The following is a 57671-nucleotide window of genomic DNA, read 5'->3' on the forward strand; positions in this document are numbered from 1 at the left end:
GCTGATTGGTATTGATAATACCTTTATAGATGCGCTGGAAAATGTCTCTCGGCTGGCGAAAATTGCCCGCCCGGTGCTGATTTGCGGCGAGCGCGGCACCGGCAAAGAATTATTCGCGCATCGCCTGCATTATCTCTCACCCCGCTGGGATGAGCCATTTATTACTATAAATTGTGCAGCACTGAACGATAATCTGCTCGATTCCGAGCTGTTCGGGCACGAGTCCGGCGCGTTTACCGGTGCTCAGCGCCGCCATCAGGGGCGTTTTGAGCGCGCGGACGGCGGCACACTGTTTCTCGATGAACTGGGTACCGCGCCGCTGAATGTGCAGGAAAAATTATTGCGCGTCATTGAATATGGCGAGTATGAGCGGGTCGGCGGGCAGCAGACACTGAAAGCGGATGTGCGGATAGTGTGCGCAACCAATGCCGATTTACCGGCACTCGCGGCAGAGGGACACTTTCGCGCAGATCTGCTCGACCGTCTGGCGTTTGATGTGGTGACTATTCCGCCGCTGCGCTGCCGTCCGCGTGATTTGTCAGAACTGGCAAACCATTTTGCCGTACAAATGTGCCAGGAAATGGGCACGTCGTTTTTTGCCGGGTTTTCACCGCATGCTATAAAGCAGATGCAGGATTATGCCTGGCCGGGAAATATCCGCGAGCTGAAAAATGTGGTGGAACGCTCACTTTATCGTCAGGGCGATACCACTGTGCCGCTGGCAGCACTTATTATTAATCCGTTTGTCACCGCTATTGGCGTGCAAAACGGGCAGGCTGCCACAGATAGTTCTCTGCCGCCGCTGCCGTTTTCCCTGAAACAGTGGCAACATACACAGGAGTCTGATGCGCTGAATGCCGCACTGCATCAAACTCAGTTTAATCAGCGGGAGGCTGCCCGGCTGCTGGATCTGACTTATCATCAGTTCCGCGGATTGCTGAAAAAACACGCATTAACCGGGGCGGATCGCAATGAAAACGCCCTTTTGCCCGATTAAATGCTTCCGTTTTTGGTTAGTCGCACAAATTGCGATATAATACGGCGTTCATTATTAACGGTAATTTATTTATGCGCCATTGGATTATCCGGGCATGCGCGGTGCTGTTGCCCGTAACAGGTTTTGCCGCCGCACCTGCGCAACAGACACCCCGTCCGGCTGAACCGGCAGTGGTGCAGGCCGCACCACTGACACCTGTCCGGGATACCGGCTTTGTCTATTGTGTCAATGGTAATATCAGTACGTTTAACCCGCAGCTGGTCAGCAGCGGGCTGATTGTCGAGCCGCTGGCGGCACAGTTATATGACCGCCTGCTGGATGTTGACCCTTATACTTACCGGCTTATCCCCGAACTCGCCGCCCGCTGGACTGTGCTGGATAACGGCGCGACTTACCGCTTTTATCTGCGCCGTGATGTGGAATTTCAGACCACAGACTGGTTTACCCCGACACGCAAATTAACTGCCGATGATGTGGTGTTCAGTTTTTCCCGCATCGTGGATAAACAAAATCCGTATCATTATGTTAACGGCGGGCGCTATCCCTATTTTGACAGCCTCCGGTTCGCCTCCAATGTGAAGTCCATCCGCAAAATTAATAACCATACGGTGGAAATCAAACTTAACACGCCGGATGCCTCTTTTCTGTGGCATTTAGCCACCCATTACGCCCCTGTGCTTTCAAAAGAGTATGCTGATAATCTGCAAAAAGCGCGGCGCCAGGAGCAAATTGACTGGAAACCGGTCGGCTCCGGGCCATACTATCTGGATGATTATCAGAGCGGACAATTTGTCCGGATGCAGCGCCATGAAAACTACTGGAAAGGTAAGCCGCGTATGCAGGAAGTGGTGGTGGATGTCGGTGCGGGCGGTGCCGGGCGGATGTCAAAACTGATCACCGGCGAGTGTGATGTGCTGGCGTATCCTGCCGCCAGCCAGTTACAGGTACTGCGTGATGATCCGCGCCTGCGTCTGATGCTGCGCCCTGGCATGAATATCGCGTATCTGGCGTTTAATACCAGTAAGCCGCCGTTTAATAACCTGGAGGCGCGCCAGGCAATTGCCTACGCCATCAATAATGAACGGCTGATGAAATCTATTTATTACGGCACGGCAGAAACAGCGGCGTCTATTCTGCCCCGTGTTTCCTGGGCTTATGATAATCAGGCGCGGGTAACGGAGTACAATCCGGAAAAATCAAAAGCCATGCTGGAGCAGCTCGGACTGAGTGGTATTACACTGAATTTGTGGGTGCCGACCGCCTCGCAGTCTTATAACCCCAGCCCGCTGAAGATGGCGGAGCTTATCCAGGCGGATCTGGCGCAGGTCGGTATTACGATGAATATCCGCCCGGTCGAGGGGCGCTTTCAGGAGAATACCCTGATGGATCGCAGCCATGATATTACGCTCGCAGGCTGGTCGACAGACAGTAATGACCCAGACAGTTTTTTCCGCCCGTTACTCAGTTGCGCCGCAATCAGCTCTCAAACTAATCTGAGTCACTGGTGCTCCCCGGAATTTGATGATGTTATCCATCAGGCGCTGCTGGCACAGCAGTTAGGCAGCCGGATTGAATATTATCATCAGGCGCAGCAGATACTGGCACAAGACCTGCCGGTGCTGCCGCTGGCGTATTCACTGCGCTTACAGGCATTCCGCTATGATATCAAAGGGCTGGTGCTCAGTACCTTCGGAAATACCTCGTTTGCGGGTGTCTACCGGGAAGAGGCTGAAAAGCCGGTGACCGAAAACAAACCTGTGACGCAGAAGGAAACACCATGATCATCTTTATTCTGCGCCGCCTGTTGCTGATGCTTATTACCCTTTTCTTTCTGTCACTGCTCAGTTTCAGTCTGAGCTATTTTCCGGCGAATGCGCCCCTGAGCGGTGCCACACTGACTGATGCACTGGTGTTTTATTACAACGGATTAGTATCCTGGGATTTCGGCAGTTCGGTGATTAACGGTGAGCCGGTCAGTCAGCAGTTATGGTCCGCCCTGCCGCCGACCCTTGAATTGTGCGGTCTGGCTTTTCTGTTCGCGCTGGTTATCGGTATTCCTGCCGGTATTATTGCCGGTGTCTGGCGCAATAAAGCGGCTGATGTCATCATCAGCACATTTGCGCTGGTCGGGTTTTCAATCCCGGTATTCGGACTGGCGCTGCTGCTCACGCTGCTGTTCTCTCTGCGGCTGGACTGGCTGCCGGTCTCCGGGCGGATTGATTTATTGTATGATTTAACACCGGTTACCGGTTTCGCTATTGTTGATGCCTGGCTGTCTGATTCGCCTTACCGTCAGGAGATGATTGTCAATGTCTTATCCCACATGGTGCTGCCGGTGCTCACGCTTTCTATTGCGCCGATGACCGAAGTTATCCGCCTGATGCGCACCAGTACCGAGGATGTTATCAATGAAAACTATATTAAAGCCGCTGCTATCCGGGGATTATCCCGCCTGACCATTATCCGCCGCCATCTGTTACACAATGCGCTGCCTCCGGTAATCCCGAAACTCGGGCTGCAATTCTCCACTATGCTGACACTGGCGATGGTGACCGAAGTGGTGTTTAACTGGCCGGGTATCGGGCGTTGGCTGATAACGGCTATCCGCCAGCAGGATTTTTCCGCGATTTCAGCCGGGGTGATGCTGGTGGGGTCAATGGTGATTATTGTCAATATGTTATCCGATATCCTGGGCGCCATATCCAACCCGCTGAAACATAAGGAATGGTATGCATTCAGATAAACTCTACCGCGAAGATCAGATGCCGTCGCCGGGACGGGTTATCTGGCAAAAATTTACGGCGGATATTCCGGCCATGATCGGGTTTTACGGCGTGCTGTTTCTGCTGGCGCTGACCATCAGCGGACCCTATATCGCGCCGTATGCGCTTGACCAGCAGTTTATCGGCTATCAGTTGCTGCCGCCATCCTGGTCACACTATGGTAATGTCGCCTTTTTCCTGGGAACAGACGACCTCGGGCGCGATATTTTAAGCCGTATACTAATCGGGACACAATCCACTTTTGGCGGTGCACTGCTTGTGACAGTGACGGTCGCGGTATCCGGCATTGTTATCGGCTGTCTGGCGGGTATGACACACGGTCTGCGCTCCGCTATATTTAATCACATGTTTGATACTCTGCTGGCACTCCCGTCACTGCTGCTGGCTATTATTGTGGTGGCGTTTTTTGGTGCCAGTCTGGGCAACGCCATGATTGCCGTAGCGCTGGCGCTGCTGCCGCGTATTGTGCGCATGATTTATATCGCGGTGCATGATGAACTGGATAAAGAGTATGTGATTGCCGCACGCCTGGATGGCGCATCCAGCCTGAATATTTTTATCCGGACTGTCCTGCCGAATATCAGTGCAGTCACAGTAACAGAACTGACGCGCGCCCTTTCTATTGCTATCCTGGATATTGCCGCACTCGGTTTCCTGGAGCTGGGCGCACAACTGCCGTCGCCGGAATGGGGAGCCATGCTCGGGGATTCGCTGGAGCTTATCTATGTTGCGCCCTGGTCGGTGATCCTGCCGGGAACAGCAATCCTCATCAGTGTGTTGCTGGTCAATCTGCTCGGCACCGGGTTACAGCGCGCAATTAATGCGGGGGTGGAATAATGCCGTTACTGGATATCCGCAATTTAACCATCGAATTTATGACTGCCGCCGGTCCGGTAAAAGCGGTGGATCGCGTGACATTATCCCTTACCGAGGGTGAGTTTCGCGGGCTGGCGGGTGAATCAGGATCGGGTAAAAGCCTGATTGCCAAAGCGATTTCCGGTGTCACCAAGGATAATTTGCGCGTCACGGCAGACCGTTTCCGTTTTAATGATATTGACCTGCTGAAATTATCGCCCCGCCAGCGCCGCAAGGTGATCGGGCACAATGTGTCGATGATTTTTCAGGAGCCGCAATCCTGTCTTGATCCGTCAGAAAATATCGGCAAACAGCTGATTCAGGCAATTCCGGGCTGGACTTATAAAGGCCGCTGGTGGCAGCGGTTTAACTGGCGTAAGCGCCGTGCTATTGAGTTGCTGCACCGCGTCGGTATCAAAGATCATAAAGATGTGATGGGTAATTATCCCTATGAACTGACCGAAGGTGAATGTCAGAAGGTGATGATTGCCATCGCGCTGGCAAATCAGCCGCGCCTGCTGATCGCCGATGAGCCGACCAACGCCATGGAGCCGGATACCCAGGCGCAGATTTTCCGCCTGCTCACCCGTCTGAATCAGAATAATAATATGACTATTTTGCTTATCAGTCATGATTTGCAGATGATGAGCCAACTGGTAGACCGCATCCATGTGCTCTATTGCGGGCAAACCGTGGAGAGTGCCGAGCCGAAAGATTTGCTGCTCAAGCCTCACCATCCGTACACCCAGGCGCTGATGCGGGCGATACCTGATTTTGAAAAAGCCCTCGCGCACAAGTGCCGGCTGAATACATTACCGGGAGCTATTCCTTCACTGGAACACCTGCCGGTCGGCTGCCGTCTGGGACCGCGCTGCCCGTATGCACAAAAGATATGTATTGATGCGCCGCGTCTGCGCACCATAAAAAACCGCAGCTTTGCCTGCCACTTCCCGCTGAATATGGAGGATGTGTAATGCCGGGTCCTCTGCTGGAAGTCAAAAATCTGAGTAAAACCTTTCATTACCGCGACGGACTTTTCCGCCGTCATTACCGGCAGGCGGTCAAACCCGTCAGTTTCACCCTGCAACCCGGTCAGACACTTGCCATCACCGGTGCCAATGGTTCGGGAAAATCAACACTTGCGCGGATGTTGTCCGGCATGATCGAACCGAGCGGCGGGGAGATCCTGATAGACAAACACAAACTGACTTACGGCGATTACAGCTACCGCAGTCAGCGTATCCGTATGATTTTTCAGGATTCTAACACGTCACTGAACCCGCGTCAGCGCACAGGGAAGATACTGGAACTGCCGCTGATCCTCAATACAGATCTCGATGCATCTCAGCGCCGTCTGCGCATTCACGCCACACTGCGCCAGGTGGGTCTGTTGCCTGATCATGCTGATTATTATCCGCATATGCTGGCATCCGGACAAAAGCAGCGCGTGGCACTCGCCCGCGCACTTATCCTGCAACCGGAGGTGATTGTTGCCGATGAAGCACTGGCGTCTCTGGATATGTCACTGCGCTCGCAGATAATCAATCTGATCCTGGAACTTCAGGAAACACAAAAAATTGCCTATATTTATGTAACACAACATCTGGGCATGGCGAAACACATCAGCGACCAGATCATGGTGATGCATAACGGGGAAGTGGTTGAGCGCGGCAATACCGCAGAAGTACTTGCCTCGCCGCTGCATGATGTGACCCGTAAACTGATTACCAGCCATTTCGGTGAGGCGCTGTCCGCCGAAGCCTGGCGTCAGGATGTGGAGTAATCACCACTGCTCTGATGAGTCAGGCAAAATACACCACAATTTCCGGTTACGTGATAGAATCACCCGGATTTTTAACAACCTCATCACCTGCCCGGTTTCCGGAGACAGTGGGTGACATGAAAAAAACAAGGAAACTGCTATGGGTTTTATGACCGGTAAACGCATCCTGATCACAGGTGTTGCGAGCAAATTATCAATTGCTTACGGTATTGCCAAAGCGATGCACGACCAGGGCGCAGAGCTTGCGTTCACCTACCAGAATGACAAGCTGAAAAACCGTGTTGAAGAGTTCGCTCAATCCCTGGATTCCTCCATCATCCTGCCTTGTGATGTTGCTGAAGATGAAAGCATTGACAGCCTGTTCACTGAGTTAGCTAAAGTCTGGCCGAAATTTGATGGTTTTGTTCACTCTATTGGTTTCGCGCCTGCTGACCAGTTAGACGGCGACTATGTGAATGCGGTCACCCGTGAAGGTTTCCGTATTGCACACGACATCAGCGCCTACAGCTTTGTGGCAATGGCAAAAGCCTGCCGCAGCATGCTGAATCCGCATTCTGCTCTGCTGACCCTCTCTTACCTGGGTGCTGAGCGCGCCATTCCTAACTACAACACCATGGGTCTGGCAAAAGCGTCTCTGGAAGCGAACGTCCGTTATATGGCGAATGCGATGGGTCGCGAAACTATCCGTGTTAACGCCGTGTCTGCCGGTCCTATCCGTACACTGGCTGCATCCGGTATCAAAGATTTCCGCAAAATGCTGTCCCATTGCGAAGCCGTGACACCACTGCGCCGCACTGTAACCACTGAAGATGTGGGTAATGCCGCGGCATTCCTGTGCTCTGATCTGGCAGGCGGGATCACCGGTGAAATTCTGCACGTTGACGGCGGTTTCAGTATCGCTGCAATGAATGAGCTGGAACTGAAATAAGATAACCGGCCTCTGCAATGCAGAGGCTGTGTTTTCTGAGCGTTCCGTGCCACAGCGGTCACAGGCAAAACGAAAAGACGCTGTAAATACATCCGTGTACGCTCAGGCGCGTCATCCATGACGCGCATGCTTTTCGTTCATTTGCCTGCTTCCCGCTGACGCCTGCTGGTATCAGTATCATCTGCCTTAAAAATTACTGTGTTTCAGCCTTCAAAGTTCGATTCTGCCAATAACTTCTCTGTCAGCCTCTGAGCATAAAGCGCTTCTTCGCCGCACACTGACGGCATTGTCTGATTAGCCACTGAATCAATAAAATGGCGCACCGCACCATCAAAACCGCGCTGAACCAGTACCGGCTCCCATGCCACCGGGTACTGATCCTGAATGCCTGCCGCTGTTTCACTGCGAAAGTGGTTCATGTCTGTCACCTGATAGCAGCCATCACGCCCGGTCACACTCACCTGCTCCCGCTGACTTGCGGCGCACCTGTGCATTGATGCCGTCAGCCAGGCCCCTTCTGCGGTCTGCAAATGATGTTCCGCATACAGCAACTGATTTTGTTCATTAACCTGCATGCTCCCGCTTTTCAGGCGCGCCTGTCCGTCGCGCCCAAGCCAGAGCAGTGTATCGGCAATATGCAGATAATCATCTGTCACCGTAAAATTGACATCATGCGGACCGACACTGTTGCTCCGGTGTTTATCCATGCGGACAGAGGCTGTTTTTCCGGCAATACAGTCTCTGAGTTGCAGATAAAAAGGCGAAAATCGCCGGTTGAACCCCACCATCAGCGCCCGTTGTTTTTTCGCTGCCAGACTGACCAGGGCTTCTGACTGCTCATAGGTTGCGGCAAGTGGTTTATCAACATACACATGACAACCTGCATTGAGTAACTCACTGACGACAGCAAAGTGACTCGCGGTGCTGCTGTGAACAAATACCGCATCACATTGTTCTGCCAGGGCATGCAGTGTCGGAAACAAGGCAAACCGGTAAGCATCACACACCCGGCGGGCTTTTTCCTGATTTGGCGAAAAACCGCCGGACAGTACCCAGCCATCCGTTTTGGTTAACACCGGCAAATATGCTTTTTGTGCTATCCCACCCAATCCGGCTATCCCGATACGGAGTTTCTTCATGTGCATTTTACCTTTTATCGTTTTGTAACAATGAATTATAAAATATTGCCGGATATTGAATCTGTAGTGATTATATGGAAAGATAGTTCTGACCGGTAAGAAATTTGCCTGCGATACTCATTCAACCCGTGAATACCGGTCTATACTTCTTACATACCGCCATATCCGTTCTTTCATTTTGACTGAGGAGCACTCAATGCAACTATTTTATACCCCGGGAAGTTGTGCGTTATCTCCGCATATTATTTTGCGTGAAACAGGGCTGGATTTTTCACTGGTCCGTGTCGATCTGAAAGCTAAAAAAAACAGAAAATGGTGATGATTATCTGAAAATCAATCCGAAAGGACAGGTGCCCGCACTGTGTATCGGTGATAACCAACTGTTAACGGAAGGCGTGGCGATTGTACAGTATCTTGCCGATCAGAAACCGGATCGCAAACTTATTGCCCCGGCGGGGACGCTGGAACGCTACCATCAGATTGAGTGGCTTAATTATATCGCCAGTGAAGTACACAAAAGTTTCAGCCCGCTCTTTTCAAAAGAGACGCCGGAGGATTACCGTCCGATTGCCATCCGCAATCTGATGAGCAAATTTGCATATGTTGACAGTGTGCTGGCAAAAAGCCCGTATATCACCGGCAACAGTTTTACGGTGGCAGATGCCTATCTGTTTACTGTCTCCGGCTGGGTGCCGCATTTGAATCTGTCACTGGAGCCTTATCCGCATTTACAGGCCTATCTGGCAAAAATTGCCCATCGCCCGCATGTGCAGGATGCTATGGAAGCGGAAGGTCTTATTTAAAGTAAAAACATAAAAACGCCGGTATTTACCGGCGTTTGAGATTACAGATAACAGGCTGTAATCAGTCTATCTGTTCCGCGCAGAATTTATGTGTCGGGACAACCATTTCATCCTGTGCTGCCACCAACTGTAATTCATACTCATTCATGGTTTTGGTTTTCAGCATCACTTCATACACAGCAGCCGCAACGTGCTCCAGTGCTTTCGGTAATTCTTCACCTTTGAGCAGGTTAACCAGCATCAGACCACTGGTTAAATCCCCCACACCCACCGGTTGACGTTCGCCAAAATCCACCAGCGGACGGCTGATATGCCAGGCGTGCTCTGCGGTGACCAAAATCATCTCAAAGCGATCAGCACGGTAACCGGCACGGGAAAGATGCTTAACCAGCACCAGGCGCGGACCTTTTTTGCACAGGCTGCGGGCAGCGGCAACCGCTTCATCCACATTGTGAATAGTTTGTCCGCTGAGTGTTTCCAGCTCCAGCAGGTTTGGTGCGACCATATCACTGACCGCCAGAGCTTCCTGACACAGGAAATCCGCCACGCCGGGTGCAACAATACAGCCTTTCTCCGGATGACCCATTACCGGATCACAAAAATACCACGCCTGCGGATTACGGGCTTTGACCTTCTTCACCACATCCACAATGCGCTGTCCCTGCTCTGCCGAGCCGAGATAACCGCTGAGCACCGCATCACAGCGGGTCAGTTGATCAATCTTATCGATGCCGTCCACGATGTCAGTGATGTGCTCTGCGCTCATCACGCAGCCGGTCCAGCCTTGTGCATACTGTGTGTGATTCGAAAACTGAACAGTGTTCAGTGGCCAGACGTTGACTCCCATGCGGCGCATCGGAAATTCGGCAGCGCTGTTACCGGCGTGACCATAGACAACATGTGACTGGATAGAGAGAATATTTTTCATTGATACAACCTGATTTTTATTATTACCGTATATATCATATTCTGTGAAACGAAAAAGATCTTGCTGGCAGATCAAAAAGGGCAACTTTCGTTGCCCTTATTCAGCGTAAACTTTTATTTCCAGCAGATCAGGCAGTAATGTTTTTTCCCGCGACGCAGTAATGTGTAGCGGCCAAATAATTTATCACTGTCCGTAAAGCGGTATTCTGCATCAGACTGTTTTTCACCGTTAAGTGAAACGGCGTTGGAGCCGATCATAGTACGCGCCTGACCGCGTGACGGTACCAGTTCAGCCAGTACCAGCGCCTGCTGTAAATCAGCATCGCTTTCCGGCTCAATGTGCGGCATACCATCCTGTGCTAACTGTGCAAAATCATCTTCCGTCAGGTTGCTGATATCGCCGTTAAACAGGCTGTCAGTAATACGCTGTGCGGCAATCAGACCCGCTTCGCCGTGAACCAGTTTTGTAACCAGCTCTGCCAGAACATACTGGGCGCGCGGTGCTTTACCGCTGGCTTTGTCTTCAGCTTCGAGTGCATCAATCTCATCAAGGCTCATAAAGGTGAAGAATTTCAGGAAGCGGTAGACATCGGCATCGGCTGTATTAATCCAGAACTGATAGAATTTGTACGGACTGGTTTTCTTCGGATCCAGCCATACTGCGCCGCCTTCGGTTTTCCCGAATTTTGTGCCGTCAGATTTGGTGATAAGCGGGACAGTCATGCCCCAGGTTTGCTGCTGGTTCATGCGGCGGGTTAAATCGATACCTGAGGTAATATTACCCCACTGGTCAGAACCACCGATTTGCAGCTCCACACCATAATCTTTATTCAGACGGACAAAGTCATAACCCTGTAACAGGTTATAAGAGAATTCAGTAAATGAAATACCGACATCATCCCGGTTCAGGCGCTGTTTTACGGCTTCTTTGTTGATCATCTGATTAACAGAGAAGTGTTTGCCGATATCGCGCAGGAAGGTCAGCACATCCATAGAGCCGAACCAGTCGTAGTTATTTGCAGCGACCGCACTGTTGTCACCGCAGTCGAAATCGAGGAACGGTGACGCCTGCTGACGGATTTTTTCCACCCAGTCATGAACCGTGTCCTGTGTATTGAGTTTGCGCTCCGTCGCTTTAAAGCTCGGGTCGCCAATCAGCCCCGTTGCACCACCAACCAGCGCAACCGGACGATGCCCGGCTAACTGGAAACGCTTTAAGCACAGCAACGGAACCAGATGGCCCAAATGCAAGCTGTCGGCGGTCGGATCGAAACCACAATAGAGGGAAACCGGGCCTTGCGCCAGTCTCTCTGCTAACGCTTTTTCGTCCGTTACCTGGGCAATAAGGCCCCGCTCTTGCAGTTGTTTAATCAGGTTCGTACCAGACATCAATGACTCCATCAGTTCTGTTTTGTCTATGCAAAAATTGCGGATGATAAAATGAGGTTACAGCATAAAGCGGCACTCCGTGAAGTGCCAGCAATAAAGTCGTTTTAGTGCAGAAATTCGTTTTCTGTCAGCTTATGGTGCGAGGCGGTCTATTTCCCAGCCATCCGCTGTGCGGGTATAAAGGAAGCGGTCGTGCAGACGGTGTTCACCACCCTGCCAGAATTCCACCGAGTTAAACTTCACGCGATATCCGCCCCAGAAGCTTGGCAGCGGAACTTCACCCTGCTTAAATTTTTGTTTCAGTTCAAGAAACTTACCTTCCAGAATCCCTCTTGCCGAGATACGGGAAGATTGCTGTGACGCCCATGCGGCAATCTGGCTGTCTTTCGGGCGGCTGTTAAAGTACTTCACCACATCAAGTGTGGATAAACGCTCAACCTCGCCCAGAAAACAGACCTGTCTGTCGAGCGTATGCCACGGAAAATGGAGGCTGATCTTCGGATTTTTTGCCAGATGCTGCGCCTTACGGCTGCCTGTATTGGTATAAAAAATCAGTCCGTTTTTATCAAAATGCTTGAGTAACACAATGCGCTGATACGGCTGACCGGTTTCATCCACCGTCGCCACACTCATGGCGGTCGGGTCTGATAATTTAGCTTCACACGCCTGTTTCAGCCAGCGCTCAAACATTTCCAGCGGCTCATCACTGAGATCATGGCGGCGTAATCCGCCCTTGGTATATTCACGCCGCAGTGAAGCAACATCCGGAGATTCATCTGACATGCTTTTTTCCTCTTGATTTTTCTTTTAATCACTATTACTTGCTGTGTATTTGTGCCTATACCCAACGTCATTCAGGATGCAGGCAGGCGGCAAAGGAAGATAGACGGGGAGCATACATTAGTATGTGACCCGGCTATCCTCGTTCCGCCAACGAACCTGCAGTTTGAATGAATAAGGGTATATTTATTCATGGCGGATAACCGGATAAACCGCGCCCAATACGGTTTCTCTGTCTGCGCCGGTGACAGACGGCAGATTGCCGGACTCACCTGCCAGAGTGCGTGCCGCCAGCCAGGCAAATGCCAGTGCTTCCAGGTCATCCCCGCTCAGACCAAAGGTGTCAGTCGGGCTGACTTCTGTACCCGGCAACAACGCAGACAAACGGGACATTATCTGCGGATTCTGCGCTCCGCCACCGCACACCAGAAGCCGCTCACATCCGCCGCAAAGAGCCACCTGGTCACTGATACTGACTGTCGTCAGTTCCAGCAATGTGGCCTGTACATCCTCCGGTAATACATCAGGGAATGCCGTCAGGTGCGTGGTCAGCCACTGCATATTAAAATATTCACGTCCGGTACTTTTCGGTGCTGAACGGCTGAAATACGGGTCGCGAAGCATCTGAGCCAGCAGTTTTTTTGTGTACCTGTCCGCTTTTTGCCCAGGCGCCGTCTTTATCATAAGGCTGTGCCCTGTGCCGCCATGTCCAGCTGTCCATCAGCATATTACCCGGCCCGGTATCATATCCTCTGACCGGCGCGCCGGGGATAAGGGTGGTGATATTCGCTATCCCGCCGATATTCAGAATAATGCGTTTCTCACCCGGTACGCCGAGAACAGCCTGATGAAATGCCGGCACCAGTGGCGCGCCCTGCCCGCCATACGCCATATCACGGCGGCGGAAATCCCCGGCTGTCGTGATATTGGTCAGTGCGGCGACCCGGTTGTTGTCCCCGATCTGCATAGTGAAAGGCGTGTCGCTGTCCGGTTCATGCCAGACCGTCTGCCCGTGGCAGCCGATGCCGGTAATATCCTGCGGTGTCAGCCGTGCTTTCACCAACAGCCCGTTTACCGCCTGCGCAAATAATGTGCCCAGGTCATAATCCAGCCTGCCGATTTCCGACAACGTCGTCTGTTGCCCCTGACATACTGCCAGTATGCGGGTTTTCAGTGCATGGGGAAACGGATGCGAATAACTCACCTGTTGCGCCACCACTGCATCATTAATCGCAGCCAGAACGACATCAACGCCATCCATGCTGGTTCCTGACATCACTCCGATATAACGTCCCGGGCGCATAGCCAATTCCTTTTAATCAATAACCGTTTGATAAAAATAGTATATACCCAACGCCATTCAAAATGCAGGCAGGCGGCAAGGGAAGATAGGCGGGGAGCATAGGTAGACTATGTGACCTGGCTGGCATCGTTCCGCCAACGAACCTGCTGTTTGAATGGATAAGGGTATATTCATATTCAGATGTAACTACTATAATTAGGCTCATCAACAGATCCATCCCTTTTTGTCGCGTAGCATCACTTAATCCTGAATCTGATGCGTGCCTCACAATTGTGAAATAAGAGGATTTACCTTGCCTGATAACCATTTCACTTTAAGCTGTTCCTAATCTCCGCGGAAATAAAACATTTTTAATGCAAAATTATTCTGCGATAATGGGTAAGATACAACACGACACCACAGATAATGAACATATCCGAGTCTGTGAACATAATAATCAGGAGTTAAGTATGTATAAGCGTTTTCTCGCCGGTGCATTCGCCGTTGTCGCATTATCCGGCTGTGTGAATATGGATACACTGAGTGGTGACACTTATAGTGCAGAACAGGCGAAAAGTGTTCAAACAGTCACTTATGCTACTATTATGAGTGCCCGCCCTGTCACAATCCAGGCCGGAGGTAAGGAAAATGTTCTCGGCGCTGTGGGTGGTGCAGTTCTGGGTGGTATCTTAGGCAGCACTATCGGTGGCGGGACAGGCCAGACTCTGGCAACCGCAGCAGGTGCTATCGCCGGTGGTGTTGCAGGCCAGAACGTACAGGGTGCAATGAACAACACATCCGGTGTTGAACTGGAACTCAAACAAGACAATGGCGAGATCATTGTTGTTGTACAGAAACAAGGTAAAACACCTTTCTCTGTAGGTCAGCGCGTCCGTATCGCAAAATCAGGCTCAACGTATACCGTATCTCCGCGTTCCTGACAGCCGCTTTATCCGGCAAAAGGCGAAACAACTCTGTTTCGCCTTTTTTGTTTGTCCGGGTTAGTTGCGGCTGTGTAACTGAACAATATTGTTTTCTAGTTTGCGGACAATATCAGCCAGCGCGTATAACTCATCCTGTGTTATTCCCCCCAGAATCTCCTGACGTGTCTTTTCAATTACAGCATCCACCTCACGGATAAAAGGTTCAGATTCTTCCGTGAGCTTTATCCGTTTTGCTCTGCGGTCGTTAATACAGATATGGCGCGTAATTAACTTTTTCTCTTCCAACTGATCCAGCGTACGAACCAGTGAAGGTTGTTCAATACCAATCGCTTTTGCTAACTGGATCTGGGATTGGTCGGGGGGTAACAAACTGATGTTGTAGAGTGTTATCCAGTGTGTCTGCGTTAATTTTAACGGCTTGAGCCGGTGGTCGATAAGTGACCGCCATATCCGTACTAATCTCGCTAAATCTGATCCCAAAGTTAACTCCACAAATTTCTCCTTATGTGAATACTGTACAGACGCATGTGAACGCCATAATGTCTTTCAATCACCCAATAAAAAGAAACGCTGCGCTATTGTGCTCATTAATATCAGACGCAATATTGCGGCGTAATAAAAAACAGTTCACATTTATCTCACACCCTGCCATTTAGATAGCAGTGAAATAGTTAGCTTTTTATACAAATTTAATTGATTAAGCGAGTGAAGTTGTTTCGCAGTAAGAATAGCGATCATCACGAATGGGATCTATATTTTTTTACATAACCATGTTCTTATTTTTAACAAAAAAAGAATTTAATGGCTTAAATTTGATTTAATTACAATGAGATACGGATGGTTTTTCCTGCTTATGAATAGTGATATTTATTACATTATATTTATATAATTACCTTCCTAATAATAAACACAAATACACTAAATTAGATTATTTATATAATATATAAATAAGCCACACTAAATAACACCTGTTAATTAATTCATTGGTAATATATAGGATATGAACTATTAATTTAAAATAAATCTATCTGAGATGAAGGTTCATCCGGCAATATGTCACCTTTTTGTGCCCTGTAACGACGCTGGCGGCATAAACGCAGTACATTCTCTTTTTGGGTATTATTCAGGGATAACCACTGAAACCGCTCATCACGGCTCCGGTAGCAACCTTTGCAGTAACCTTTCTCACTTAGCTCACAGATCCCCACACAGGGTGAAGGAATATCGAAAAGGTGGAGTTGTTCTGCCATCTGATAATGTCCTTTCGTCTGATGCCCCTGCGGGCGGCTTCCGGTTATTCTGTAACCATCAGCATCCTGATAATTTGAATTGTAGTCAATTCTCACGTTATAGTGTGAGTTATTACTGCTATACCCAACGTCATTCCGGATGCAGGCAGGCGGTGTGAAGCCAACGAACCTGTAGTTTGAATGAATAAGGGTATAACTAATGAAAGTCAATCAGGGAGATTACTTTATGCGTGTACTCCATACCATGCTCCGCGTAGGTGATATGCAACGTTCCGTCGATTTTTACACAAAAGTACTTGGTATGCGCTTACTGCGCACCAGCGAAAATCCGGAATATAAATACTCACTCGCCTTCGTGGGTTACACTGATGAGAGCGAAGGCTCGGTCATTGAGTTAACCTACAATTGGGGTGTTGATTCTTATGATCAGGGCAGCGCTTTCGGGCATATTGCACTGGGTGTCGATGATGTTGCCGCAACCTGTGAGTCTATCCGTCAGGCCGGCGGAAAAATCAGCCGTGAAGCAGGTCCTGTAAAAGGCGGTTCCACCATTATTGCCTTTGTTGAAGACCCGGATGGTTATAAGATTGAATTAATTGAAAATAAAAGTGCCGGTGCTGCCCTGGGCAACTAACCGGTATGTGAGGAAGGATCAGAACGATCCTCCTTTTTAGTGTCTGAGGCAATCTGTCCTTTCGCCCACAGGCTCGCCGCGCTAGAATGATGCGTTTTGTTCGTTACAACCAAAGAGTCCCATGTCTGATAATCAAAATCACAATACCCTGAACGCACGTTTCCGCGGATACTATCCTGTTGTTATTGATGTTGAAACAGGCGGATTTAATGCCAAAACTGATGCTATGCTGGAAATTGCCGCCATCACCGTTAAAATGGATGATAATGGCTGGCTGATGCCCGATCAGCGGCTTGAGTTCAATGTACAGCCTTTCGAGGGCGCGAATCTTGATCCTGCTGCGCTGGCCTTTACCGGGATAAACCCTGCCGACCCGGAACGCAAAGCAGTCCGCGAGTATGATGCCTTACATGAAATTTTTAAAATGGTGCGTAAAGGCATGAAAAATGCTGACTGCAAGCGCGCGATTATCGTGGCACACAATGCGAACTTTGATCACAATTTTGTGACGACAGCCGCAGAGCGCTGCGGTCTGAAACGTAATCCGTTTCATCCGTTTGCCACCTTTGATACCGCTGCATTAAGCGGACTGGCTCTCGGGCAGACCATTCTGGCAAAAGCCTGTATTACCGCCGGTATTCCATTTGACAGCAAAAAAGCCCATGGCGCGGCGTATGATACAGACCGCACATCCCTGCTGTTTTGTGAAATTGTTAATCGCTGGAAGAAACTGGGCGGCTGGCCGCTGCCCGCAGACGCATAAGTGATTTAAAACATCCCCGCCACCTTACGGGTGCCGGGGATGTTTGTTTTGCTTACTTTTTCATCAGCTCAGGTATGATTTCTTTTGTTACCTGCTCAATCACCGCGTTTACCCGCGTCCTGAATTGCATATCAAAACCTGTATCCTCACGATATAACAACACCCGGTCAGCAGAACTGATGGTTGCCAACTGTGAAAATTTTTCCGCCGCATGACTGCCGAACCCAATCTGCGCAGACAACAACGCTGCTGCCTTCAGGTTAATATCCTCCATCCCGGGTATGTCGATCATCGTTAAAGACTGCAACTGTGTCACCAGCCCTCTCAGCGGACCTGAAGATAAGGCCGTAAGTTCATTTGTGGTCAGCGGAACCTGAGTCGCCAACGCCATGCTGAGATTATTCAGATGAACAGGCAGGTATTCTTTAGCACATTCAGTCATAATTTGCGCGGCTGAGGCCGGTGCATTATTAACCACAGATGCTTTTTCAGCCTCTGCCGGTGTAACTGATACCTTATTTATCCAATCCCCGAATTTATGAACGGCATGGTTCACCGCATGCTTTACTGATACAAAAAATTCGGTAGCGCTATTTTTAATATCACTGAATTTTTCAGATAATCCGGGGCACCGTGGCGACGTATCTTCCGTCAACGTGCCGATGGCGGCACCCGGTCCGTGAAATGAAATATATCCGGTTAAAACAACAGGCTGACCAACAGTATTTGGCTGCATCTTTTTTCCTTTTGTGTTATTGACGCAGACACTCTAAGAAATAACACGCATAACAACTTTCATTTCATCACCATCAGAAAAATAAAAGCCCCGCCGGAAACACCGGCAGGGCTTTTTTGTTCATTCTGACTGTATGATTATTCTTCGTTTTCAGCCGGATTTTTGGCGGCTGTTTCTTTAATCAGCGTCTGTAATTCGCCGCTGCGCATCATTTCCATAATGATGTCACAACCACCGACTAATTCCCCGCCAATCCACAGTTGCGGAAATGTCGGCCAGTTTGCGTACTTTGGTAATTCCGCACGAATATCAGGGTTTTGCAGGATATCTACATACGCAAAACGCTCTTCACAAGATGCCAGCGCCTGAACAGCCTGCGCTGAAAAACCACAGCTAGGCAGTTTCGGTGAGCCTTTCATATACAGCAGAATCGGGTTTTCTTTGATCTGGCGTTCAATTTTTTCAATAGTCGTCATTTAAAATATCCTTTACATCTGACCGGTCAGTGCCGGTGTTAACTTTCATGCAGAATACCACTTTCCGTTGCAAAGCGGTAACAATCATTCACATCCTGTCTGCATTTTCAGCCAGAAATTTTGCTGGCAGACACTGAAGAATTCTTTCCGCTGCGGAGATATATTTTTATTATTAAATTCAACCACTTTCCAGACTATCCATTGTTCCGGACACTGGTTGTCACCGTCATGAGTAGCAGTTTCAATTTCTTCGGTACACATCAAAATGACACCATCATGAAACTGCCATGTTCTTGTGCGGGTGATCACTTCTGATAAAGGGTCATGGCAGTTATTATCAGAAATCATAATGCACTGTGCACTGCTGTTTATAGCTGAAGAAAGGTACCGGGCCAGCATAGTTACGTATTTATGATGTTAAGAGATGCCGCAATAATATACCAATACCGCCCTCCTTTCCGCATCTGTCACTGTTTTTTGTGGCAAAACTTGTTAAGATAATTCGCAGAATAATAACAGTAACCCATCCGTGATGAGGTTACTGATTTAACCTTAAAAAAGGAGAATGCAATGTCGTTTGAATTACCTGCACTGCCTTATGCAAAAAAATGCATTAGCGCCATATATTTCTGAAGAAACACTGGAATACCACTATGGTAAGCACCATAACACCTATGTGGTTAATCTGAACAACCTGATTAAAGGCACTGCTTTTGAAGGGAAATCGCTGGAAGAGATAATCAAAACCTCTGACGCCGGGATCTTTAATAATGCCGCTCAGGTCTGGAACCACACGTTTTACTGGCACTGTCTGGCACCAAACGCAGGCGGTGAACCAACCGGGAAAATTGCTGAAGCAATTACTAAAGCATTCGGTTCATTTGCTGAGTTCAAACAGCAGTTTACTGATTCCGCTATCAAAAACTTCGGCGCCGGCTGGACGTGGCTGGTGAAAAAAGCAGACGGCAGCCTGGCTATCGTCAATACCTCAAATGCGGGCACACCAATCAGCGGTAATGACAAGCCACTGTTAACCGTCGATATCTGGGAGCACGCGTATTACATTGATTACCGTAATGCACGTCCTAAATACCTGGAAAATTTCTGGGCATTAGTGAACTGGAAATTTGCGGAAGAAAATCTGGCGTAAGTTACTCAGATAACAGATGTATTATATTAAAAAAGGGCGGATTTTCCGCCCTTTCCTACAGCAGGACAATATATCAGAAAAGCATAAAAGCAAATGCAACGATCATTGCCAGTGCCGCAAACGTCATTGCCAAACTATATTTCAGATCTGTATCCATTCTTATCTCCAAAATAGCTGCTAATCAGGACGTGATGACCGGCAGAACGCCTTGATCATCAAAATAAACAAAACCGATGGTCTGACTAAAAAATAAAAACAACCGACCATATCAATAACCATAACACAGGTTATATCTTTTACTTTTGACCCGGATCAGACAATAAAGACTGTTTTTACAGAAATTTTTCTATTGTTACCGCATAATGGCACTATAATAGCAATCGATTAACCTAATAATAAAATACAGACCAGCAGGTCAGGAGTTGTTTTCATCATGGCAACGATTAAAGATGTGGCTAAGCGCTCGGGCGTCTCCACCACAACCGTCTCCCATGTCATTAATAATACCCGTTTCGTTGCAGAAGAAACGAAAGCGGCTGTCTGGGCTGCCATCAAGGAATTACATTATTCACCCAGCGCTGTGGCGCGCAGTCTGAAGGTGAATAACACAAAATCTATCGGATTACTGGCAACCTCCAGTGAGGCGCCCTATTTTGCCGAAGTGATTGAGGCTGTTGAAAACAGCTGTTACAGCAAAGGATACACCTTAGTACTGTGTAACTCGCATAATAACCCCGATAAACAGAAAGCCTATCTGGCGATGCTGGCACAGAAAAGGGTAGATGGTCTGCTGGTGATGTGTTCTGAGTATCCCGATCAGCTGATTTCCATGCTGGAAGGCTACCGCAACATCCCGATGGTGGTGATGGACTGGGGCAAATCCCGTGGTGATTTTACCGATGCTATTATTGATAATGCCCTGCACGGCGGCTATCTCGCCGGACGCTATCTGATTGAGCGCGGGCACCGCGATATCGCGGTAATCCCGGGTCCGCTGGAGCGCAATACCGGCGGTAACCGTCTGGAAGGCTTTCAGAAAGCGATGAAAGAAGCCGGGATCACAGTGCGTGATGAATGGATTGTCCAGGGTGATTTTGAACCGGACTCCGGTTATCAGGCGATGACTCAAATTCTTAACGGAAAACAGCGTCCGACGGCTGTTTTCTGTGGCGGTGATTCGATGGCGATGGGCGCGATTTGTGCCGCTGACGAGATGGGACTGCGCGTGCCGCAGGATGTTTCGGTGATCGGGTACGATAATATCCGTAATGCCCGCTATTTCAGCCCGGCACTGACAACCGTTCATCAGCCGAAAGAACGACTGGGACAGATGGCGCTGACCATGCTGCTCGATCGTATCGTCAATAAACGCGAAGATGCACAGACAATTGAAGTGCATCCGCGTCTGGTTGAGCGCCGTTCCGTGGCAGATGGTCCGTTTATCGATTACCGCCGCTGATATCAGCGCAACCACTCGGCATTGAGGGTTTCGCTGTCGCCGAGGTAATCGAGCAGCCAACTCAGTGCCGGTGAGGTGTTTTTATCCACCCAGGTGATACAGCAAGGGCTGTCCGGTAACGGTTGTTCAATCTTCAGTGCCGCCAGCCTGCCCGCCGCAATCAGCGGGTCGGCACGGTGCGCCGGCATCATTGCCACACAAAGCCCCGCCTCCACACACGCAATTCCGCTGTCCCAGTCCGGGACTATCAGGCGGCGCTGGTTATCCAGCGCCCAGGTGTCGCGTTTGGGCAGCGAGCGGGACGTATCTTCCAGGCACAAACTCGGGTACAGCACCATTTCTTCATTGGTCAGAAGACTATCTGCCGATGCCAGCGGATGCGTTGTGCTGACCACCGCCCGCCATGGCATAAATCCCATATCACGGAAATTATAGCGCTCACCGATGGGAGATGCCCTGGTTGCGCCAATTGCCACATCCACCCGCCGGTCCACCAGCGCATCCCATACCCCGTTAAAGACTTCAGGATAAATAAACAACTCAATGTCCGGGAAATGATGGTAAAAATCCAACAGAAGTCGCGTTATTCGTGCCGGTTTCACGATACAGTCAACCGCAATGCTGAATTCACCACGCCAGCCGTTGGCTATCATCTGACATTGATGCCGTGTGGATTTCATTTTTTTGATAACAGTCCGGGCTTCCCTGACGAACAATACCCCCGCAGGGGTCAGTTCCACATCTCTGTGGCGTCGTTCAAACAGCGGCACCGCCAGCCACTCTTCAAGCTGGCGGACACTGTAGCTTATCGCAGAAGGTACGCGGTGAAGTTCTTCTGCCGCCGCACTGAAGCTGCCTGTCCGTGCCACTGCATCAACCACATCCAGCGTATATTCTGACCACATAATCCCTCCTTTCAAATTTTTTCACAGCAATGTGCAAATAATAACGTTTTACAAAGAAAATTTCGAATGGTTAAAATAACAACTTACGAATTACACTTTTCAATAACATTTATTTAACATTCAGGTATTCATTTGTGACTGTTCAAAAATCGCCTTCCCGCGGCTTCCTTTTTTATCTCGCCGGACTCAGCATGCTGGGTTATCTCGCGATTGATATGTATCTCCCTGCTTTCGGTATGATGCAGGTATCTTTAAACTCGAGTGCCAGCGCCATCAGTGCCAGCCTGAGTATCTTCCTGGTCGGTTTTGCTATCGGTCAGCTGCTATGGGGACCGCTTTCCGATAAAATCGGGCGCAAGCCGGTCCTGCTGATGGGATTAGGGCTGTTTGCCCTGAGCTGTCTGGCGATGGTCTGGGTATCCACCCCGGCACAACTTTTATTACTGCGCTTTGTGCAGGCTGTCAGCGTCTGTTCTGCTGCTGTTACCTGGCAGGCACTGGTGATTGACCGCTATGACAGTCACCGCGCACAGCGGGTTTTCGCTGCGATTATGCCGCTGGTTGCGCTCTCTCCGGCGCTCGCCCCTCTGCTCGGTGCCTGGCTGCTCAATCATGGCGGCTGGCATGAGATTTTCCTGTTACTCGGCGGTATTACGGTTCTGATCCTTCTCCCGACACTGTTTTTGAAAGAAAAACACGCATTTGCCGCGCCGGACAGTATCAAACCTGAAAAACAGGCGATCTCATTCTTCCGCCTGCTGAAATCACCGGTATACAGCGGTAATGTGCTGATTTATGCAGCGTGCAGTGCCGGGTTCTTTGCCTGGCTGACCGGATCACCGTTTATCCTGCGCGATATGGGGTATAACCCGAATGATATCGGATTAAGTTATATTCCTCAGACCATTGCCTTTATGGTCGGCGGATACGGCTGCCGTGCCCTGCTGTCCCATGTGAAAGGTAAAACATTGCTGCCGTTCCTGCTGGCCGGTTATGCCGTCAGTATGATAAGCCTGTATGCGATGGCCAAATTCGGTAATCCGTCTCTGGTTGAGATCCTTATTCCGTTCTGTTTTATGGCGGCAATGAACGGCGCGTCCTATCCGATCGCGGTATCAAATGCCCTGGCCGTTTATCCGGCACACAGTGGTAAAGCGGCGGCGTTACAAAATGCAATTCAGTTGGGATTATGTTCTGCCATCAGTTTCCTCGTCTCTGCCCTGATGAATGATCCGCTGCTCTCAACAACCGCAGTCATGGCGGCAACAGTGATCCTGGCGGCCCTCGGATATATTATGCAGTACCGCTCATCGCAGACAACTGTGACTATTGCAGAACAAAATCAATAGATTGTATTTTATATTAAGAATATTCCTAATTATAAGCCGTACTCTGTTACGGCTTTTTTTTGTCATTGAAATTTACTCTCAGGCTCCTATACTTTTCAGACAATTAGTCTTAAATCCGGATTTTGAACTTTATTTTTGTCTTAAAGATAACATTAATATGACAACCGTCATCCGGTGACGGATAGCGTGCTTTGTTCTGTTATTCCTGCGCAACATAACTGATATTAATAAAGTCCTCAAAATCCCGCTTTGATAAAAATTGGAGATAATATGAGTTCTGATTGTATCGAAAATCAAAAAAACGCCGGCTGATGCCTGGCAGCGGATCGCCTCCGACCTTTTAAATGAAGCCGGGATTGAAATTAACGGCACCCGCCCTTTCGATATACAGGTGCACAATAACCATTTCTTTAAACGGATATTGCAGCAGGGTTCGATGGGACTGGGTGAGAGTTATATGGACGGTTGGTGGGACTGTGAGCGTTTGGATATCTTTTTCCAACGTGTGCTGCGTGCCGGGCTGGAAGATAAACTTCCTAAAAATATCAATGATGTTGTTAAAATTGCTATGGCGCGTCTGCGTAATCTTCAGACCCGCAAGCGTGCGCGGATTGTGGGTGAAGAGCATTATGACCTGGGTAATGACCTGTTTGAGCACATGCTCGACCCGTATATGCAATATTCCTGCGGCTACTGGAAAGACCTGAGTGATGACCCGGCGAACCTGCCTCTGGCGCAGGAACAAAAACTGCATCTTATCTGTGAAAAATTACAGCTCAAACCGGGTATGCGGCTTCTGGATATCGGCTGCGGATGGGGCGGGCTGGCAGCTTATGCGGCAAAACATTTCGCTGCATCTGTTACCGGGGTGACTATTTCTGCCGAACAGCAAAAATACGCACAGGCACGCTGTGCTGATCTGGATGTCAGTATTATCCTGGAAGATTACCGCGATTTAAATGAACAATTTGACCGCATAGTGTCGGTCGGGATGTTTGAGCATGTCGGACCGAAAAATTACGCCACGTATTTTGATGTGGTAAAACGGAATCTGAAGCCGGATGGTCTATTCTTATTGCACACTATCGGCTCAAACCGGAATAAAGTGAATGTCGATGCGTGGATTGATAAGTATGTTTTCCCGAATGGCTGCCTGCCCTCTGTGCAGAATATCGGTGACAGCAGTGAAAATAAATTAGTCATGGAAGACTGGCATAATTTCGGTGCTGATTATGACCGGACACTGATGGCGTGGTATGCCCGTTTTCTGGATGCCTGGCCTGAGCTGGAGCAGAATTACACCCCCCGCTTCAAACGGATGTTTACCTATTATCTGAACGCTTGTGCCGGGGCTTTTCGTGCCCGTGATATTCAGTTATGGCAGATATTATGGAGCCCGCAGGGCTGTGAAGGTGGTTTGCGCGTTGCCCGCTGAACATTTCAGACACAAAAAAATCCGGACTGATACCAAACCAGTGCCGGATTTTTTTACATATAATCTGTCAGGACTATGCGGGTTCTGTTGTCGCAGGCGGTGTCTGAGACTCTTGTGATTGCTGTGTTTTCTGCAGCAGTACACGCTCAACAGTATCAACAATCGCCTGTGTCTGCGGATCAAGCTCAATATTCACTTTATCCCCCAGACGCTTTTTGCCCAGCGTCGTGCGGGTACAGGTTTCCGGGATCAGATGCACACAAAAGCGATTATTGACCACATCACCGATAGTCAGGCTGATACCGTCAATGCCGACAAATCCTTTATGCAGAATATATTTCATCAGCATTTTATCTTCGATGCGCAGCCAAATCTGATAATTATTTTCTGATACAAAAATTTTAGCAATTTCCGCCGTGGTAACAATATGGCCGGACATAATATGTCCGCCGATTTCATCACCATATTTAGCGGCTCTTTCCAGATTAACATTGTCACCGGTTTTCAGACTGCCGAGGTTTGTCAGTCTTAACGTTTCCTTAACCAGATCAAAACTGATTAAATCACCGTCTATTTTTGTGACTGTCAGACAGCAGCCGTTGTGTGCAACCGAGGCGCCCGTTTCTATGCCGCCCAGTAATTCCGGCGGAAATTTCACAGTGTGAACACGAAAGTTTTCTTTTTCTTCAATGGCGACGACGGGGCCTTTGCCTTGTACAATCCCGGTAAACATGCGGATCTCCAGTCAGTAAATAAATAAATTTATACCTAATGTCATTCAGGATGCAGGCAGGCGGCAAGGGAAGACTGACGGGGAGCATAGGTAAACTATGTGACCCGGCGGGCATCGTTCCGCCAACAAACCTGCAGTTTGAATGAGATGGGTATAATCAGTTTATCCTACAAATCATAATTAAACAGCCCTTCTCCCGTCATCCCGCACATTTAATTGTATTGGTTTGTGTTGGCTTAGTCGTTAGAATACCTGATCGCATACTCCGATAAATTATCAATGTATCCCGGAATCTCTTTCCTTATTTTTCTATCTGTATAAAAGGTGTATTTACGTGCAGAAGTATTTAAAAGAAGCGCGTACTTTGCTCGCTCTTGGTATTCCCGTTATTATCGCGCAGTTTTCTCAGACTGCGATGGGCGTGGTTGATACCATTATGGCCGGCAGAGTCAGTGCGACAGATATGTCCGCCGTTGCCGTCGGTACCTCTATCTGGCTGCCCGCGATATTATTTGGTCATGGCCTGTTAATGGCACTGACCCCGATTGTGGCACAGATGAACGGCTCCGGCCGCCGTCCCCTGATAGCAAATCAGATACAGCAGGGAATGTGGCTGGCAACATTTTTATCCGTTCTGGTCATTGCCGTGCTCTATAACAGCCGGTTTGTTATTGAAAATATGCCGCATATTGACCCTCTGCTGGCTGAAAAAGCCGTCGGATTCACCCATGCCATTATGTGGGGCGCGCCCGGTTACCTTTATTATCAGGTACTGCGCAGTCAGTGTGAGGGATTGTCCAAAACCAAGCCCGGAATGGTGATTGGTTTCCTGGGGCTGCTGGTGAATATCCCGATTAACTATATCTTTATTTACGGGAAATTCGGCATGCCTGCACTCGGTGGTGTGGGGTGTGGTGTGGCAACCGCCTCCGTATTCTGGGCAATGTTCTTTTTTATGCGCTGGTATGTCAAACGCGCCCGCTCTCAGCGGGATGTGCGTCCGAAACAGCGTTTTGCCGCACCGGACTGGACAATTATAAAACGGATCACCCTGCTGGGTCTGCCTATCGCGTTAGCCTTGTTCTTTGAGGTCACGCTGTTTGCGGTTGTCGCCCTGCTGGTCGCACCTTTGGGTGTCACGGCAGTCGCCGGGCATCAGATAGCCCTGAATTTCAGCTCCATGATGTTTATGTTCCCTATTTCACTCGGCATCGCCACCACTATCCGGATAGGCTTTAATCTCGGGAAAGATTCCCCGGAGAAAGCAAAGGTATCTTCCTATACCGGGCTTGGCGTCGGTCTGATGATCGCGGCAATGACGGCACTCTTTACCGTGCTGCTCCGTGAGCCTATCGCCCTGCTGTATAACGATAACCCTGAAGTGGTACTGATGGCATCAGGTCTGATGCTGCTGGCGGGGGTCTATCAGCTGTCTGATTCTGTTCAGGTGATTGGCGCAGGTGTATTGCGTGGTTATAAAGATACCCGCGCCATCTTCTTTATTACCTTTGTTGCTTACTGGGTTCTGGGGCTGCCAATCGGCTATATCTTAGGATTAACGGATTGGATAGTACCGGCGATGGGACCTCAGGGCTTCTGGGTTGGTTTTATCATCGGTTTAACCTCTGCGGCTATCGGAATGGCCTGCCGGATCCTGTGGTTACAAAAACAACCGGACAGTTTTATTCTGCAACGCGCGGGGCGTTAATCCTTTTTTCCGCCCGGCAATACCGGGGAAAGCACATATTTCAGTCCGATAGCGTTAAATACGAGCAGTCGGACACGAAAATGTGTTTTTCCCCTTGCAAGAGTGGGTTCTGATCGTTAATATCCGTCTCCGTTGTCAGCGAAATTATAAATAATGCGTCCATAGCTCAGTTGGTTAGAGCACCACCTTGACATGGTGGGGGTCGGTGGTTCGAGTCCACTTGGACGCACCATTTCTCGCAGTATCCGGTTTTATCCCTCTTCAGTATTTACTTTTCTCATCCTGCTACTTTTTATTTCACCCGTCGGATTACGTGTTTCCATCTGAAACTCAGCCCCTTTCCTTGCGTTAACTCAATGATGTTAATTTATTTCTGATTTTATGATTCAAATCACACTAATAACCCTCTATAATGCCCGCGTGGTTGTTGAATGGATTCAGCTTGTTGATTTATCGGCAATGAAACAGAGAGAACCTGAACGGATCTCTGTATACTGAATCTGTTCTTTTACAAAAACGACTTATTTTAATAACCCGGGAACCCTGACAATCGCCTATCCTTACAGATATGATGTGAGACGTTTGTTACCTCTCATGTCAGATACCAGCGGTTGTTCACTATTTACTCTCATAACTGTAGATGGGCTGTCATGAAAAAGACGAAAATTGTTTGTACTATCGGACCTAAAACCGAATCAGAAGAGAAACTGGAAGCACTGTTAGATGCCGGCATGAATGTTATGCGACTGAACTTCTCCCACGGCGATTATGAAGAACACGGCCAGCGCATCAAAAATCTGCGTGCTGTCTGTGAACGTACCGGTAAGAAAGCAGCCATTTTACTTGATACCAAAGGCCCTGAAATCCGGACCATTAAACTGGAAGGCGGTAATGATTTCGCCCTGGTTGCGGGTCAGACCTTTACCTTTACCACTGATAAATCCGTCATCGGTAACAGTGAGCGTGTTGCTGTCACCTATCCGGGCTTTGCGCGTGATCTGAAACCGGGCAATATCGTACTGGTTGATGATGGTCTTATCGGCATGCGTGTTAAAGAAACCACAGAGACTGACGTCATTTGTGATGTGCTTAACAGCGGTGACCTCGGTGAAAACAAAGGTGTAAACCTGCCGAATGTATCAATTGGTCTGCCTGCACTGGCTGAGAAAGACAAACAGGATCTTATTTTCGGCTGTCAGCAAAATGTTGATTTCGTTGCAGCCTCTTTCATCCGTAAACGTTCAGACGTTGATGAAATCCGCGCCCATCTGCTGGCCAACGGCGGCTCGCACATCCAGATTATTTCTAAAATCGAAAATCAGGAAGGGATGAACAACTTCGATGAAATCCTCGAAGCATCCGACGGCATCATGGTTGCCCGTGGCGACCTCGGTGTTGAAATTCCGGTTGAAGAAGTGATTTTTGCACAAAAACTGATGATCGAAAAATGTAATACCGCGCGTAAAGTCGTTATTACTGCCACACAAATGCTTGACTCCATGATCAAAAACCCACGCCCTACCCGCGCAGAAGCCGGTGACGTTGCAAACGCCATCCTGGACGGTACTGATGCCGTTATGCTGTCCGGTGAAAGTGCGAAAGGGAAATACCCGGTTGAAGCCGTGACGATTATGGCGACCATCTGTGAGCGTACTGATCGCGTGATGCACAGCCGCCTTGGCGAGTTACAGCCTGGTCATAAACTGCGTGTAACAGAAGCCGTCTGCCGTGGCGCGGTTGAAATGTCAGAAAACCTGGATGCGCCACTGATTGTTGTTGCCACCTTCGGCGGAAAATCAGCAAAATCTGTCCGTAAATACTTCCCGAAAGCCCCTATTCTGGCGCTGACCACCAATGCAACCACCGCCCGCCAGCTTCTGCTGGTCAAAGGTGTGACCACAAAACTGGTCAGTGAAATCTCATCAACGGATGATTTCTATCGCATCGGACGTGACGCTGCATTAGAAAGTGGTCTGGCTGTTAACGGCGAAATCGTGGTGATGGTTTCAGGTGCATTAGTTCCGAGCGGCACCACCAATACCTCATCGGTCCAGTTACTGTAGTTTTTCAGGATTATCTGAATAATCAGCGCACCCTCTTTACGGGTGCGTTTTTTTATTCTAGACTGTAAGAGAACGTAACAGGACCTTGCATCTGCACAGGATAATTATCACTTTCTGAATATGAGATGACTGTAAATCGTCCTGTTTGTTTTACTATCGGGATATTTGATTGAAAATCGTGCCGATTATGGTTTTTTTTTGATTTTCTTTGCGGTTTTGGTAAGATTATCGTTGTAAACGCTGAATTTCTATTCTCTTTCTGTATTGAAATGTGTAATATCATAAGTGCTACTTGGCGATTAACTTTAATCTAGAGGGTATAAAAATGAGTCGTTCTAAAATTGTTTTAGGTGCTGTAATTTTAGCTTCTACCTTATTAGCAGGTTGTTCTTCTAACGCTAAATTTGACCAACTGGACAACGACGTTAAAACGCTGAATGCCAAAGTTGATCAACTGAGCAACGACGTTAACGCAATCCGTTCTGATGTTCAGCAGGCTAAAGACGAAGCAGCACGCGCTAACCAGCGCTTAGATAACCAGGTTCGTTCTTACAAAAAATAATTTGTAACCACGAGCTTAAGAGCAGATGGCGTAACATGAAATATGTTACGCCATTTTTTATGTCTGCAATCCGTCATCATGGCAACAAAAAAGCCACATCCGGTAAATAATGATGTGGCTTTTATATTATCGGCACGTCTCCGGCTTATTACTCTTCGCCGCTGTCCTCACTGATAATCGGACCCGGCTGAGTTAACTGTCCGGGCGCGAAATCCGCCGGTTTCAGATTCAATGCTTTAACTTCAGCTTCTTCATCCATTTCTACCGGGGCAAAATTAGTGTTACTGCCCGATGTTGCCTCTTCCTGCTGATATTGCGCATCACGGCTCACATCCACAGGCATTCCTGAGCGGCGGATAATCGCCTGTTCAACAATGTCACTGTTGGTATCCGGTGACTGAATAAAGCTTATCAGCCCGGCTGAACGGGCAATCGGCATAGTTTGCGGATCGTCATTTTTATTTTTCGATAACGGCTGATGAACTTCCACGTAGCGCTTACCGTCCGGTTCAACAGCATATTTTACCGGCTCATTGAGGATCTGCACACGGGTGCCTTTCGGAATGGTGTTAAACAGGGCTTTGATATCATCAGGCCGCAGACGGATACAGCCGGAGCTGACCCGCATACCTATCCCGAAATCCGCATTGGTTCCGTGGATAAGATATTCACCGCGCCCTTGCGCCAGACGCAGCGCAAACAGCCCCATCGGGTTTTCCGGTCCGGCAGGAACAACGCCCGGCAACGTAATTCCCTGAGCGGCATACGCTTTGCGGATATTGGCAGTCGGTGTCCAGGTCGGGTCTTTAATCAATTGCGATACGGATGTGGTCATAACCGGCGTATCACGCCCTAACTGACCAATCCCTATCGGATAGACCTTCACTGTATTTGTTCCCTGCGGATAATAGTACAGACGCAGTTCTGCCAGGTTAATCACAATTCCCTGATGCAGCGTATCCGGCAGGATAAGCTGTGACGGGATAATAAGTTTACTGCCGGCCTGCGGCAGATACGGGTCAGTTCCGGGATTCGCTTCCAGCATCGCTAATAACCCGATGCCATACTCCGCAGCAATCGCTTCCAGTGAACGTCCGTCATCCGGCACGATATAGGTTGTGTTCTCACCGATGACCCGTCCCTTATTCGCAGGGAGTTCATATTCTGTTGCCTGAGCGGTTAACGCAGTAATGGTTAATAAAAGCCCGCCCATCAACGAGAGCATTCGTTTCATACCAGATCCTCAGCTGACGTTATAAAATACGTGACGACTTTTCAGCCACCACGACAACAAGTATATATATTATTGGCGGAGTAAGAAAAAGGGAACTATGTTTTATCTCATTTGCTGCGTGTTTTGTAAGATTGTTCTGACCATTGCATTCAAACCCTGAGTACGGGAGGGTGTCAGATGAACAGACAGTGCCAGCTGATTAAAAATATCTGCAATATCCAGAGCCCGGATTTCTGCCGGAAATTTGCCCTGATATAACGCGATAACCAGCGCCACCAGCCCTTTCACGATAGCTGCATCACTGTCTCCGGCAAACCAGACCCGCCCTTCATCGTCCTGTTGCATGGCTATCCAGACCTGACTCTGACAGCCCGATATTTTATGCTGCGCTATCCGTTGTGTTTCCGTCAGTGCCGGTAATTTTTCACCCAGCTCAATCAGATACAGGTAACGCTCTTCCCAGTCATGACAGCGGGCAAAATTGCGCAGTAATTTTGCCTGATCCGGCAGATTAATCTTCATGTCCATCCTTACTTAACCCAGCAGTTTTGCGGTTCGTTGCAGTGCGCTTATCAGTATATCAATGTCCGCCTCTGTGGTGTAGAGCGCAAATGAGGCGCGGCACATAGCGCTGACACCATAGTGCGCCAGCAGTGGCTGTGCGCAGTGGTGTCCGGTGCGGATTGCCACGCCGTAGCGGTCAAGAAAAGCACCGGTATCAAACGCATGATGAACACCGAGGTTAAACGCAATCACGCCTTCACGCTGTGCATTGCCATACAGAATAATACCCGGAACTTCACTCATCCGCGCAACCGCATATTGCATCAGCGCGTGCTCATGTGCGGCAATCGCATTCATACCGATACGTCCCAGATAATCCAGCGCGGCACCCAACCCGATAATCCCCTGGATATTCGGTGTTCCGGCTTCAAAACGCCAGGGAACCTCTGCATAGGTAATGCCGTTGGTTAAACTGACGTCGGCTATCATCGCGCCCCCGCCTTCACGCGGCGGCATGTTGTCCAGCAGAGATTTTCGACCCCACAACACACCTACCCCTGTCGGGCCGTACAGTTTATGACCGGAAAAGGCATAAAAATCGCAATCCAGCGCCTGTACATCCACCGGCAGATGCATTGCGCCCTGTGCGCCGTCCACCAGCACCGCAATCTCTCCGCCCGCTTTTCCGCTCAGCTCACGCGCTTGTGCGATAATCTCCCGCACCGGGTTCACTGTACCGAGCACATTAGACAGATGCGTAAAACTCAGCAGACGCGTCCGGTTATCAATAAGTTCCGGTAATTTACTGAGTATCAGTGTGCCGTCGTCCGCCATCGGAATAACGCGGATTTCAATCCCGGCGCTCTCTGCCAGCATATACCAGGGGACAATATTGGCGTGATGTTCCATTTCGGTGATAATAATATTATCACCATCGTTACAAAATGCCCGCCCGAAACTGTCTGCAACCAGATTGATTGCCTCAGTCGTGCCCTTAACGAAAATGATTTCTTCAGTCTGCGGCGCATTAATAAAGTCAGCTGCTTTTTGCCGCACCGCTTCTGTGGCAGCGGTCGCCTGCGCACTCAATGTGTGAATGCCGCGGTGAACCGCGGCATAGTGGTGTGCTGTAAAATCACTGACCGCATCAATAACCTGCTGCGGTTTTTGTGCGCTGGCTGCGCTGTCGAGATAGACCAGCGGTTTATCATTCACAATAGCGGACAAAACCGGAAAATCTGCCCGCAACTGCTGTACCGGATAACTCATGCCCGCTCCTTATCACCCTGGTCAAGCGCTCCGCGAATGCGTGTCATGACCACATCATTAAGTACGCTGTCACTGATGCTGTCCGTCAGTTCTGCGGCAAACGCGAGGATAATCATCTGCTTTGCCTCTTTTTCTGAGATCCCGCGCGCGCGCAGATAGAAAAGCTGCTCTTCATCAATCCGCCCGATGGTCGCGCCATGACTGCACTTCACATCATCTGCATAGATTTCCAGCTGTGGTTTGGTATCCACTTCCGCTTTTTTGCCCAGTAACAGATTGTTATTAGTCATCTGCCCGTCTGTTTTCAGGGCGTGCGGCGCCACTTTAATCATGCCGTTGAATACCGCTTTGCTGTTATCCATTACGATAACTTTATGCCGCTGACGGCTTTCACAATAACCTTTGTTATGTTCCAGATACGTCCGCGTGTCTGCCACTTCACCATTCTTCGGCAGTACCAGACTGTTCATGGAAAGCATCACACCCTCGCCGTTGAGTTGTGTGCTGGTGTGGTGCCGGGTCAGTTTGCCGCCAAGCAGGAAGCTGGTGCTTTCCACCCGGGCATTGGCATCAATCACTAAATCATTGTGAGCGAAATGATAAGCCTGTGCATTTTCAAAACCCAGTTTCAGGTGGCGGAAATCACTGTTTTCACCAATGTTGGCACTCAGCCGTGCGCCGGTAAAATGTGCGGATGCTGAGCCGGAACTGATAAAATGTTCAATCACCGAGGCGGCTGCATTTGCCCCGATCTCAAGATGATAACGGCTGTGACACATATTCAGCCCGTCATTATGTGCCGCTGAAATATTCACGATATATAAAGGTTTATCCGCCTGCACACCCGGTTTCACACGAATAACCAGCGGGCTTTGCGCAAGGCTTTCCGTCAGATACAGGAAAATTTCTCCGTTCACCGCCGCCGGAAACGCACGTTTATCATCGGCAATGCTCAGTTCATAAGCACCAAAATCCGTATCACTCCACTGTGGCGCAAACACACCATCCACCAGCACCACGCGGTAAGCATTGAGTGTCGTCATCACGTCCGCAGGCAGCGCATCAATCGCACCCGTCAGTTGCTGATACTCTGCCGCAAGCAGATTATCCAGTGATGTATAGTGCCAGTCTTCCTGGCGAAACGCCGGAAAGCCGGTTTTTTGTGCCAGTTGCCAGTGATGCAGGGCATTGTCAGAGAGCGGGCGTTGGCGTTGTGCAATCAGCGCGTCAATCTGTGCCATCGCCGCCGCATTGCGCTCACTGACCTGACTGCGTTTCAGCGCGCGTTCACTGTTGGTCAATAAGCCAGCCATATCCCTGCTCCTCCAGTTTTTTAGCCAGTGAGAAATCACCGGATTTGATAATTTTGCCCTGATACAGCACATGAACAAAATCCGGTTTTACATAATCGAGGATCCGCTGATAGTGCGTGACAATAATAAAGGCGCGCTCCGGGCTGCGCAGTTGATTGACCCCATTTGCCACGGTTTTCAGGGCATCAATATCCAGCCCGGAATCGGTTTCATCCAGGATGCACAGTGACGGCTCAAGCGCTGCCATTTGCAGGATATCGTTACGTTTTTTCTCACCGCCGGAGAACCCGACATTCACCGCGCGCGTCAGCAGATCCTGCGGCATATTGAGCAACTCAATTTTATCTTCAATAAAATCAGCAAAATCAAACCGATCCAGCTCTGATTGGCTGCGGTATTTACGCACCGCATTCACTGCGGTTTGCAGGAAGAACTGATTGCTGACACCGGGAATTTCCACCGGATACTGAAATGCCAGGAAAATCCCCTCACCGGCGCGATCTTCCGGCGCCAGCTCCAGCAGGTCTTTACCTTTAAAACTGACGGTACCGCTATCAACTTCGTAATCTTCCCGCCCTGCCAGAGTGGCAGATAAGGTGCTTTTTCCGGAGCCGTTCGGTCCCATAATCGCGTGAATTTCACCCGGTTTTACCTCAAGGGATAGCCCTTTGAGGATCTCGTTACCTTCCACGCTGACATGCAAATCTTTTACACTTAACATAATGTACTACTCCGTCCCGCCGGTTAGTCCGCGGGCGCTGATTCTGATGTAATTAACCCACGCTGTGTTCAAGCTTATCGCCAGCAGCTTCTGTGCTTCCACGGCAAATTCCAGTGGTAATTCAGAGAATACGTCTTTACAAAAACCATTCACAATCATAGAGATAGCATCATCTTCGCTGATCCCGCGCTGCAAACAATAAAACAGCTGATCTTCACCAATGCGCGAGGTGGTCGCTTCATGCTCCAGATGCGCACTGTTATTCATCACTTCCACATACGGGAAGGTATGAGCGCCGCACTCTGTGCCGATCAGCATGGAATCACACTGGGTAAAGTTACGGGCGTTTTCCGCACCCGGCAGTATTTTCACCAGCCCGCGGTAACTGTTCTGGCTTTTCCCGGCAGAAATCCCTTTTGAAATTATGGTGGATTTGGTATTTCGCCCGATGTGGATCATTTTTGTCCCGGTATCCGCCTGCTGTGACCCGTTGGTCAGGGCAACAGAGAAAAATTCACCGACAGAGTTATCCCCTTTGAGGATAACGCTCGGGTACTTCCAGGTGATCGCCGAGCCGGTTTCTGATTGTGTCCAGGACATACGCGAGTTTTCACCCTCGCACAGCGCCCGTTTGGTCACAAAATTGAGGATCCCGCCCTGCGTATCGCCACCGGCGAACCAGTTCTGTACAGTGGAATATTTCACTTCCGCGTCTTTAAGGATAATCACTTCCACGACGGCCGCATGAAGCTGATAAGTATCCCGTACCGGTGCTGAACAGCCTTCGATATAACTGACGTAACTGCCTTCATCCGCGATAAGAATCGTCCGCTCAAACTGACCGGTTTTCGCCGCGTTAATGCGGAAATAGGTGGACAGTTCCATCGGGCAGCGCACGCCTTTCGGGATATAGACAAAGGTGCCGTCAGAGGCAACAGCGGCATTCAGTGCGGCAAAAAAGTTATCGTGGCTTGATACCACACTGCCGAGGTATTTCTGCACCAGCTCCGGATAGTCATGAATCGCTTCACCGAATGAGCAGAAAATCACCCCGTGCTGTTTCAGTTCATCACGATAGGTTGTTGATACTGAAACAGAATCAAAAATCGCATCTACTGCAACCGCCTGCCCTTCACGAACCGGAACACCCAGCTTTTCAAATGCATCTTCCACTTCGCTGGTCAGGAAACTGCCCGCCGGGCTTTGTGTCGCTCCCGGCTGAGAGCCGCAGGTATCATCACAGGCGCCGCAGGACGGCGCGGAGTAATAGCTGTAATCCTGATAATCAAGATCAGGATAATTGGCTTTCAGCCAGTGCGGCTCTTCCATGCCCAGCCAGTGCTCAAATGCCTCCAGGCGGAAGTTCAGCATCCACTCAGGTTCATTTCGTTTGGCAGAAATCGCACGGATTACGTTTTCGTTTATTCCTTTCGCCAATTCATCGGTGGCGACGTTGGTGAAGAAGCCCTCTTTATAGCGCCCGTCATTCAGCCAGGTCTGAACTTCTTCACCCATTTCCGGATTGCTCTGAGACATAATATGGCTTCGCTCTTAAACCCCGAAGCTCTCACCACACCCGCAGGCATGTTGTGCTTTCGGATTATTAAATTTAAATATCTGATTCAGTCCTTCACGGACAAAATCCACTTCTGTGCCATCAATAAACGGCATCGCTTTGCGCGGAACATACAGGCGGGCGCCATCGCGCTCAAACAGCATATCACCCGCATCTGCCTGATTAATCATGTCAAAAACATAACCAAACCCGGCACACCCGGATTGTTTGACACCCAGGCAAAGCCCGATGCTGTCCGGTGTGTTATTCATCAGTGTCACTATCTGTTTTGCGGCGGCCGCCGTCAGTGTGACCCCTGTCCAGTCATTGTCATTCAGTGAAAATGTTTCCACCGGGTTTGCAGTATTTGTTGTCATCATTGACCTCATAAAATTTACGGCTTTCGCCGACGGTAGCTCTCCGTAAACACTATGTTAACGATAATGTTTCTCACTTCAACCACTTGCTTTGAAAGGGCATTCCGATATCTGTATAAATAATAGACAAAACAGCGGGAATACGCGTATCATTTTCGTGTGGAAAGCGGATTAAGCTGTTGTTATAAAGATTAAAAATATTTTTATTGTCTGTGTATTTTATAGTACCGAAGAGTACAGTATCTATCGCACAAAAGGATCATTATAAATACGACTTTACAGACGGGAACCGGTATTTCATCATTTCTGAGATAAAATGAGAAATACCGGCAGAATATCGGATGTATATACCCAACGTCATTCAGGATGCAGGAAGGCGGCTGGCTGAGCGTAGCCAACGAACCTGCGGTTTGAATAAATAAGGGTATATACCCAACGTCATTCAGGATGCAGGCAGGCGGCAAGGGAAGACAGACGGGGAGCATACACAAGTATGTGACCCGGCTGGCTGAGTGCGGCCAACGAACCTGCAGTTTGAATGAATAAGGGTATTGTTATTTTTTTGATCCATGCAAAACAGCCGTGGTCAGACGGGATATACAGCACAACTTTTGCTGTTCATCATAGATTTCTATCGACCAGACCTGCTGGTTACGCCCGAGATGTATCGCTTTGCAGTGACCTGTGACCCGTCCTCCGCGAACCGCCCGCACATGGTTGGCATTAATCTCCACGCCCACCACAGTTTCATCTCCTTCACTGCACAGATAACCGGCCACTGAGCCGAGACTTTCTGCCAGCACCACAGATGCACCGCCGTGCAATAATCCATGCGGCTGCTTTGTCCGTTCGTCGACCGGCATTGTGCCTGTCAGCTGTTCCGGCTCCAGCGCGGTAAATTCAATCCCCAGATGACTGAGCATATTCCCCTGCGCAATGTGATTCAGCTCTGCCAGTGTGGTGGCGCGTTTCCATATCATAAAACTCTCCCGGTTATCGTGTTTGTCCGGTTTCAGGATACCAGTTTCAGGGCACCAGTGTCAGCAGCGCCTGCAACGGATGCAGCATCACTTTTCCTTCCATCCGCTTTACCTGACTGCGGCAGGAGTACCCGGTGGTCAGGCAGCGCTCTGATACCAGTGTCTGATATGGCTGCGCCCAGGAGAGCTGATAAATCCCTTTTGAACGTTCCAGGTTCGGCATTTCATGTCCGTACGTTCCCGCCATACCGCAACAGCCAACACTGACCGGTTGCAGTGACGCGCCGAAACGGCTGAAAATCGCCTTCCAGACGTTGACACTGTCCGGCAATGCTGTCGATTCAGTACAGTGACTGAATAAATACCAGGGACGGGTATCTGTTGTTGCTGCTGTTTCAGGAAGCTGCTCTGCATATTCAGTCAGCCATTCATGCACCAGCATCACGCGGAATAACTGTTTCTCCGGCGGTAACACCGTTTTATATTCATCGCGGTAACACAGCACCAGCGCAGGATCAACGCCCACCATCGGGCAGCCGAGACGCGCCACACGATTGAGAAAATCAGCCGTCCGGGTTGCGGTACGGGCAAAACGGGCGAGAAATCCTTTAATATGCTGCGCTTTGCCGTTCGGGCTGAACGGCAGCAGTACCGGATGAAAGCCGAGTTTCTCCGCCAGTGCGGCAAAGTCAGCCACCACTTTGGCATCAAAATAACTGGTGAAAGGGTCTTGTACAATAAAGAGATAACGCCCCGCCTGCCGTTCACTTTCACTCATGCCTTCCAGCATTTCGAGAGTGACGGATGTAGCTTTGCTGCCCGCAAGCTGCTGCTTCAGTGACGGCGCAGACAGCAGCGGCAGGTCTGTCATGCCGACTGTTTTTTCACTGAGCGTCTGCACCCAGGCTTGTTTCAGGAAAAAATTAAATACGCGGGGTGCTTTCGCCATCAGCGGCGCACCGCTTTCCACATTGGCAACCAGATGGTCACGCAGCGGGCGCAGATAGCGCCCGTGATACAGCGCCAGGAAACGGGCGCGGAATTCCGGCACATCTATTTTTACCGGGCATTGAGTTGAACAGGCTTTACACGCCAGACAGCCGGACATGGACTCTTTCACTTCATGGGAGAAATCATATTCTCCCCGCGCCGCGCGCCATGTATGCCGGGTTTTCTCAATCATCCCGCGCAGAGAGAGCCGGGTGCGCGGAACAGATTCCGTTAACAGCGCCGGGTCGGTTCCCTGCTCTGCCAGCAGACGCAGCCACTCTCTTACCAGTGCGGCGCGCCCTTTCGGGGAATGAAAGCGGGATTGCGTCACTTTCATGGACGGACACATCGGGCTTTTCACATCAAAATTAAAACATAATCCGTTGCCGTTGCAATTTATTGCCCCGGCAAATGCATTTCGTACATCTATTGGTATAGTTCTGTCATAGGTGCCGCGTTTTACCGCATCCACCTGCACCAACGGTGCATCACTGTCTGATGGCGTACAAATTTTGCCGGGATTGAGCCGGTTTTCCGGGTCAAACGCGCCTTTTATCCGGCGCAGCTCGCGATAAAGTGTGTCGCCGAAAAACGCCTCACCATATTGCGCACGAAATCCCCTGCCGTGCTCACCCCACAGCAATCCGCCATATTTTGCCGTCAGCCCCACAATCTCATCGGAAATCTGTTTCATCAGCACTTCCTGCTCCGGCGAGCACATATCCAGTGCCGGGCGGACGTGCAACACGCCTGCATCCACATGCCCGAACATGCCGTATTCCAGATGATGGCTGTCGAGCAAGGCGCGGAATTCGGTAATATAGTCAGCAAGATGCTCCGGCGGCACACAGGTATCTTCCGCAAACGGGATCGGCTTTGCCGCCCCTTTACTGTTACCCAGTAATCCCACCGCTTTTTTACGCATTGCATAAATACGCTCAATGCCGGTCAGATCCTGACAGACCTGATAGCCGATTACCCCGGCTTCATTATTTGCCATCAATCCGTCAAGGCGCGCACAAAGGGAGGTAACCTGCCCGTCAATAAGCGCCTGGTCATCGCCGCAAAATTCAACAATATTCAGCCCGAGCAGGGTTTTATCCGCAACATCCGTGACTAATTCACTGACGGAATGCCAGACAATATCTTCCCGCGCCAGGTTCAGTACTTTTGAGTCCACGGTTTCCACAGAAAGCGCCTGCGCTGCCACCATAAACGGGGCATTGCGCAGAGCGGAATCAAAGGCATCATATTTGACATTCACCAGACGGCGTACTGCCGGCAATGGCGTGATATTCAGTTTTGCCTGAGTTATGACCGCCAGCGTTCCTTCAGAGCCTGTCAGAATGCGGGTTAAATCAAATGTCTGTAAATCATCACTGAAGACATGGCGCAGATCATACCCGGTAAGAAAACGGTTCAGTTTCGGGAAGCTGTCCAGGATTAACTGCCGGTTTGCTTCGCAACTGTTCAGTGTGGTGCGGTACAACTGTCCGGTCACACTGTCCTCTTCTGCATATGCCCGCGCCACACTGACCGGGACAGGTTGCGTATCCAGCAATTCGCCGTTGATCAGTACCGAACGCAGGCCCAGCACATGATTGGACGTTTTCCCGTACACCAGCGAGCCCTGCCCGGACGCATCCGTATTAATCATGCCGCCCAGTGTGGCGCGGTTTGATGTGGAAAGTTCCGGGGCAAAAAAGTAACCGTACGGCTTCAGATACGCATTCAGCTGATCTTTAATCACCCCGGCTTCAACCCGCACCCAACCCTGTTCCGGGTTAATTTCAAGGATACGGTTCATATAACGGGATAAATCAATCACCACACCGCTGTTCAGCGACTGACCATTGGTGCCGGTTCCGCCGCCGCGCGGGGTAAACTGAACAGAGCGGAATTCATCCTGCGATGCAATACGCATGATTAAAATCACATCCGCCACCGAGCGCGGAAACACAATCGCCTGCGGCAGAAGCTGATAAATACTGTTGTCCGTGGCAAGCGTCAGGCGCTCACCATAACGGGTTGTGGTATCACCGGTAAATCCGCTTTCGTTCAGGGCGATAATATACCGTCCGGTTTCCGGGCTTACCTGAGGAGATTGCGTTAATCGTGGGATCATTATCTGCGGCTCTTTATCATAAATGGTCACATTGCGAATTCGACAGTATAATTATGTTGTTAACACGCCATTCTGATGCATAATTCAGGCGTGAATATTCACCTTAACACACAATGTATTCATTTTGTGCGCTCCCTGAAATAACGCAATATTCGCGCTACTTTATTAGGAACATACAGTTTTTTCATTTACAAAGGGAAACTTATCTGTGGAAAAATCGCAGCCTGGTTATGACTTACCTAAATTAATATTCGCCATTGGCGCGATATCAATTCTCATTATTATTAGTTTCTGGGTATTAAGCCCGTTTATTTTAGGCTTCGTCTGGGCAGGTATGATTGTCATTGCAACCTGGCCGGTCTTTAAGCGGATCCAGCGCCGCGTCCGCAACAGCCGCTGGATTGCCGCCTGCATTATGGTTATCCTGATTATTCTTTTATTCGTCTTCCCGCTGGCGTTACTGATTAACAGCATTGTTGAAAACAGTGAGCCACTGATGCGCTGGGTGAAATCACCGGGACAACTGACCCTGCCGGAATTGTACTGGCTGGACTCTGTCCCGGTTATCGGACCTAAGCTGTTTGCCAACTGGTCCTCTCTTGTTGCCAGCGGCGGCAATGCCATGATGGCAAAAGTGCAGCCTTACCTTGGTCAGGGTGCCGCCTGGTTCCTGACACAATTGCTGAGTGCCGGTAAATTTCTGTTCCATCTGGTGATTATGCTGATGTTCAGCGGCCTGTTATATCTTCAGGGAGAAGAGGCCGTGCGCGGGTTCCGCCATTTTGCCATCCGTCTTGCCGGGATGCGCGGTGATGCGGCGGTACTGCTGGCAGCAATGTCTGTCCGCGCTGTCGCACTCGGCGTCGTGGTTACCGCACTGACTCAGGCTATTATCGGCGGTATCGGGCTGGGACTTGCCGGTGTGCCTTTTGCCGCTATCCTGACTGTGCTGATTTTTATCTGCTGCGTGGCGCAACTCGGACCGTTGCTTATCATGGTTCCGTCCATTATATTCCTGTTCTGGACCGGTGATACCACATGGGCAATTATTATGATTATCTGGGCCGGTGCGGTTGCCACAATGGATGGCGTGCTGCGCCCGTTCCTGATAAAAATGGGCGCTGACCTGCCGATGGTACTGATCCTGACCGGTGTTATCGGCGGGATGTTATCCCTCGGGATGATCGGACTCTTTATCGGCCCGGTGGTACTGGCAGTTTCCTATACCTTACTGAAGGCCTGGATGAATGATGTGCCACGTCCGTCCGATGATTTAACCGAGGTCAGAGCGTATATGGAAGAACAACTCTCAGAAAAAAAAATAAGTTTTTAATCAAAGGTGCAGAAATGCACCTTTGTTATATTTAATTAATTATTCAATTAAGTTTCATAACTAACATTAATAATTTGAAATATTAATATACATTGAGATACAGGGTCAGTACTTATTCTAAATAAAGACAGACGTTGTGAATATATTTCACTTATCTTACAATTAGTAAATTATATATTGAGACAATTCTTAATGCAGGGATATCTTAATTATTTTAATATATCCGTCATCAAGTAACGAATTAAAAGGTTCCGTTATTCATTAAAACGGTATCTTCTGAATACAAAATATTGCTGTGTGTAGTCTTTGCCTGTCAGCCCATGATAGGCTTTTTTTTTGCCTGTAATTCCGGTATTCTTATTTGGTTTTAGTTTGGTTTCAGTTTGATTCATGTAAAAAAAACACATTCGTTGCCGTATTTGATTATAAAAAAAAAGCCCGAATTAATCCGGGCTTCTGAGCATACTAAATGATGCTATTAATTATTTTCTGCTAATGCAACCCAGGTTTTCACAACAGTATCCGGATTAAGCGATACACTGTCGATCCCCTCTTCCAGCAACCATTGCGCAAAATCCTGATGATCTGACGGGCCCTGCCCACAGATACCCACATATTTGTTATGTGATTTTGCTGCCTTTATAGCCATCGATAACAGCGCTTTCACAGCGTCATTGCGCTCATCAAAGAGTTCAGACACCACGCCGGAGTCACGATCCAGTCCCAGCGTCAGCTGAGTCATATCGTTTGAGCCGATGGAGAAACCATCAAAGAACTCAAGGAACTGGTCCGCCAGCAGAGCATTCGACGGAATTTCGCACATCATAATCAGGCGCAGACCGTTTTCGCCGCGTTTCAGACCACGTGCTTCCAATTCCTTCACGACCGCGTCTGCCTGAGCAACAGTACGGACAAACGGGATCATCACTTCCACGTTAGTCAGATCCATCTCATTACGCACACGTTTTACCGCTTCGCACTCCAGCGCAAAACAGTCACGGAAGCTGTCATGAACATAACGACCGGCACCACGGAAGCCCAGCATCGGGTTCTCTTCATCCGGTTCGTAGATATCCCCGCCAACCAGGTTTGCATATTCATTGGATTTAAAGTCAGACAGACGCACAATCACTTTCTTCGGATAGAATGCCGCAGCCAGTGTCGCGATCCCTTCAGTCAGACGACCGATATAAAACTCAACCGGATCGTCATATCCTGCCATCATACTGCGGATTTCTGCCTGTAACTCAGGGGTTTGTTTATCAAACTCCAGCAGTGCGCGCGGATGCACGCCAATCATGCGGTTGATAATAAACTCCAGGCGGGCAAGACCCACACCTTCATTCGGCAGGCAGGCAAAATCAAATGCGCGGTCAGGGTTACCGACGTTCATCATGATCTTCGTGCCCACTTCCGGCATTTTATCTATTTCAGACGCATGGATAGCAAAATCCAGCTCTCCGCTGTAGACATAACCGGTATCCCCTTCAGCGCAGGAAACCGTAACAGCCTGACCTTCTTTCAGCAGTTCGGTGGCATCACCACAACCGACAACAGCCGGAATACCCAGCTCACGCGCAATAATCGCCGCATGACAGGTACGTCCGCCACGATTAGTCACAATCGCTGCCGCTTTTTTCATGATAGGTTCCCAGTCAGGGTCCGTCATGTCAGTCACTAACACATCACCGGGCTGAATTCTGTCCATCTGGCTGAGGTCATGAATAACTTTAACCTTACCGGCACCGATACGATGACCGATAGCACGGCCTTCCACCAGCACATCACTCTGTCCGTTCAACTGGTAACGTTCCATTACCTGCTGGTTGGAACGCACCGTTTCCGGACGCGCCTGAACGATATACAGCTTACCGTTGTGCCCGTCTTTCGCCCATTCGATATCCATCGGACGGCCGTAGTGCTTTTCGATAGTTACTGCCTGTCTTGCCAGCTCTTCGGTTTCACTGTCTGTCAGTGAGAAGCGCCCGCATTTTTCAGCCGCAACATCTTCGATACGGACCTGTTTGCCGTGACTTTTATCATCGGCATACACCATCTGAATCTTTTTCGATCCCATTGTGCGGCGCACAATAGCGGGACGACCTTTTTCCAGGGTTGGTTTATGGACATAAAACTCATCCGGGTTAACCGCACCCTGAACCACCATTTCACCCAGCCCGTAAGCAGAGGTAATAAAGACAACCTGATCAAAACCGGATTCAGTATCGATAGTAAACATCACACCCGATGACGCAAGGTCTGAACGCACCATGCGCTGAATACCCGCAGACAATGCAACACCACGGTGATCATAGCCCTGGTGAACACGATATGAAATCGCGCGGTCATTAAACAGTGAGGCAAAAACGTGCTTGATGGCCACCATAATGGCATCCATACCCTGCACGTTTAAAAAGGTTTCCTGCTGTCCGGCAAATGAGGCATCCGGCATATCTTCGGCGGTGGCAGATGAACGCACCGCAAATGTCGCCCCTTTTTCCCCTTCAGACAGTTGCTCATAAGCCTGACGAATGTCATCTTCAAACGCGGCGGAGAACGGGGTATCAATCACCCATCCGCGGATTCGGGCACCCGCTTTCGCCAGTTGATTCACATCATCAACATCCGTTTTATCCAGCAATTCATAGATACGCTGGTTAACGCCACTTTGCTCAAGAAAGTCATTAAAGGCCTGTGCTGTGGTGGCAAAACCATTGGGAACAGACACACCTAACCCGGAAAGATTGGTTATCATTTCCCCTAAAGACGCATTTTTACCACCGACACGGGGTACGTCATTCATACCTAACTGGTTATACCAAAGTACATTACACGGAGTCTGACCATTGTTGGACATTGCAGGCAATCCTTTTAACATTCAAAAGAAGGTAACATAGAAAATACAGCGCTCTGTTGAGCATCAGAAACAGATTATCACAATGTTCGGGTGAATATAGACAGGTGAATCGATCAACCCGATTACAATATTTTTTTTATCCTTTATAATCAGGTTTGAATTTATTTGTGCCGTTGCTCCGGATTATCGATTCAGCAAAAAACATAGGAAAATAAATAACATGTCTATCACAACCGGCTCATCTTCTGATACACAAAATAAAGAGACACGGAGTGTTTTCTTTATTTCTGACGGAACAGCCATTACGGCAGAAGTATTAGGTCATGCCGTGCTGTCACAGTTCCCTATTGATATCATTGCGTATACGTTACCTTTCGTGGCAACCGTCGACCGGGCGCTGGAAATCAGACAAAAAATTGATACCATTTATGAAACGACCGGGTTACGCCCGCTGGTGTTCTACTCCATCATTTGTCAGGAGGTTCGCGAAGCGATCACCGCCAGTAAAGGCTGCTGCCAGGATATAGTGCAAACACTGGTCGCACCGATACAACAAGAGATTCAGATGGAGCCGCAGCCAATTTTTAACCGGACGCACGGGTTATCCAAACGCAATCTGAGCCAGTACGATGCCCGCATCGCCGCCATTGATTTTGCGCTGGCGCATGATGACGGCGTCTCTTTGCGTAATATGGATCAGGCGCAGGTGATTCTGCTCGGCGTTTCCCGCTGCGGCAAAACACCGACCAGCCTCTATCTCGCGATGCAGTTTGGTATCCAGGCGGCGAACTATCCGTTTACCGCTGATGATATGGATAACCTTCAGTTACCGGCGGCACTCAAACCACATAACCATAAATTATTCGGGTTAACTATCGATCCTGAACGCCTTTCTGCTATCCGTGAAGAACGCCGCGAAAACAGCCGTTATGCGTCTATCCGCCAGTGCCGTATGGAACTTGCCGAAGTGGAAGCGCTGTACCGCAAACATAAAATCAGCTACCTCAATACCACCAATTACTCTGTTGAGGAAATTTCCACCAAAATTATTGACTCATTAGGCTTAAACCGCCGCATGTTTTAATGTCATGATTTCAGATGCAGCGTGTCAGAGAAACAGGCTGGCGGAAACGGTTAAGTGGATCACAACACAGTGTGATCCACTTTGTGAAATTCTGTCTTGTAATCATCCTGATTTCGTTTATTGTGATCAGTATCACTGTGGTTACACACAGCAACAGACCGATTTCAGAGACAGTATTTACTTATGGAAAAAACGGATGAATTGCGCACACGGGCGGTAGATAAACTGATCACCCCGTCAGCGCTGGCCGGAGAGTTCCCGGTCACCGACACAATAAATAAAAATGTGACAACGTCACGCACACGAATTGAACGTATTCTGACCGGTGATGACCCACGTTTACTGGTTATTATCGGCCCCTGTTCCGTTCATGACACCATCGCCGCGCTGGATTATGCACAGCGCCTGAGTGAATTGCTGCCAAAATACCAGTCCCGGCTGGAAATTGTCATGCGCACCTATTTTGAAAAACCCCGCACCGTTATCGGCTGGAAAGGCTTAATCTCTGATCCGCACCTGGATAACTCCTGCCGGGTCAACGATGGTATCCGCCTGGCCCGCAAACTGCTGATTGATGTTAATGCACTGAATGTCCCGACTGCCACCGAGTTTCTCGACATGGTCACCGGGCAATATATCGCAGACTTATCAGCTGGGGCGCTATCGGCGCGCGCACGACAGAAAGCCAGATCCACCGGGAAATGGCCTCCGCGCTCTCCTGCCCGGTCGGCTTTAAAAACGGCACCGACGGCAATATTAAAATTGCCATTGATGCTATCCGCGCCGCACAGGCCGGACACATGTTTTTATCGCCGGATAAAGAAGGACAAATGACGATTTACCAGACTCAGGGAAATCCGTTCGGCCACATTATTATGCGCGGCGGTAAAACCCCGAACTATGCCGCAGGCGATATCGCGTATGCCTGTGACCAGCTCCGCCAGTTTGATTTGCCGGAACATCTGATCATTGATTTCAGCCACGGTAACTGCCAGAAAATTCACCGCCGTCAGTTAGATGTCGCCCGTGATGTATCACAGCAGATTAAAGATGGCTCCCGCGCAATTGCCGGTGTGATGGCAGAGAGTTTTATTCAGGAAGGCACACAGAAGCTAATCAACAACAAAGCACCTGTTTACGGACAATCAATAACGGACCCATGCCTCAGTTGGGCTGATACCGTGACACTGCTGGATATCCTGGCGGATGCCGCTGATGCCCGTTTTGTCTGATCCGTTTCAGACTGCTACAAAAAAAATAGGATGCCCCGGGCATCCTGTTTTTTATTCATCATCCGCAGTTATCATTCAGCCGTAATAAAGTTGAGATCCCGCTCACTTTTTTTACCAAACTCCGCACCACAGATAAAAATCCCTTGAACTCACCCTCTTCCCTGTTAATACTATTTGCGAATGATAACCGATATCAAATAGAATAATTATGGCAGAAAGTAATTCTGACGCTAAGGAATTAAGCGTTACAGGGCACGACCATCCGGCACCACGGAAAAACAGCATTGCGGTAATCAGCAGCCGGATACTCCTGGGCCCGCAAAAACGCATTATTATTCAGCATCAGAACGAGGAATATCATCTCCGTCAGACAAAAAACGGAAAACTGATCCTGACCAAGTAATACCCCTGCAAGCCACCCACTCCTTCCGGGCAGCCAGCTGACTTTATTGTGTAACACTCATACACAGGGTTTGCATCTGCTGCTGCCGCTTTTTGCATCATGATGTTCACTCCGAAACAACATATACCCAACATCATTCAAATTGCAGGCAGGCGGCAAGGGAAGATAGACGGGGAACATACATCAGTATGTGACCCGGCTGGCTTCACGCAGCCAACGAACCTGCGGTTTGAATGAATAAGGGTATATATCAATCCATGTTGATATAAAAACAGTAAGGTTCTTCCACCATGCACAGTGAACAGCTCACCCGCTATCTTGCCCTGAAAGAACAGGGAACCGTTATCCACGCCCGTGACATTGCCGCACTCATGGGTATATCAGAAGCGGAACTGGCACATTGCCGCACCGGTTTTGACACGCACCGGCTGACACCTGATATCCCGGCAATCTTTCCGGCACTTGCCGCCGCCGGAGAATTAAAGGGGCTGACGCGCAACAACTATGCCGTTCATGAACATCTCGGCACCTATGAAGATGCTCAGTTTGGTGAGCATGCCTGCCTGTTGCTTAAACCATACGGGCTGGATTTACGTTTTTTCCTGTCACAGTGGAAAACGGTGTTTGCTTTTGAGGAAAAAACAGCACGCGGTCTGCGCCACAGCATCCAGTTTTTTGATAGTTATGGTGATGCCGTTCATAAAATTTATACTACGCCCGCCACAAATATGAATGTCTGGCATCAGATAACTGAACAATTCCTTACCACAGATAACCCGTCTCTCTCTCCGGCACCACTGCCGGTTCCCGCTCACTCAACACTGACATCCGTACAGCAGGCTGAATTTACCCGCGCCTGGCAGAAAATGACGGATGTTCATCAGTTTTTTATTTTGCTGAAAAAATTCAATATCAGCCGGTTGCAGGCATTCCGGTATGTCGGCAACCCGTTGGCTCAGCGCGTGGATAACAATGCATTATCCCGCATACTGGCTCTTTGTACGGCACAGCAGAATGATATTATGATATTTGTCGCCAACCGGGGCTGTGTGCAGATTTTTACCGGTGCCGTTGCCCGCACGGAACCTTACCTCAGCCCTCAGAACGAACAACGCTGGATCAATATTTTCAATCCTGAATTTACCCTTCATCTGGTCGAGTCTGCCATTACGGAATCATGGATAACCCGTAAACCCACAAAAGACGGTATTGTCACCAGCCTGGAACTGTTTGATGCAGATGGTCAGCAAATTGCTCAGTTGTTCGGACAACGCACTGAAGGTGAGCCTGAACAGGACGTGTGGCGGACACAGATAAACGCACTGCCGGCTGAACTGTCAGACACACCGGATGATGAGGCCGCCGCATGAGATCTCTCCTTCTGCTTATTCTGTTATTTACCTGTTCTTCCGCGTTAAGCGAACATCGCCGCATAATCACGCTCGGCGGTGATGTGACAGAGATTGTTTTCGCACTCGGTGCCGGAGACCGGGTTATCGCCCGCGATACGACCAGCGAACACCCGCCGGAAGTGAAACAACTGCCGGATGTCGGTTATTTTCGCCTGCTTAATGCCGAGGGGCTGCTTGCATTACAGCCATCCCTGATCCTCGCCAGCGAACTGGCTTATCCCTCCGCCGTTCTGAAACAGGTAAGTGCTGCCGGCGTATCCGTGATAACAATCAGTGCCACACCAGGTCTGAGTGCGATCACCACAAAAATCAGTCAGATTGCCGATGCACTGGCACTGCAAACCGAGGCTGAACCACTCATTGCGGAGATCCGTAATCAACTTGATGCCGTTAAACAAACCCCGTTACCGGTAAAAGTACTGTTCCTGCTTAATCACAGCGGAACCGCTCCGCTGGCTGCGGGTCAGAACACTGCCGCAGACAGTATTATCCGCGCAGCCGGCGGACAAAATGCTGTCACCACATTTCAGCGCTACCGCCCGCTGTCTGCTGAAGGCATGATAGCCACACAGCCGGATCTTATTGTGATCACCCGCAACGGATTACTTTCAGCGGATAACACAGAGGCATTGTGGCAACTGCCGGGGCTGGCTCAGACACCTGCCGGACAGCGTAAGCGGGTGCTGGTCGTTGATGACATGGGCTTTCTTGGTTTCGGATTACAGACACCCGCGACATTGCATCAGTTGCGCCGGGCGATGGAGGGGACAGCCTCACTATGAACCGGCAATCCCGCCACCGGCTGCGCAGCACTTTTCTGTTATTTTTGCTGCTGTCCATGACCTTTACTGCCATGAATACCGGCGGATTACCGGTTTCATTAGGTACTTTTTTACGGGGCGAGATAACCCCGCAGCTCTGGCAAATCTGGCTTTCTGTCCGCCTGCCACGCGTTGTGCTGGCAATATTAACCGGTGCGGCACTGGCAACCGCAGGAGTTCTGCTGCAAGGACTGTTCCGCAACCCGCTGGCTGACCCCGGTTTGTTAGGCATAAGCAGTGGTGCCGCAGTAATGGTGGCTCTCGGTATTGTTTTTATTGCACCACATCTGTCCGGTTATGCCGCTATGTATCTGCCGGTTTTTATGGCTTTCGCCGGAGCGCTCTGTGTTACCGGCTTTATCTTTATGCTCAACCGGCAACGCCAGCCCCTGCTCAGGCTGCTGCTGTGCGGTATTGCCATCAATGCTATCGGAATGTCATTCGTCGGGATGCTTAATTACATAAGTGATGATCAGCAACTGCGCCAGTTTTCTCTCTGGATGACGGGAGCCACCGGACATATCAGTTGGTCATTACTGTTGCCCGCACTAATAATGTCAATACCCGTCTTTTATATCGCCCTGCGGTTGTCGCGTTCACTGGATCTTATCCAGCTTGGTGAAGAAGAGGCACATTACGCCGGTATTAATATCCGCCAGACACAGCGGCGGGTATTGCTGCTCAGTGCTTTCCTGGCAGGTACTGCGGTTGCCCTGTGCGGCGTAATCGGTTTTATCGGACTGGTTATCCCTCACCTGATGCGGATGATGTTTGGTTATCATCACTATCTGCTGCTGCTCACCTCGGCGATTGGCGGTGCACTGCTGCTTCTGTTGTCAGACACCCTTGCGCGGACACTGGTGATGCCGGCTGAAATCCCTGTCGGGTTATTAACCGGGTTGCTGGGTGCGCCTTACTTTCTGTGGCTGATTTTTTCGGTGAAAGAATAATATGAGTGAGAAAACGGATAACGTGCCTGCCCCGCTGCTCACGGCACGCAATATCAGTTTTACCTGCGGGAAACGCTATCTTATCAGGGATATTTCATTAACACTGAACTGCGGAGAAATGACCGCAATTATCGGACCGAATGGTGCCGGAAAATCGACACTGCTGCGGTTACTCAGCGGCTATCATGCCGCTGATACCGGGCAGATTACTATCCGGAATAAACCATTACAGGCATGGTCAGCTGACGCTCTGGCGCGTATCCGTGCCGTCATGACACAGCATACCCGGATTTCTGTCCCATATCCGGTAAGGGATATCATTACCCTGGGGTGTTTATCGCAGAAACCGCATGTATTACAGAACGTAATCAAACTAACTGCCTGTGAGCCTTTACTGGCCCGGTGCTGGCATACACTTTCCGGTGGCGAACAACAGCGGGTTCATCTGGCGCGGGCACTGATGCAATTAGGTGATACATCACACAGCGCCTGTCTGCTTTTCCTGGATGAACCCACCGCAGCATTGGATCTCTATCACCAGCAATCGCTGCTGCGGATGCTGAAACAGCAGACAACAAACAGCCCGCTGGCTGTCTGCTGCATTCTGCATGATCTGAACCTGGCATCCCTCTATGCAGACCGTATCATTTTGCTGCATAACGGCACTATTGCCGCACAGGGTAAGGCGGAGGAAGTACTGAACACACCATTGCTGACTGCGGTTTATCAAGCGGCACTGGTGACTGACAGGCATCCGGTTACCGGCAAACCGAGGGTATTCCTGAATCCTTAGATTTTATTCCGCCCCGTTATTTTTTACCGTGACGTCCGGCATCCGGTAAAAAATAACGGCAGAAAGCAGGCAGAGAGTATATCCGAGCAATTCACACCCTTCTTCTGCCAGATTTTTTGCCAGCCGGTTAAAATCATCACCCATAATGCCGCGCCATAGTATCCCCATACCAAACAACCGGGAAAAAACCAGGACAATAAGCAAACCGGTAACCATCATGCCGTAGCTGCGGTGAGAAACAAACCGGTATAACCCGCCGGTTGCTGCGCGGGGATGCAGCAAGGCATACAATACTGCCGCAACAGCCACCGGTACCGCAAACCAGAACCATGCGCCGTGAGCGATGTAATCAAACAGCTGATCCAACTCTCTGATTAGCATACAGGTAAAGAATCCTGCCACCAGGAAAAAACCGGCGCGGTACTCCGGCTCACGGATACCTTTGCGGGCAAACAAGACAACAACCACCAGTAACATTATCTCAGCAACTATCTCCGTCACTGAGTCTTCCCCTAAATCGTTCTTCAGAACAAGGATATCGATAAAAAGTAAACTGGTACTGGCTGCCATGATCAGTGCCAATAAAAAAAAAGCGCCCCATCGCGCTAAAAAGGAAACTAAATTGTTGTGACATAACTATCCTGAATTTTATTTTTAATCGGCAGATTCTATCGATTTCAGAATTTATTTTGGTAACATTTGGTGCTATCGGCTGGGAATTCAGTGATTGGTTTTGCCTATTGCTCTGATAATGAGAATCAGTCATGAAAGGCACGATTTGCCTACACATTTCTTGGAAAATTCATAAAATAGGATTAAATAAGATATATCGATAACCAAAATTTATTTTGTAAGCCCGCTTTGGGAGGCAAACATGTCAGAGAGCGTAGTGAACGACATCATCAAATGGCTGGAAACCCAGTTACAGCGTAATGAAGGGATTAAAATCGATACTATTGCGGATAAAAGTGGTTATTCAAAATGGCATCTTCAGCGTATTTTTAAAGATATTAAGGGATGTACGTTAGGCGAGTACGTCCGCAAACGCCGCTTGCTGGAAGCCGCGAAGTCCCTGCGTGACAACAACATGTCAATTCTGGACATCGCGTTACAGTATGGTTTCAGCTCACAGGCAACATTTACCCGGATCTTTAAAAAGCATTTCAATACTACCCCGGCAAAATTCCGCGATAATGGTCAGCTCCCGGAAACAAAACGTTTTATGGATTGCCGCGCATTCTGAAAGACCGAAAATATCCCCGTCCGCCACTGAGCGACAAACGGGGATATTTTTATTGCAGTTCTGTTTTCAGCCAATTATTTAACTGCTGTAATTCATCAGCTCTGTCCGGATAACGGGTTTCAAGCCCTGCCAGAATATGACTTACAGCATCTGAGCTGTACCGCACCCCGGTCAGTAATGCCGCGAACGCCTCTAATGGTGCGGGGTCAAGACTGTCCGTAAAAATCTGTGCACGCGTAATAATGCCGCGCTCCACATCAAAGTGCAGCTCAATTCCGCCCCACTTAAAGCGGGTATCCAGTAAGTGACTGAACGCCGGGGCATTACCGAAATTCCATTCCCAGCTGCTTTGTTTTGCAAATGTTTCCGCGAAACCGGGTAAGTCCGGCAGAGACTGCGGAGAAATTAGCTCGGCCTCCGCTTTTTCACCGTAATAATCAAAAAATGCCGCTTTAATTGCATCGCATACCTGGTCATGGTCAATACCGGGTAATATTTCAGCCAGATTGGTCACACGCGAACGAACTGATGTAATACCTTTTGCCTGTAATTTTTTCGGATCCGGATTCAGATAGTCAGCCAGTCTGCTCAGATCGGCATTAATTAATACCGTGCCATGATGAAAACCGCGATCTTTTGTCTCGCGATACGCTGAACCGGAAATTTTTCGTTCCCCGTCAGCGGTTTCAACCACTAAATCATTACGTCCGGACGCAGAGACTGAAATACCCAGCCCGGATAATCCGTCCAGAATAATATTGGTGGAAACCGTTTTATCATATTCCGGTTTTCCCGCCATAAAGGTAAAATTTGTATTACCGAGATCATGAAATACCGCACCACCGCCACTGCTGCGCCGGGCTAATTTAATATTATCGGCATCCATTTTACGGGTATTGCACTCTTTCCACGGGTTTTGCGCCCGCCCGATAACCACGGTGTCATTATTGCGCCACAGAAAAAGAACGCGCTGATCCGCAGGCATTTGCCGGAAAATACACTCTTCAACAGCAAGGTTAAACCACGGATCATAAGAATCAGAAATAAAAAGACGAAGCGACGTCATGTTGTCTCCCGGAAAAATAAGCTGCCATTACGATAGCATATTTACCCCGGTGATTTTGGCATTACGTGGAGTATGAAGTGAGATAAATTACAGCCTGCGCGCCTGCCAGAATACTTTTTGCCAGTAAACATTATCAAGACTCGAACGCATTACACCTTTACTGGTGGATGCATGAATAAATGCACGATCTGAATCGTAAATACCCACATGCAATCCATTTTCACCACTACCGGTCTTAAAGAAAACCAGGTCGCCGGGCTGAAGATCATCAACATCAATCCGGGTACCGTATGATGTTTGTGCTTTTGTTGTCCGGGGTAATGAAATAGCGAAGCGATCAAAGAAAGTCCGGTAAACAAAACCCGAGCAATCGACACCATTTAAATCCATTCCGCCATAATGATAAGGTGTACCATGCCATTGTGATAATTGCTCACGCAATTGGGCAATAACCATTATCGGGTCAGATAATTCAGTTTTAACCGGCGGTGCGTGATATTTACGCGGGGATGATGAGCAGCCGACGACCACTAATACACAGATAAAAAGCAGACAACGGCACAGCATTTTCATATTTTCATTCCCGTATGTAAACTGACTTTCAACCCGCATTACTGTATTGATATCTGCGGGTGAAAGTCAATCTTTCATCTATTTTATACCCAACGTCATTCAGGATGCCACCAACTAACCTGCAGTAATTAAGGCATTTTACGATAGTAAAGCAACATCAGGTTATCGTCCGTAATCATTTTATCCGCAGGCACAACATCGTTCTCATCAAGCCCGTGGCGATCGCGTAATATCAGCGATACATCACCTGTTTTCCGTGCCGTTGCCAACCAGGATTGAAAATCTTTATGGGAAATAAATTTTGTTTTTGCATCCGGATAGCGGTCACTCAACCCGTATCTCAGTTCGCCGGTCCGGTCAAACTGATAAATATCACTGCGTTGTAATTCCCAGGCCACCGCCGTTCCGATACCGACGCTGTTAACCAGGATATAACGGGACGATTTCAGGATATCTATATTATTCTGAATAAATATTTGCGGCAGATTCGCCCGCTCTGTCCGGTTTGGTAATATTGAACCCGCACACAAACTGATGGCAATGGTACAAAATGCCGCCAGCATCCAGTAGCGGCATCCTTTTATCAGTGTCAGAGCAGAAACGGCTACCCAGAAAATAAAAACACCAATCGCGATAATAAATTTTCCGCGTTCGTCCGCAGAATAGACCAGGGTATTTTCCAGGTTATTGATCACCAGTAAACTGATAATGGCGCAGCAGCCGAAAATAATATTCACCCACGCATTAATTTTAAATACGGCTACCGACTGTTTTTCTATCAGTGTATGAATATAGGCCGCCATCAGTAATGTCAGGGGAGCTATCACCGGCAAAATATAGGTCAGTAGCTTTCCTTTCGCGATACTGAAAAATAAAAACGGCAATGCTGTCCAGCAAAGCAGGAAAAACAGGGGCTTATTTTCATGGCGTTGTTGCCAGCCCTGCTTTAATGCCCCGAATAAAAATCCGCTCCAGGGTAAAACGCCGGCAAATAAAATGGGTACAAAAAACCAGAATGGAGACAAATTTTGCGCATTTTCACTCATAAAACGCTGGATATGCTCAACAACGACAAAGTAACGCCAAAAATCCGGCTCTGCCCGGTACACTGCCAGCGCCCACGGTAATGTAATCAGCAACGCCGCTGTAATTCCCATCCAGCCGTAACGAAGCATAATGGTAAAGCGCCGGTAAAAAATATGGATAGGGATCAGTGCAATTACCGGCAGAACAAGTGCCAGAAACCCTTTGGTCATCAGCGCCATACCACATGCCAGCCCGAATGTTATCCAGTAGCCTGACAGCGCCCTGCGTGATTGTGCAACAATCAGACAGTAACTCAGATATATCACCAGCGTAACCCACATCGTCAGGATAGGGTCCAGCGTACTGTATGTTCCCAGCGAAAATACCAGCAGCATACTGACATAAAGCAGTGCACCGGTGCGGGCGATAGCCTTATCGTCCCACATTTTTACCGCCAGCCGGTAAACCAGCAGTGTGCTGACCATAGTTGAAAACAGAACACCGAAACGCACAGCAAACTGAGTATGACCAAACAGCATCTGACTGAGGTTATTAACCCAATAACCGGCAACCGGTTTTTCAAAATAACGGACATCCAGCAAATGCGGTACAACCCAATTACCGCTGCTCAGCATTTCCCGGCTGATTTCCGCATAACGGGTTTCATCCGGCTGCCATAAAAACCGGAATTCCAAAGGCAAAAAATAGGTAATAATAACAAATAATAAAAACAACCCTGTCCACATTACGGCCGAAGGATAACCGACTGACGACGCTGGTTTACGGTAATTCACATCCACAACAACCTCCGGCAGACAAACTGATTAATGGCGTTACACAGGCATAACGTTCCGGTAACGCACAAATAAGACCGGCACCGGGAATAATAATTCACAGTGCAGCAAAGTATTTTTGTTATAACGAAAAAAAGACCGGAGGAAAATTAATTCTGACTTAACGGTAACGATATCTTAATAAAACGGCGGGGCTGTCTGCTAACATAAAAGTATGAGGGAGTTAAAATAACATTTTGTTTATACTCAACGTCATTCAAGATGCAGGCAGGCGGCAAGTGAAGATAGATGGGGAGCATACATTAGCATGCGACCCGGCAGGCTGAGCGAAGCCAACGAACCTGCAGTTTGAATGAATAAGAGTATAATTACAGAAGCTTATCTTCTGTTATTCTATCTTTACTATGGATAAGCCAGACACCGGAAAGGATAAAAATAATCCCGGTGCTTTTTATCAGGGAAATACCTTCATTGAACCAGGGAAGAAATGCCGCCAGAAGATAGACAAAAACATAACTCAGGCTGATGAGCGGATACGCTTTATTCAGGGGCAGATCCCGCAGGGCAAACAGCCAGCATGCCATCGACAGCACATACCCCGTCAACCCGGCAAATACGATGGCAAACGGCTGCCATTGGGATAACAGCCAGCGGAATTCCAGCCACTGCGCGCTCAGCGCAATATCAGGCAGTTGCATCACACCCAGTTTGAGCAGCAGTTGCGCTGCTGTGACAAACAGCACACTGCCGATAACCCAGAGATAGCCCCGCATCAATGCCCCGCTCCCATCAGAATAACACCGGTGACAATCGCTGCCACACCGCACCAGTGCTTACGGGTAACGCGCTCACCATACAAAAATTGTGCAACCAGTGTGACCACCACAAAGTTAATACTCAGCATCGGATAGGCAATATTCAGCGGCATTACCTGCAATAATTTCAGCCACAGCAACATACCCAGCCCGAGCAGGAAAACAGCAAATATCAGCCAGTACAGACCTTTACGCTTTGCATTTTCCTGCGCAGACTGCCAGATATCTACCGCCTGCTTCTGGCAAATCTGCCCGCCGCAGGTAAGGAAACTGACAATGATTAACAAGATGATTTGCCCGGTCACTGTCACACCTTATTTTTGTTTATCATAGATATAGAGTGTCAGACGACTGTTCTCCACCCGCTT

50 protein-coding genes, 1 tRNA gene and 7 pseudogenes (2 of these 58 cut by a window edge) are annotated in these 57671 nt (G+C 49.2%); 28 read left to right on the top strand and 30 right to left on the bottom strand.

Annotation, left to right across the window (positions count from 1 at the left end):
* The 7 genes from pspF to fabI all read left to right on the top strand — a co-directional run.
* On the top strand, positions 1–997 hold the 3' portion of the coding sequence (pspF, locus tag AYY16_RS05335; protein WP_067362993.1) for a phage shock protein operon transcriptional activator. 20 nt of this gene lie to the left of the window's left edge; the window shows 997 of its 1017 coding nt (coding positions 21–1017); its start codon lies off the left edge, out of view; it ends in the stop codon at positions 995–997.
* A 71-nt stretch (positions 998–1068) separates the two neighbouring features.
* A complete protein-coding gene (gene sapA, locus AYY16_RS05340; RefSeq protein WP_067362996.1) occupies positions 1069–2778 on the top strand; it encodes an ABC transporter substrate-binding protein SapA in 1710 nt (569 codons plus the stop codon).
* On the top strand, positions 2775–3740 hold the full coding sequence (gene sapB, locus AYY16_RS05345) for a putrescine export ABC transporter permease SapB (protein ID WP_067362999.1): 966 nt from the start codon (positions 2775–2777) through the stop codon (positions 3738–3740). The genes sapA and sapB overlap by 4 nt, the downstream gene beginning before the upstream one ends.
* Positions 3727–4617, top strand: coding sequence for a putrescine export ABC transporter permease SapC (gene sapC / locus AYY16_RS05350; protein ID WP_067363002.1), 891 nt, complete (start codon positions 3727–3729; stop codon positions 4615–4617). The genes sapB and sapC overlap by 14 nt, the downstream gene beginning before the upstream one ends.
* The gene (gene sapD, locus AYY16_RS05355; protein ID WP_067363005.1) at positions 4617–5609 is read left to right on the top strand and encodes a putrescine export ABC transporter ATP-binding protein SapD; all 993 of its coding nucleotides are present in this window, start codon (positions 4617–4619) and stop codon (positions 5607–5609) included. Before sapC ends, sapD begins: the two co-directional genes overlap by 1 nt.
* Positions 5609–6418 (top strand): putrescine export ABC transporter ATP-binding protein SapF, encoded by an 810-nt coding sequence (gene sapF, locus AYY16_RS05360; protein ID WP_067363008.1) that lies wholly within the window; start codon positions 5609–5611, stop codon positions 6416–6418. Before sapD ends, sapF begins: the two co-directional genes overlap by 1 nt.
* Before the next feature lie 139 nt (positions 6419–6557).
* The gene (gene fabI / locus AYY16_RS05365) at positions 6558–7346 is read left to right on the top strand and encodes an enoyl-ACP reductase FabI (protein ID WP_067363011.1); all 789 of its coding nucleotides are present in this window, start codon (positions 6558–6560) and stop codon (positions 7344–7346) included.
* A 203-nt stretch (positions 7347–7549) separates the two neighbouring features.
* On the opposite strand, the gene AYY16_RS05370 is transcribed toward fabI, so the two are convergent.
* Positions 7550–8485, bottom strand: coding sequence for a Gfo/Idh/MocA family protein (locus tag AYY16_RS05370; protein ID WP_067363015.1), 936 nt, complete (start codon positions 8483–8485; stop codon positions 7550–7552).
* A 196-nt stretch (positions 8486–8681) separates the two neighbouring features.
* Between AYY16_RS05370 and gstA the strand changes: the two are divergent.
* Positions 8682–9288, top strand: a pseudogene (gstA, locus tag AYY16_RS05375) (glutathione transferase GstA).
* Between the two features lie 61 nt (positions 9289–9349).
* Here gstA and pdxY read toward each other — a convergent pair.
* From pdxY to anmK, 4 genes and pseudogenes are all read right to left on the bottom strand, one after another.
* Positions 9350–10216 carry a pyridoxal kinase PdxY gene (gene pdxY, locus AYY16_RS05380; protein ID WP_067363018.1) on the bottom strand — a complete coding sequence of 289 codons (867 nt, stop codon included), beginning with the start codon at positions 10214–10216 and terminating at the stop codon, positions 9350–9352.
* A 113-nt stretch (positions 10217–10329) separates the two neighbouring features.
* Positions 10330–11604 carry a tyrosine--tRNA ligase gene (tyrS, locus tag AYY16_RS05385; RefSeq protein WP_067363021.1) on the bottom strand — a complete coding sequence of 425 codons (1275 nt, stop codon included), beginning with the start codon at positions 11602–11604 and terminating at the stop codon, positions 10330–10332.
* Between the two features lie 132 nt (positions 11605–11736).
* The gene (gene pdxH, locus AYY16_RS05390; protein WP_067363024.1) at positions 11737–12387 is read right to left on the bottom strand and encodes a pyridoxamine 5'-phosphate oxidase; all 651 of its coding nucleotides are present in this window, start codon (positions 12385–12387) and stop codon (positions 11737–11739) included.
* Between the two features lie 183 nt (positions 12388–12570).
* Positions 12571–13687 (bottom strand): annotated as a pseudogene (gene anmK / locus AYY16_RS05395) (anhydro-N-acetylmuramic acid kinase).
* Between the two features lie 449 nt (positions 13688–14136).
* Here anmK and AYY16_RS05400 point away from each other — a divergent pair.
* Positions 14137–14607: an outer membrane lipoprotein gene (locus tag AYY16_RS05400; RefSeq protein WP_067363027.1), complete on the top strand. Its 471-nt coding sequence runs from the start codon at positions 14137–14139 to the stop codon at positions 14605–14607.
* Positions 14608–14667: 60 nt separating this feature from the next.
* Here the strand turns inward: AYY16_RS05400 and slyA are convergent, their stop codons facing one another.
* Positions 14668–15102: a transcriptional regulator SlyA gene (gene slyA / locus AYY16_RS05405; protein ID WP_067363030.1), complete on the bottom strand. Its 435-nt coding sequence runs from the start codon at positions 15100–15102 to the stop codon at positions 14668–14670.
* A 521-nt stretch (positions 15103–15623) separates the two neighbouring features.
* Positions 15624–15860, bottom strand: coding sequence for a DUF1289 domain-containing protein (locus AYY16_RS05410; RefSeq protein ID WP_067364753.1), 237 nt, complete (start codon positions 15858–15860; stop codon positions 15624–15626).
* A gap of 226 nt (positions 15861–16086) precedes the next feature.
* Here AYY16_RS05410 and gloA point away from each other — a divergent pair, with 226 nt between their 5' ends.
* A complete protein-coding gene (gene gloA / locus AYY16_RS05415) occupies positions 16087–16494 on the top strand; it encodes a lactoylglutathione lyase (RefSeq protein WP_067364756.1) in 408 nt (135 codons plus the stop codon).
* 121 nt (positions 16495–16615) lie between these two features.
* Positions 16616–17257, top strand: a complete 642-nt coding sequence (rnt, locus tag AYY16_RS05420; protein ID WP_067363033.1) for a ribonuclease T — start codon at positions 16616–16618, stop codon at positions 17255–17257.
* A gap of 52 nt (positions 17258–17309) precedes the next feature.
* Here the strand turns inward: rnt and AYY16_RS05425 are convergent, their stop codons facing one another.
* From AYY16_RS05425 to AYY16_RS05435, 3 genes are all read right to left on the bottom strand, one after another.
* Complete coding sequence (locus AYY16_RS05425) at positions 17310–17993, bottom strand: hypothetical protein (RefSeq protein ID WP_067363036.1); 684 nt, start codon at positions 17991–17993, stop codon at positions 17310–17312.
* Between the two features lie 137 nt (positions 17994–18130).
* Complete coding sequence (locus tag AYY16_RS05430; protein WP_067363039.1) at positions 18131–18469, bottom strand: Grx4 family monothiol glutaredoxin; 339 nt, start codon at positions 18467–18469, stop codon at positions 18131–18133.
* 84 nt (positions 18470–18553) lie between these two features.
* Positions 18554–18817 carry a hypothetical protein gene (locus AYY16_RS05435; protein ID WP_223861126.1) on the bottom strand — a complete coding sequence of 88 codons (264 nt, stop codon included), beginning with the start codon at positions 18815–18817 and terminating at the stop codon, positions 18554–18556.
* Between the two features lie 222 nt (positions 18818–19039).
* On the opposite strand from AYY16_RS05435, the pseudogene sodB reads away from it, so the two are divergent.
* Positions 19040–19619, top strand: a pseudogene (gene sodB / locus AYY16_RS05440) (superoxide dismutase [Fe]).
* A 73-nt stretch (positions 19620–19692) separates the two neighbouring features.
* Here sodB and cydH read toward each other — a convergent pair.
* On the bottom strand, positions 19693–19776 hold the full coding sequence (gene cydH / locus AYY16_RS21655) for a cytochrome bd-I oxidase subunit CydH (protein ID WP_223861196.1): 84 nt from the start codon (positions 19774–19776) through the stop codon (positions 19693–19695).
* 276 nt (positions 19777–20052) lie between these two features.
* Between cydH and purR the strand changes: the two genes are divergently transcribed.
* Positions 20053–21078, top strand: coding sequence for an HTH-type transcriptional repressor PurR (gene purR, locus AYY16_RS05445; RefSeq protein ID WP_067363045.1), 1026 nt, complete (start codon positions 20053–20055; stop codon positions 21076–21078).
* A 2-nt stretch (positions 21079–21080) separates the two neighbouring features.
* Here the strand turns inward: purR and punR are convergent, their stop codons facing one another.
* Positions 21081–21983, bottom strand: a complete 903-nt coding sequence (punR, locus tag AYY16_RS05450) for a DNA-binding transcriptional activator PunR (RefSeq protein ID WP_067363048.1) — start codon at positions 21981–21983, stop codon at positions 21081–21083.
* A 134-nt stretch (positions 21984–22117) separates the two neighbouring features.
* On the opposite strand from punR, the gene punC reads away from it, so the two are divergent.
* Positions 22118–23332 carry a purine nucleoside transporter PunC gene (gene punC, locus AYY16_RS05455; RefSeq protein ID WP_082970596.1) on the top strand — a complete coding sequence of 405 codons (1215 nt, stop codon included), beginning with the start codon at positions 22118–22120 and terminating at the stop codon, positions 23330–23332.
* A gap of 270 nt (positions 23333–23602) precedes the next feature.
* A pseudogene (gene cfa / locus AYY16_RS05460) lies at positions 23603–24767 on the top strand (cyclopropane fatty acyl phospholipid synthase).
* Between the two features lie 73 nt (positions 24768–24840).
* Here cfa and AYY16_RS05465 read toward each other — a convergent pair.
* Positions 24841–25500: a riboflavin synthase gene (locus AYY16_RS05465; protein ID WP_067363051.1), complete on the bottom strand. Its 660-nt coding sequence runs from the start codon at positions 25498–25500 to the stop codon at positions 24841–24843.
* A gap of 334 nt (positions 25501–25834) precedes the next feature.
* Here AYY16_RS05465 and AYY16_RS05470 point away from each other — a divergent pair, with 334 nt between their 5' ends.
* From AYY16_RS05470 to AYY16_RS05485, 4 genes are all read left to right on the top strand, one after another.
* On the top strand, positions 25835–27208 hold the full coding sequence (locus tag AYY16_RS05470) for an MATE family efflux transporter (RefSeq protein WP_067363054.1): 1374 nt from the start codon (positions 25835–25837) through the stop codon (positions 27206–27208).
* Positions 27209–27363: 155 nt separating this feature from the next.
* Positions 27364–27440, top strand: a tRNA-Val gene (locus tag AYY16_RS05475).
* Between the two features lie 418 nt (positions 27441–27858).
* A complete protein-coding gene (gene pykF / locus AYY16_RS05480) occupies positions 27859–29271 on the top strand; it encodes a pyruvate kinase PykF (RefSeq protein WP_067363057.1) in 1413 nt (470 codons plus the stop codon).
* A 325-nt stretch (positions 29272–29596) separates the two neighbouring features.
* The gene (locus AYY16_RS05485) at positions 29597–29833 is read left to right on the top strand and encodes a major outer membrane lipoprotein (RefSeq protein ID WP_067363059.1); all 237 of its coding nucleotides are present in this window, start codon (positions 29597–29599) and stop codon (positions 29831–29833) included.
* 148 nt (positions 29834–29981) lie between these two features.
* Here AYY16_RS05485 and AYY16_RS05490 read toward each other — a convergent pair whose 3' ends face one another.
* From AYY16_RS05490 to ydiJ, 9 genes and pseudogenes are all read right to left on the bottom strand, one after another.
* Positions 29982–31067, bottom strand: a complete 1086-nt coding sequence (locus AYY16_RS05490) for a L,D-transpeptidase family protein (protein ID WP_067363064.1) — start codon at positions 31065–31067, stop codon at positions 29982–29984.
* A 102-nt stretch (positions 31068–31169) separates the two neighbouring features.
* Positions 31170–31589: a cysteine desulfuration protein SufE gene (sufE, locus tag AYY16_RS05495; RefSeq protein ID WP_067363067.1), complete on the bottom strand. Its 420-nt coding sequence runs from the start codon at positions 31587–31589 to the stop codon at positions 31170–31172.
* Positions 31590–31601: 12 nt separating this feature from the next.
* Positions 31602–32840, bottom strand: a complete 1239-nt coding sequence (gene sufS / locus AYY16_RS05500) for a cysteine desulfurase SufS (RefSeq protein WP_067363070.1) — start codon at positions 32838–32840, stop codon at positions 31602–31604.
* Complete coding sequence (gene sufD / locus AYY16_RS05505; protein WP_067363072.1) at positions 32837–34153, bottom strand: Fe-S cluster assembly protein SufD; 1317 nt, start codon at positions 34151–34153, stop codon at positions 32837–32839. The genes sufS and sufD overlap by 4 nt, the downstream gene beginning before the upstream one ends.
* Positions 34128–34874 carry a Fe-S cluster assembly ATPase SufC gene (sufC, locus tag AYY16_RS05510; RefSeq protein ID WP_067363075.1) on the bottom strand — a complete coding sequence of 249 codons (747 nt, stop codon included), beginning with the start codon at positions 34872–34874 and terminating at the stop codon, positions 34128–34130. The genes sufD and sufC overlap by 26 nt, the downstream gene beginning before the upstream one ends.
* Before the next feature lie 52 nt (positions 34875–34926).
* Positions 34927–36410: pseudogene (sufB, locus tag AYY16_RS05515) on the bottom strand (Fe-S cluster assembly protein SufB).
* Positions 36411–36425: 15 nt separating this feature from the next.
* Positions 36426–36806, bottom strand: a complete 381-nt coding sequence (sufA, locus tag AYY16_RS05520) for a Fe-S cluster assembly scaffold SufA (protein ID WP_067364760.1) — start codon at positions 36804–36806, stop codon at positions 36426–36428.
* A gap of 554 nt (positions 36807–37360) precedes the next feature.
* Positions 37361–37786, bottom strand: a complete 426-nt coding sequence (locus AYY16_RS05525) for a hotdog fold thioesterase (protein ID WP_067363077.1) — start codon at positions 37784–37786, stop codon at positions 37361–37363.
* Positions 37787–37832: 46 nt separating this feature from the next.
* Positions 37833–40901, bottom strand: coding sequence for a D-2-hydroxyglutarate dehydrogenase YdiJ (gene ydiJ / locus AYY16_RS05530; protein ID WP_067364762.1), 3069 nt, complete (start codon positions 40899–40901; stop codon positions 37833–37835).
* Between the two features lie 208 nt (positions 40902–41109).
* Here ydiJ and ydiK point away from each other — a divergent pair, with 208 nt between their 5' ends.
* On the top strand, positions 41110–42234 hold the full coding sequence (ydiK, locus tag AYY16_RS05535; RefSeq protein ID WP_067363080.1) for an AI-2E family transporter YdiK: 1125 nt from the start codon (positions 41110–41112) through the stop codon (positions 42232–42234).
* Between the two features lie 478 nt (positions 42235–42712).
* On the opposite strand, the gene ppsA is transcribed toward ydiK, so the two are convergent.
* The gene (gene ppsA / locus AYY16_RS05540) at positions 42713–45091 is read right to left on the bottom strand and encodes a phosphoenolpyruvate synthase (protein ID WP_067363083.1); all 2379 of its coding nucleotides are present in this window, start codon (positions 45089–45091) and stop codon (positions 42713–42715) included.
* A 220-nt stretch (positions 45092–45311) separates the two neighbouring features.
* Here ppsA and ppsR point away from each other — a divergent pair, with 220 nt between their 5' ends.
* The 7 genes and pseudogenes from ppsR to AYY16_RS05580 all read left to right on the top strand — a co-directional run bounded on the left by ppsR (position 45312) and on the right by AYY16_RS05580 (position 51786).
* Entirely contained in the window at positions 45312–46175 is an 864-nt protein-coding gene (gene ppsR, locus AYY16_RS05545) for a posphoenolpyruvate synthetase regulatory kinase/phosphorylase PpsR (RefSeq protein ID WP_067363086.1), read from the top strand.
* A gap of 183 nt (positions 46176–46358) precedes the next feature.
* Positions 46359–47407, top strand: a pseudogene (locus AYY16_RS05555) (3-deoxy-7-phosphoheptulonate synthase).
* Between the two features lie 208 nt (positions 47408–47615).
* Positions 47616–47810, top strand: a complete 195-nt coding sequence (hemP, locus tag AYY16_RS05560) for a hemin uptake protein HemP (protein WP_067363092.1) — start codon at positions 47616–47618, stop codon at positions 47808–47810.
* A gap of 290 nt (positions 47811–48100) precedes the next feature.
* On the top strand, positions 48101–49180 hold the full coding sequence (locus AYY16_RS05565) for a hemin-degrading factor (RefSeq protein ID WP_067363095.1): 1080 nt from the start codon (positions 48101–48103) through the stop codon (positions 49178–49180).
* Positions 49177–50004, top strand: a complete 828-nt coding sequence (locus AYY16_RS05570; RefSeq protein WP_067363098.1) for a heme/hemin ABC transporter substrate-binding protein — start codon at positions 49177–49179, stop codon at positions 50002–50004. Before AYY16_RS05565 ends, AYY16_RS05570 begins: the two co-directional genes overlap by 4 nt.
* Entirely contained in the window at positions 50001–50993 is a 993-nt protein-coding gene (locus AYY16_RS05575) for a FecCD family ABC transporter permease (RefSeq protein ID WP_067363102.1), read from the top strand. Before AYY16_RS05570 ends, AYY16_RS05575 begins: the two co-directional genes overlap by 4 nt.
* Before the next feature lies 1 nt (position 50994).
* Positions 50995–51786, top strand: coding sequence for a heme ABC transporter ATP-binding protein (locus tag AYY16_RS05580; RefSeq protein ID WP_067363112.1), 792 nt, complete (start codon positions 50995–50997; stop codon positions 51784–51786).
* A 3-nt stretch (positions 51787–51789) separates the two neighbouring features.
* On the opposite strand, the gene AYY16_RS05585 is transcribed toward AYY16_RS05580, so the two are convergent.
* A complete protein-coding gene (locus AYY16_RS05585; RefSeq protein ID WP_082970657.1) occupies positions 51790–52356 on the bottom strand; it encodes a hypothetical protein in 567 nt (188 codons plus the stop codon).
* A 304-nt stretch (positions 52357–52660) separates the two neighbouring features.
* Here AYY16_RS05585 and AYY16_RS05590 point away from each other — a divergent pair, with 304 nt between their 5' ends.
* Positions 52661–53029 (top strand): helix-turn-helix domain-containing protein, encoded by a 369-nt coding sequence (locus tag AYY16_RS05590; protein WP_067363118.1) that lies wholly within the window; start codon positions 52661–52663, stop codon positions 53027–53029.
* A 49-nt stretch (positions 53030–53078) separates the two neighbouring features.
* Here the strand turns inward: AYY16_RS05590 and AYY16_RS05595 are convergent, their stop codons facing one another.
* From AYY16_RS05595 to arnT (AYY16_RS05620), 6 genes and pseudogenes are all read right to left on the bottom strand, one after another.
* Entirely contained in the window at positions 53079–54095 is a 1017-nt protein-coding gene (locus AYY16_RS05595) for a lipoate--protein ligase A (RefSeq protein WP_067363121.1), read from the bottom strand.
* An 87-nt stretch (positions 54096–54182) separates the two neighbouring features.
* Positions 54183–54668: a C40 family peptidase gene (locus tag AYY16_RS05600; protein WP_067364765.1), complete on the bottom strand. Its 486-nt coding sequence runs from the start codon at positions 54666–54668 to the stop codon at positions 54183–54185.
* Between the two features lie 128 nt (positions 54669–54796).
* Complete coding sequence (gene arnT / locus AYY16_RS05605) at positions 54797–56494, bottom strand: lipid IV(A) 4-amino-4-deoxy-L-arabinosyltransferase (protein ID WP_082970597.1); 1698 nt, start codon at positions 56492–56494, stop codon at positions 54797–54799.
* A gap of 362 nt (positions 56495–56856) precedes the next feature.
* The gene (gene arnF, locus AYY16_RS05610) at positions 56857–57264 is read right to left on the bottom strand and encodes a 4-amino-4-deoxy-L-arabinose-phosphoundecaprenol flippase subunit ArnF (protein ID WP_190973069.1); all 408 of its coding nucleotides are present in this window, start codon (positions 57262–57264) and stop codon (positions 56857–56859) included.
* Positions 57261–57608 (bottom strand): 4-amino-4-deoxy-L-arabinose-phosphoundecaprenol flippase subunit ArnE, encoded by a 348-nt coding sequence (arnE, locus tag AYY16_RS05615; RefSeq protein WP_067363126.1) that lies wholly within the window; start codon positions 57606–57608, stop codon positions 57261–57263. The genes arnF and arnE overlap by 4 nt, the downstream gene beginning before the upstream one ends.
* Before the next feature lie 9 nt (positions 57609–57617).
* Positions 57618–57671, bottom strand: a pseudogene (gene arnT, locus AYY16_RS05620) (lipid IV(A) 4-amino-4-deoxy-L-arabinosyltransferase); it runs 1609 nt beyond the window's last position.

Origin of the sequence: Morganella psychrotolerans, from assembly GCF_001676155.1 — a bacterium.
Classification (GTDB): Bacteria; Pseudomonadota; Gammaproteobacteria; order Enterobacterales; family Enterobacteriaceae; genus Morganella; species Morganella psychrotolerans.

What these genes read in the sequence shown, in the direction of transcription:
- pdxH (WP_067363024.1), bottom strand. Translation starts at nt 12,387, where the DNA reads ATGTCAGATGAATCTCCGGATGTTGCTTCACTGCGGCGTGAATATACC.
- cydH (WP_223861196.1), bottom strand. Translation starts at nt 19,776, where the DNA reads ATGGATACAGATCTGAAATATAGTTTGGCAATGACGTTTGCGGCACTG.
- AYY16_RS05490 (WP_067363064.1), bottom strand. Translation starts at nt 31,067, where the DNA reads ATGAAACGAATGCTCTCGTTGATGGGCGGGCTTTTATTAACCATTACT.
- AYY16_RS05570 (WP_067363098.1), top strand. Translation starts at nt 49,177, where the DNA reads ATGAGATCTCTCCTTCTGCTTATTCTGTTATTTACCTGTTCTTCCGCG.
- sufS (WP_067363070.1), bottom strand. Translation starts at nt 32,840, where the DNA reads ATGAGTTATCCGGTACAGCAGTTGCGGGCAGATTTTCCGGTTTTGTCC.
- AYY16_RS05370 (WP_067363015.1), bottom strand. Translation starts at nt 8,485, where the DNA reads ATGAAGAAACTCCGTATCGGGATAGCCGGATTGGGTGGGATAGCACAA.
- sapC (WP_067363002.1), top strand. Translation starts at nt 3,727, where the DNA reads ATGCATTCAGATAAACTCTACCGCGAAGATCAGATGCCGTCGCCGGGA.
- AYY16_RS05575 (WP_067363102.1), top strand. Translation starts at nt 50,001, where the DNA reads ATGAACCGGCAATCCCGCCACCGGCTGCGCAGCACTTTTCTGTTATTT.
- sapF (WP_067363008.1), top strand. Translation starts at nt 5,609, where the DNA reads ATGCCGGGTCCTCTGCTGGAAGTCAAAAATCTGAGTAAAACCTTTCAT.
- AYY16_RS05430 (WP_067363039.1), bottom strand. Translation starts at nt 18,469, where the DNA reads ATGACGACTATTGAAAAAATTGAACGCCAGATCAAAGAAAACCCGATT.
- AYY16_RS05565 (WP_067363095.1), top strand. Translation starts at nt 48,101, where the DNA reads ATGCACAGTGAACAGCTCACCCGCTATCTTGCCCTGAAAGAACAGGGA.
- AYY16_RS05400 (WP_067363027.1), top strand. Translation starts at nt 14,137, where the DNA reads ATGTATAAGCGTTTTCTCGCCGGTGCATTCGCCGTTGTCGCATTATCC.
- AYY16_RS05600 (WP_067364765.1), bottom strand. Translation starts at nt 54,668, where the DNA reads ATGAAAATGCTGTGCCGTTGTCTGCTTTTTATCTGTGTATTAGTGGTC.
- AYY16_RS05595 (WP_067363121.1), bottom strand. Translation starts at nt 54,095, where the DNA reads ATGACGTCGCTTCGTCTTTTTATTTCTGATTCTTATGATCCGTGGTTT.
- tyrS (WP_067363021.1), bottom strand. Translation starts at nt 11,604, where the DNA reads ATGTCTGGTACGAACCTGATTAAACAACTGCAAGAGCGGGGCCTTATT.
- fabI (WP_067363011.1), top strand. Translation starts at nt 6,558, where the DNA reads ATGGGTTTTATGACCGGTAAACGCATCCTGATCACAGGTGTTGCGAGC.
- sapB (WP_067362999.1), top strand. Translation starts at nt 2,775, where the DNA reads ATGATCATCTTTATTCTGCGCCGCCTGTTGCTGATGCTTATTACCCTT.
- AYY16_RS05410 (WP_067364753.1), bottom strand. Translation starts at nt 15,860, where the DNA reads ATGGCAGAACAACTCCACCTTTTCGATATTCCTTCACCCTGTGTGGGG.
- AYY16_RS05590 (WP_067363118.1), top strand. Translation starts at nt 52,661, where the DNA reads ATGTCAGAGAGCGTAGTGAACGACATCATCAAATGGCTGGAAACCCAG.
- purR (WP_067363045.1), top strand. Translation starts at nt 20,053, where the DNA reads ATGGCAACGATTAAAGATGTGGCTAAGCGCTCGGGCGTCTCCACCACA.
- AYY16_RS05425 (WP_067363036.1), bottom strand. Translation starts at nt 17,993, where the DNA reads ATGCAGCCAAATACTGTTGGTCAGCCTGTTGTTTTAACCGGATATATT.
- punR (WP_067363048.1), bottom strand. Translation starts at nt 21,983, where the DNA reads ATGTGGTCAGAATATACGCTGGATGTGGTTGATGCAGTGGCACGGACA.
- ydiJ (WP_067364762.1), bottom strand. Translation starts at nt 40,901, where the DNA reads ATGATCCCACGATTAACGCAATCTCCTCAGGTAAGCCCGGAAACCGGA.
- ppsA (WP_067363083.1), bottom strand. Translation starts at nt 45,091, where the DNA reads ATGTCCAACAATGGTCAGACTCCGTGTAATGTACTTTGGTATAACCAG.
- gloA (WP_067364756.1), top strand. Translation starts at nt 16,087, where the DNA reads ATGCGTGTACTCCATACCATGCTCCGCGTAGGTGATATGCAACGTTCC.
- sapD (WP_067363005.1), top strand. Translation starts at nt 4,617, where the DNA reads ATGCCGTTACTGGATATCCGCAATTTAACCATCGAATTTATGACTGCC.
- rnt (WP_067363033.1), top strand. Translation starts at nt 16,616, where the DNA reads ATGTCTGATAATCAAAATCACAATACCCTGAACGCACGTTTCCGCGGA.
- pykF (WP_067363057.1), top strand. Translation starts at nt 27,859, where the DNA reads ATGAAAAAGACGAAAATTGTTTGTACTATCGGACCTAAAACCGAATCA.
- AYY16_RS05435 (WP_223861126.1), bottom strand. Translation starts at nt 18,817, where the DNA reads ATGATTTCTGATAATAACTGCCATGACCCTTTATCAGAAGTGATCACC.
- AYY16_RS05585 (WP_082970657.1), bottom strand. Translation starts at nt 52,356, where the DNA reads ATGGCAGCCAGTACCAGTTTACTTTTTATCGATATCCTTGTTCTGAAG.
- AYY16_RS05580 (WP_067363112.1), top strand. Translation starts at nt 50,995, where the DNA reads ATGAGTGAGAAAACGGATAACGTGCCTGCCCCGCTGCTCACGGCACGC.
- sapA (WP_067362996.1), top strand. Translation starts at nt 1,069, where the DNA reads ATGCGCCATTGGATTATCCGGGCATGCGCGGTGCTGTTGCCCGTAACA.
- AYY16_RS05485 (WP_067363059.1), top strand. Translation starts at nt 29,597, where the DNA reads ATGAGTCGTTCTAAAATTGTTTTAGGTGCTGTAATTTTAGCTTCTACC.
- sufE (WP_067363067.1), bottom strand. Translation starts at nt 31,589, where the DNA reads ATGAAGATTAATCTGCCGGATCAGGCAAAATTACTGCGCAATTTTGCC.
- sufD (WP_067363072.1), bottom strand. Translation starts at nt 34,153, where the DNA reads ATGGCTGGCTTATTGACCAACAGTGAACGCGCGCTGAAACGCAGTCAG.
- AYY16_RS05465 (WP_067363051.1), bottom strand. Translation starts at nt 25,500, where the DNA reads ATGTTTACCGGGATTGTACAAGGCAAAGGCCCCGTCGTCGCCATTGAA.
- pdxY (WP_067363018.1), bottom strand. Translation starts at nt 10,216, where the DNA reads ATGAAAAATATTCTCTCTATCCAGTCACATGTTGTCTATGGTCACGCC.
- hemP (WP_067363092.1), top strand. Translation starts at nt 47,616, where the DNA reads ATGGCAGAAAGTAATTCTGACGCTAAGGAATTAAGCGTTACAGGGCAC.
- AYY16_RS05525 (WP_067363077.1), bottom strand. Translation starts at nt 37,786, where the DNA reads ATGATATGGAAACGCGCCACCACACTGGCAGAGCTGAATCACATTGCG.
- ppsR (WP_067363086.1), top strand. Translation starts at nt 45,312, where the DNA reads ATGTCTATCACAACCGGCTCATCTTCTGATACACAAAATAAAGAGACA.
- sufA (WP_067364760.1), bottom strand. Translation starts at nt 36,806, where the DNA reads ATGACAACAAATACTGCAAACCCGGTGGAAACATTTTCACTGAATGAC.
- sufC (WP_067363075.1), bottom strand. Translation starts at nt 34,874, where the DNA reads ATGTTAAGTGTAAAAGATTTGCATGTCAGCGTGGAAGGTAACGAGATC.